48 protein-coding genes (1 of these 48 running past the window's edge) are annotated in these 57,671 nt (G+C 70.5%); 23 read left to right on the top strand and 25 right to left on the bottom strand.

The genetic code is table 11. The features are described 5' to 3' along the window. Nucleotides 1–55: 55 nt before the first annotated feature. Complete coding sequence (locus ACLBXX_RS15115; RefSeq protein WP_447658695.1) at nucleotides 56–1,453, bottom strand: DUF3100 domain-containing protein; 1,398 nt, start codon at nucleotides 1,451–1,453, stop codon at nucleotides 56–58. 50 nt (nucleotides 1,454–1,503) lie between these two features. Beyond that, nucleotides 1,504–2,733: an amidohydrolase gene (locus ACLBXX_RS15120; protein WP_447658696.1), complete on the bottom strand. Its 1,230-nt coding sequence runs from the start codon at nucleotides 2,731–2,733 to the stop codon at nucleotides 1,504–1,506. A 143-nt stretch (nucleotides 2,734–2,876) separates the two neighbouring features. Between ACLBXX_RS15120 and ACLBXX_RS15125 the strand changes: the two genes are divergently transcribed. From ACLBXX_RS15125 to ACLBXX_RS15135, 3 genes are all read left to right on the top strand, one after another. After that, entirely contained in the window at nucleotides 2,877–3,875 is a 999-nt protein-coding gene (locus ACLBXX_RS15125) for an Lrp/AsnC family transcriptional regulator (RefSeq protein WP_447658697.1), read from the top strand. A 61-nt stretch (nucleotides 3,876–3,936) separates the two neighbouring features. Continuing rightward, nucleotides 3,937–5,394, top strand: coding sequence for a DUF222 domain-containing protein (locus ACLBXX_RS15130; protein ID WP_447658698.1), 1,458 nt, complete (start codon nucleotides 3,937–3,939; stop codon nucleotides 5,392–5,394). Continuing rightward, nucleotides 5,291–6,136 carry a serine hydrolase domain-containing protein gene (locus ACLBXX_RS15135; RefSeq protein WP_447658750.1) on the top strand — a complete coding sequence of 282 codons (846 nt, stop codon included), beginning with the start codon at nucleotides 5,291–5,293 and terminating at the stop codon, nucleotides 6,134–6,136. Before ACLBXX_RS15130 ends, ACLBXX_RS15135 begins: the two co-directional genes overlap by 104 nt. 56 nt (nucleotides 6,137–6,192) lie before the next feature. Here the strand turns inward: ACLBXX_RS15135 and ACLBXX_RS15140 are convergent, their stop codons facing one another. The 3 genes from ACLBXX_RS15140 to ACLBXX_RS15150 form a co-directional block, all read right to left on the bottom strand. Next, nucleotides 6,193–6,654 carry a hypothetical protein gene (locus tag ACLBXX_RS15140; RefSeq protein ID WP_447658699.1) on the bottom strand — a complete coding sequence of 154 codons (462 nt, stop codon included), beginning with the start codon at nucleotides 6,652–6,654 and terminating at the stop codon, nucleotides 6,193–6,195. 44 nt (nucleotides 6,655–6,698) lie between these two features. Beyond that, nucleotides 6,699–7,622 carry a S1C family serine protease gene (locus tag ACLBXX_RS15145; RefSeq protein WP_447658700.1) on the bottom strand — a complete coding sequence of 308 codons (924 nt, stop codon included), beginning with the start codon at nucleotides 7,620–7,622 and terminating at the stop codon, nucleotides 6,699–6,701. Between the two features lie 61 nt (nucleotides 7,623–7,683). Further along, nucleotides 7,684–8,652, bottom strand: coding sequence for a squalene cyclase (locus ACLBXX_RS15150; protein ID WP_447658701.1), 969 nt, complete (start codon nucleotides 8,650–8,652; stop codon nucleotides 7,684–7,686). A 99-nt stretch (nucleotides 8,653–8,751) separates the two neighbouring features. Between ACLBXX_RS15150 and ACLBXX_RS15155 the strand changes: the two genes are divergently transcribed. Both ACLBXX_RS15155 and corA read left to right on the top strand, forming a co-directional pair. Continuing rightward, nucleotides 8,752–11,349 (top strand): transglycosylase domain-containing protein, encoded by a 2,598-nt coding sequence (locus tag ACLBXX_RS15155; RefSeq protein WP_447658702.1) that lies wholly within the window; start codon nucleotides 8,752–8,754, stop codon nucleotides 11,347–11,349. A gap of 103 nt (nucleotides 11,350–11,452) precedes the next feature. Next, the gene (gene corA / locus ACLBXX_RS15160) at nucleotides 11,453–12,451 is read left to right on the top strand and encodes a magnesium/cobalt transporter CorA (RefSeq protein WP_447658703.1); all 999 of its coding nucleotides are present in this window, start codon (nucleotides 11,453–11,455) and stop codon (nucleotides 12,449–12,451) included. Nucleotides 12,452–12,459: 8 nt separating this feature from the next. On the opposite strand, the gene ACLBXX_RS15165 is transcribed toward corA, so the two are convergent. Beyond that, on the bottom strand, nucleotides 12,460–14,046 hold the full coding sequence (locus ACLBXX_RS15165) for a glycosyltransferase family 39 protein (RefSeq protein WP_447658704.1): 1,587 nt from the start codon (nucleotides 14,044–14,046) through the stop codon (nucleotides 12,460–12,462). A gap of 143 nt (nucleotides 14,047–14,189) precedes the next feature. Here ACLBXX_RS15165 and ACLBXX_RS15170 point away from each other — a divergent pair, with 143 nt between their 5' ends. After that, on the top strand, nucleotides 14,190–16,262 hold the full coding sequence (locus ACLBXX_RS15170) for a primary-amine oxidase (protein ID WP_447658705.1): 2,073 nt from the start codon (nucleotides 14,190–14,192) through the stop codon (nucleotides 16,260–16,262). Nucleotides 16,263–16,631: 369 nt separating this feature from the next. On the opposite strand, the gene ACLBXX_RS15175 is transcribed toward ACLBXX_RS15170, so the two are convergent. Beyond that, entirely contained in the window at nucleotides 16,632–18,155 is a 1,524-nt protein-coding gene (locus ACLBXX_RS15175) for an APC family permease (RefSeq protein ID WP_447658706.1), read from the bottom strand. A 162-nt stretch (nucleotides 18,156–18,317) separates the two neighbouring features. On the opposite strand from ACLBXX_RS15175, the gene ACLBXX_RS15180 reads away from it, so the two are divergent. Both ACLBXX_RS15180 and ACLBXX_RS15185 read left to right on the top strand, forming a co-directional pair. Then, complete coding sequence (locus ACLBXX_RS15180; RefSeq protein ID WP_447658707.1) at nucleotides 18,318–19,235, top strand: AraC-like ligand-binding domain-containing protein; 918 nt, start codon at nucleotides 18,318–18,320, stop codon at nucleotides 19,233–19,235. A gap of 89 nt (nucleotides 19,236–19,324) precedes the next feature. Beyond that, entirely contained in the window at nucleotides 19,325–20,734 is a 1,410-nt protein-coding gene (locus ACLBXX_RS15185; protein WP_447658708.1) for an aldehyde dehydrogenase family protein, read from the top strand. Between the two features lie 31 nt (nucleotides 20,735–20,765). Here ACLBXX_RS15185 and ACLBXX_RS15190 read toward each other — a convergent pair whose 3' ends face one another. From ACLBXX_RS15190 to ACLBXX_RS15200, 3 genes are read right to left on the bottom strand one after another with little or no spacing between them, the layout of a single operon-like run. Further along, nucleotides 20,766–21,374: a response regulator gene (locus ACLBXX_RS15190; protein WP_447658709.1), complete on the bottom strand. Its 609-nt coding sequence runs from the start codon at nucleotides 21,372–21,374 to the stop codon at nucleotides 20,766–20,768. Beyond that, nucleotides 21,371–22,798, bottom strand: coding sequence for a sensor histidine kinase (locus ACLBXX_RS15195; RefSeq protein WP_447658710.1), 1,428 nt, complete (start codon nucleotides 22,796–22,798; stop codon nucleotides 21,371–21,373). Before ACLBXX_RS15195 ends, ACLBXX_RS15190 begins: the two co-directional genes overlap by 4 nt. After that, complete coding sequence (locus ACLBXX_RS15200) at nucleotides 22,799–23,206, bottom strand: hypothetical protein (RefSeq protein ID WP_447658711.1); 408 nt, start codon at nucleotides 23,204–23,206, stop codon at nucleotides 22,799–22,801. Nucleotides 23,207–23,483: 277 nt separating this feature from the next. Here ACLBXX_RS15200 and ACLBXX_RS15205 point away from each other — a divergent pair, with 277 nt between their 5' ends. The 6 genes from ACLBXX_RS15205 to ACLBXX_RS15230 all read left to right on the top strand — a co-directional run bounded on the left by ACLBXX_RS15205 (nucleotide 23,484) and on the right by ACLBXX_RS15230 (nucleotide 27,819). Further along, on the top strand, nucleotides 23,484–23,654 hold the full coding sequence (locus ACLBXX_RS15205; RefSeq protein WP_311294847.1) for a hypothetical protein: 171 nt from the start codon (nucleotides 23,484–23,486) through the stop codon (nucleotides 23,652–23,654). Between the two features lie 40 nt (nucleotides 23,655–23,694). Next, complete coding sequence (locus ACLBXX_RS15210) at nucleotides 23,695–24,861, top strand: sensor histidine kinase (protein WP_447658712.1); 1,167 nt, start codon at nucleotides 23,695–23,697, stop codon at nucleotides 24,859–24,861. Next, nucleotides 24,849–25,526: a response regulator gene (locus ACLBXX_RS15215; RefSeq protein WP_447658713.1), complete on the top strand. Its 678-nt coding sequence runs from the start codon at nucleotides 24,849–24,851 to the stop codon at nucleotides 25,524–25,526. Before ACLBXX_RS15210 ends, ACLBXX_RS15215 begins: the two co-directional genes overlap by 13 nt. Before the next feature lie 18 nt (nucleotides 25,527–25,544). After that, entirely contained in the window at nucleotides 25,545–26,372 is an 828-nt protein-coding gene (locus tag ACLBXX_RS15220; protein WP_447658714.1) for a CPBP family intramembrane glutamic endopeptidase, read from the top strand. 85 nt (nucleotides 26,373–26,457) lie between these two features. Next, a complete protein-coding gene (locus ACLBXX_RS15225) occupies nucleotides 26,458–27,282 on the top strand; it encodes a CPBP family intramembrane glutamic endopeptidase (RefSeq protein WP_447658715.1) in 825 nt (274 codons plus the stop codon). A gap of 147 nt (nucleotides 27,283–27,429) precedes the next feature. Then, on the top strand, nucleotides 27,430–27,819 hold the full coding sequence (locus tag ACLBXX_RS15230; protein WP_056372115.1) for a DUF5684 domain-containing protein: 390 nt from the start codon (nucleotides 27,430–27,432) through the stop codon (nucleotides 27,817–27,819). A 62-nt stretch (nucleotides 27,820–27,881) separates the two neighbouring features. Here the strand turns inward: ACLBXX_RS15230 and ACLBXX_RS15235 are convergent, their stop codons facing one another. The 3 genes from ACLBXX_RS15235 to ACLBXX_RS15245 are packed head-to-tail and all read right to left on the bottom strand — an operon-like array spanning nucleotide 27,882 to nucleotide 31,487. Then, nucleotides 27,882–28,889, bottom strand: a complete 1,008-nt coding sequence (locus ACLBXX_RS15235) for a zinc-dependent alcohol dehydrogenase (protein WP_447658716.1) — start codon at nucleotides 28,887–28,889, stop codon at nucleotides 27,882–27,884. After that, on the bottom strand, nucleotides 28,886–29,788 hold the full coding sequence (locus tag ACLBXX_RS15240) for an SMP-30/gluconolactonase/LRE family protein (RefSeq protein ID WP_447658717.1): 903 nt from the start codon (nucleotides 29,786–29,788) through the stop codon (nucleotides 28,886–28,888). Before ACLBXX_RS15240 ends, ACLBXX_RS15235 begins: the two co-directional genes overlap by 4 nt. After that, nucleotides 29,775–31,487, bottom strand: coding sequence for an IlvD/Edd family dehydratase (locus ACLBXX_RS15245; protein WP_447658718.1), 1,713 nt, complete (start codon nucleotides 31,485–31,487; stop codon nucleotides 29,775–29,777). The genes ACLBXX_RS15240 and ACLBXX_RS15245 overlap by 14 nt, the downstream gene beginning before the upstream one ends. Nucleotides 31,488–31,749: 262 nt before the next feature. Between ACLBXX_RS15245 and ACLBXX_RS15250 the strand changes: the two genes are divergently transcribed. After that, a complete protein-coding gene (locus tag ACLBXX_RS15250; RefSeq protein WP_447658719.1) occupies nucleotides 31,750–32,787 on the top strand; it encodes a TerC/Alx family metal homeostasis membrane protein in 1,038 nt (345 codons plus the stop codon). Nucleotides 32,788–32,884: 97 nt separating this feature from the next. Next, the gene (locus ACLBXX_RS15255; protein WP_447658720.1) at nucleotides 32,885–34,192 is read left to right on the top strand and encodes a hemolysin family protein; all 1,308 of its coding nucleotides are present in this window, start codon (nucleotides 32,885–32,887) and stop codon (nucleotides 34,190–34,192) included. A gap of 59 nt (nucleotides 34,193–34,251) precedes the next feature. Here the strand turns inward: ACLBXX_RS15255 and ACLBXX_RS15260 are convergent, their stop codons facing one another. Then, nucleotides 34,252–39,651 carry a chitinase N-terminal domain-containing protein gene (locus ACLBXX_RS15260; RefSeq protein WP_447658721.1) on the bottom strand — a complete coding sequence of 1,800 codons (5,400 nt, stop codon included), beginning with the start codon at nucleotides 39,649–39,651 and terminating at the stop codon, nucleotides 34,252–34,254. A gap of 240 nt (nucleotides 39,652–39,891) precedes the next feature. Between ACLBXX_RS15260 and ACLBXX_RS15265 the strand changes: the two genes are divergently transcribed. The 3 genes from ACLBXX_RS15265 (at nucleotide 39,892) to ACLBXX_RS15275 (ending at nucleotide 43,480) form a co-directional block, all read left to right on the top strand. After that, nucleotides 39,892–40,995 (top strand): substrate-binding domain-containing protein, encoded by a 1,104-nt coding sequence (locus ACLBXX_RS15265; protein WP_447658722.1) that lies wholly within the window; start codon nucleotides 39,892–39,894, stop codon nucleotides 40,993–40,995. Nucleotides 40,996–41,153: 158 nt separating this feature from the next. Further along, nucleotides 41,154–41,795: a TetR/AcrR family transcriptional regulator gene (locus tag ACLBXX_RS15270; RefSeq protein ID WP_387148163.1), complete on the top strand. Its 642-nt coding sequence runs from the start codon at nucleotides 41,154–41,156 to the stop codon at nucleotides 41,793–41,795. Then, entirely contained in the window at nucleotides 41,792–43,480 is a 1,689-nt protein-coding gene (locus ACLBXX_RS15275) for an MDR family MFS transporter (protein WP_447658723.1), read from the top strand. Before ACLBXX_RS15270 ends, ACLBXX_RS15275 begins: the two co-directional genes overlap by 4 nt. Here the strand turns inward: ACLBXX_RS15275 and ACLBXX_RS15280 are convergent, their stop codons facing one another. The 5 genes from ACLBXX_RS15280 to ACLBXX_RS15300 all read right to left on the bottom strand — a co-directional run bounded on the left by ACLBXX_RS15280 (nucleotide 43,481) and on the right by ACLBXX_RS15300 (nucleotide 48,384). Further along, nucleotides 43,481–44,287: an isocitrate lyase/PEP mutase family protein gene (locus tag ACLBXX_RS15280; RefSeq protein WP_447658724.1), complete on the bottom strand. Its 807-nt coding sequence runs from the start codon at nucleotides 44,285–44,287 to the stop codon at nucleotides 43,481–43,483. A gap of 110 nt (nucleotides 44,288–44,397) precedes the next feature. Continuing rightward, the gene (locus ACLBXX_RS15285; protein WP_447658725.1) at nucleotides 44,398–44,754 is read right to left on the bottom strand and encodes a VOC family protein; all 357 of its coding nucleotides are present in this window, start codon (nucleotides 44,752–44,754) and stop codon (nucleotides 44,398–44,400) included. Nucleotides 44,755–44,764: 10 nt separating this feature from the next. After that, complete coding sequence (locus ACLBXX_RS15290) at nucleotides 44,765–46,273, bottom strand: aminotransferase class I/II-fold pyridoxal phosphate-dependent enzyme (RefSeq protein ID WP_447658726.1); 1,509 nt, start codon at nucleotides 46,271–46,273, stop codon at nucleotides 44,765–44,767. Continuing rightward, nucleotides 46,270–47,460, bottom strand: a complete 1,191-nt coding sequence (locus ACLBXX_RS15295) for a M20 family metallopeptidase (protein ID WP_447658727.1) — start codon at nucleotides 47,458–47,460, stop codon at nucleotides 46,270–46,272. The genes ACLBXX_RS15290 and ACLBXX_RS15295 overlap by 4 nt, the downstream gene beginning before the upstream one ends. A gap of 39 nt (nucleotides 47,461–47,499) precedes the next feature. After that, nucleotides 47,500–48,384, bottom strand: coding sequence for an aminoglycoside phosphotransferase family protein (locus tag ACLBXX_RS15300; protein WP_447658728.1), 885 nt, complete (start codon nucleotides 48,382–48,384; stop codon nucleotides 47,500–47,502). A 44-nt stretch (nucleotides 48,385–48,428) separates the two neighbouring features. Between ACLBXX_RS15300 and ACLBXX_RS15305 the strand changes: the two genes are divergently transcribed. Further along, nucleotides 48,429–48,890 (top strand): methyltransferase family protein, encoded by a 462-nt coding sequence (locus ACLBXX_RS15305; RefSeq protein WP_447658729.1) that lies wholly within the window; start codon nucleotides 48,429–48,431, stop codon nucleotides 48,888–48,890. 9 nt (nucleotides 48,891–48,899) lie between these two features. Here ACLBXX_RS15305 and ACLBXX_RS15310 read toward each other — a convergent pair whose 3' ends face one another. Together ACLBXX_RS15310 and ACLBXX_RS15315 are read right to left on the bottom strand one after the other, a co-directional pair. After that, nucleotides 48,900–50,033 (bottom strand): peptidoglycan-binding protein, encoded by a 1,134-nt coding sequence (locus tag ACLBXX_RS15310; protein WP_447658730.1) that lies wholly within the window; start codon nucleotides 50,031–50,033, stop codon nucleotides 48,900–48,902. A 135-nt stretch (nucleotides 50,034–50,168) separates the two neighbouring features. Next, nucleotides 50,169–50,558, bottom strand: coding sequence for a PPOX class F420-dependent oxidoreductase (locus ACLBXX_RS15315; protein ID WP_387148133.1), 390 nt, complete (start codon nucleotides 50,556–50,558; stop codon nucleotides 50,169–50,171). Between the two features lie 121 nt (nucleotides 50,559–50,679). Here ACLBXX_RS15315 and ACLBXX_RS15320 point away from each other — a divergent pair, with 121 nt between their 5' ends. From ACLBXX_RS15320 to ACLBXX_RS15330, 3 genes are all read left to right on the top strand, one after another. Continuing rightward, nucleotides 50,680–51,537: an aldo/keto reductase gene (locus ACLBXX_RS15320; protein ID WP_447658731.1), complete on the top strand. Its 858-nt coding sequence runs from the start codon at nucleotides 50,680–50,682 to the stop codon at nucleotides 51,535–51,537. A 76-nt stretch (nucleotides 51,538–51,613) separates the two neighbouring features. Further along, nucleotides 51,614–52,312 (top strand): DUF2510 domain-containing protein, encoded by a 699-nt coding sequence (locus ACLBXX_RS15325; RefSeq protein ID WP_447658732.1) that lies wholly within the window; start codon nucleotides 51,614–51,616, stop codon nucleotides 52,310–52,312. Nucleotides 52,313–52,356: 44 nt separating this feature from the next. Next, complete coding sequence (locus ACLBXX_RS15330) at nucleotides 52,357–53,721, top strand: hypothetical protein (RefSeq protein WP_447658733.1); 1,365 nt, start codon at nucleotides 52,357–52,359, stop codon at nucleotides 53,719–53,721. 6 nt (nucleotides 53,722–53,727) lie between these two features. On the opposite strand, the gene ACLBXX_RS15335 is transcribed toward ACLBXX_RS15330, so the two are convergent. The 4 genes from ACLBXX_RS15335 to ACLBXX_RS15350 form a co-directional block, all read right to left on the bottom strand. After that, the gene (locus ACLBXX_RS15335; RefSeq protein ID WP_447658734.1) at nucleotides 53,728–54,030 is read right to left on the bottom strand and encodes a hypothetical protein; all 303 of its coding nucleotides are present in this window, start codon (nucleotides 54,028–54,030) and stop codon (nucleotides 53,728–53,730) included. 139 nt (nucleotides 54,031–54,169) lie between these two features. Continuing rightward, the gene (locus ACLBXX_RS15340; protein ID WP_447658735.1) at nucleotides 54,170–56,044 is read right to left on the bottom strand and encodes a glycoside hydrolase family 127 protein; all 1,875 of its coding nucleotides are present in this window, start codon (nucleotides 56,042–56,044) and stop codon (nucleotides 54,170–54,172) included. A 117-nt stretch (nucleotides 56,045–56,161) separates the two neighbouring features. After that, nucleotides 56,162–57,163: a LacI family DNA-binding transcriptional regulator gene (locus ACLBXX_RS15345; protein ID WP_447658736.1), complete on the bottom strand. Its 1,002-nt coding sequence runs from the start codon at nucleotides 57,161–57,163 to the stop codon at nucleotides 56,162–56,164. Between the two features lie 96 nt (nucleotides 57,164–57,259). Then, nucleotides 57,260–57,671 carry the 3' portion of a thiamine pyrophosphate-binding protein gene (locus tag ACLBXX_RS15350; protein WP_447658737.1) on the bottom strand. It continues 1,352 nt past the right edge of the window, so only the last 412 of its 1,764 coding nucleotides appear in the window; its start codon lies beyond the right edge, outside the window; its stop codon occupies nucleotides 57,260–57,262.

Here is a 57,671-nt window from a genome sequence, read left to right on the forward strand (position 1 = left end):
AGGTCGAGCGCGGAGGTGTACACCCCGCGCTCGACCTCGACGGCGGTGCGCGTCATCAGCCCCACAGTCCCAGGGCGAACTCGGCGACGACCGCAGACAGGAGGAAGGATGCGGCGATCGCGACGGTCCCGACCGGGATGATCTTCCAGCCGATGCTCTTGAGCATCGGGAGGTCCTTGCCGAGGCTCAGGCCGGCGATCGTGAGCATCACCGTGATGAGCGACAGGAAGTCGATCGTGTTGGACACCGTGGTGAACCAGCCGGCGACCGGCGAGACGGGCGACGTGAGGAACGCCCCGATCGTCATGACGACGATGATCGCCGGGACCTTGCCGCGGGTGACCTTGGCGAGCGCGATGCCGCCCGCGACCAGGACGCCCATCACGAGGTACGCGATCACCATCTCCCACGAGAACCCCTTGGCGGCGATCGCGGCCGTGACCAGCCCACCGAACCCGATGGTGAGCATCGAGACCCACAGCGGGACCCTCACGGTCGGCTTCTCGAGCACCGTCTCCTCGACGGTCTTGACCGCAGACGTCGGCATCGCACCAGTCGCCTTCGGACGGCGGCCGGGGAGGGTCGCGTCCTTGTTGCGGGTGAGCAGCTTGTAGAAGCGGTCGGCGAGCGGCAGCGACACCCAGACGCCGATGTAGACGCCCAGAACGCCCGTGATGAGGTTCGACGTGGCGGCGAGCGCGAGCACCTGGTCCTGCATGTCGGGGTGCGCCGAGACGATGACCGACGCGGCGGCGGCCATCATCGAGCCCGAACCGACGCCGGCGCCCATCGCCAGAGCCAGCGGGTCGAAGATGCCCAGCGAGGCGGCGAGCGAGGCGATGAGACTCACGATGATTGCGCCGAAGATTGTGCCGAACACGTACATGGACAGGACGCCCCGGTACTGCGGCGAGTCCGAGCCGTAGCGCTCGCTGACCATTGCGAACGAGCCCTCGCGGTCGATCGAGAAGGTCGCGCCGACGGTGGCCGGACCCATCCGCAGCAGCACGGCCAGCGGAAGGGCCAGCGCGATGGTGCCGAACAGGTGGCCGACCTCCTGGAGCAGCAGTGCGGGCCCCGCCTGCAGGAGCATCGGGATGTTCGGGCCGATGGTGAACGACAGCCGTGCGCACAGGAACAGCACCGCGACGCCCATGATGACCGTGGCCGCCTGCTGCAGATCGATCGGCAGGGGCTTCAGGCGCTGGCCGGACACGATCGCGCCGGCGGTGATGCCCCAGATCATCGGCAGCAGCGTCACCGACGCGATGCCGAGCGGGATGACGATCGGGCCGATCGCCTGGGCGCCGGCCGAGATGGCGACGATCAGGCCGATGAGGATCCACAGCCGGGGACTGCGGAAGCCGAGGGCGACCGCGGAGGCCGCCTTCGCGATCGGGCTCGACGAGGTTCCGGTGGAGGCGGCGCTGCCTGTACGGGTGTGAGCGGTCATATCGGGTTCTCCAGATGGGGAGGCTTCGGGGTCCCGGCGGGCGGGATCGGTCATGCCTCGAGCGTGATCCGGGTCGCCCCGGCGGGGCGCTCGGCGGTGCGGTGGAGCAGGTCGGCGCGCAGGGCGTCGTCCAGGGCGACATCGAGCACCGTCCACGCGAGGATCGTGGCGGCGTCGATGACGGCCTCATCGGCTGCGGGGGTGGCCGCAGCAGCGGTGAACTCGGGGTTGTGGGCGGGGCCCGTCTGCCCGAGGAAGGCGATGGTCGGGTGGATCGTCGGGACGACCTGCGACACGTTGCCCATGTCGGTGGATCCGCCCCCGAGCGGGGCAGGCGTGATCGTGCGTCCGCGGGCCAGGAGATTCGCGTCCCACAGCTCGCCGAGGGCGGGGTCGTGCTTCATAGGGGCGTACGGGTGCTCGGTCGGCGCCCATTCCCAGCGGCATCCCGTCGCGATCGCAGCGCCCTCGAAGCACGCGAGCACGCGCTTCTTCATGTCGCGCCACATGTCGATGTCGTAGGCGCGCAGCTCGACCTGCACGACGGCGCGGTCGGGGATGATGTTCGTCGCCTCGCCGCCGAGCGAGACGAAGGCGTTGAGGTTCGTCTCCTTCGGCAGGTGCTGGCGGAGGAACGCGATCGAGGTCTGGGCGATCGCTGCCGCCGAGCCGGCGTTGAGGCCCTGCTCAGGCATTCCGGCCGCGTGAGCGGTGCGTCCGTGGAACACGACCTCGAAACGGTCGACCGCGGTGGAGCGGAAGCTCGTGGCCGAGATGTCGTGACCGGTCATGCCGTGCACCATGATCGAGAAGTCGACGTCCTCCCAGGCACCTTCGAGGAGCATGGCGACCTTGCCGCCGCCGTGCTCCTCGGCCGGCGTGCCCAGCAGCTTGATGCGCAGACCGGCCGCGTCGGCGAGGGGTGCGAGTGCGAGAGCCGCACCGACACCCGATGCCGCGATGACGTTGTGTCCGCAGCCGTGTCCGATGCCGGGGAGCGCGTCGTATTCGGCACAGATCGCGACCGTGAGATCGCCGGTGCCGTAGACCGCTTCGATCGCGGTCTCGACGCCGTACGCGCCGACCTCGACCGCGAAACCGGCGTCCTGGAGCGTGCGCGCGACGAGAGCGGCGGCTTCGTGCTCCTCCCACGAGAGCTCGGGGTTCTCGTGGATCGCGTGGCTCAGGCCGATGAGCTCGTCGCGACGAGAGTCAACGCCCGCGGCGGCGCGGTCCTTCAACTCCGTGACGGTCACGGCATCGGTGGTGGTCAGGCTCACGAGGTGTCCTCTCGTCGTTGCGAACGTTGCGGCTATGGTGCGCGTTCAGATGTTTCGGCTCCGTGAAGATGCGCGATATCTGCGGAAAGTATGAATCTGTTGCGAGACAATTGATTTCGGGATCGGTTCCAGGGAGGGTCCGGATGCAGGAGATCTCGCTCGACGCCATCGACCGCCGGCTCGTGCACGCGCTGCAGATCGAGCCGCGCGCGAGCTGGAACGAGCTCGCCCCCGTCATCGGCGTCGATGCCAGCACCCTCGCTCGTCGCTGGGCGCGCCTCCGGGAAGAGGGCATCGCGTGGGTCACCGGCCACTCGACCGACGGGCAGCTGTCCTTGATGGAGATCGACTGCGAGCGGGCGAAGCTGGATGCCGTCGTCCAGGAGCTCCAGCGAGACCCCGCCGTGTACGTGCTCGACGTGACCTCGGGCTCACGCGACCTCATGGCCCTGGTGTTCGCACCCGACATCTCGGCACTGTCGGACTACGCGCTTCACCGACTCGGACGACTGGACGGTGTGCGGTCCGTCCGCACGCACTTGGCCAACGAGACGCTGATCGACGGCGGCAGCTGGCGCCTGCGCGCACTCGATCCCGCTGAAGCGCAGCATGTGCGACCGCCACGCCCGCCGCGGCCGCGTGCCGCGCAGCGGGTGCCCGACGATCTGCGCGCGGCGATCGAACGAGAAGTCTGGGCCGACGGACGCGTGCCGGTCACGACGATCGCCGAACGCAGCGGCTTCGCGCCCCAGCGCGTCGCCGACGCGCTGGCGACGCTGCGGGCACGTGGCAGCCTTCGCTTCCGCACCGACATGGCGCGTGCGGCGTCGGGGTGGCCCATCTACGCCTGGTACTTCGTCGAGGCTCCGGCCCAGCTGCTCGAGGCGGCCCGGCCTGCCATCACATCGGTGCCCGAAGTCCGGCTCGCGTTCACCGCCGCAAGCCGGTACAACCTCATCCTCGCCGTGTGGCTCCGCCGCCTCGCCGACGTGAACCGATTCGAGGTGGCACTGGAGTCAGCCCTGCGGGGCGCACGCATCGGGGACCGCGCCGTGGTGCTGCGCATCGCGAAGCACATGAATCAGACGGTGGGCGCCGACACGCGCGCGACGGGGTTCGCCGGGCCCGCAGGCAGTGCATAGGGCGGCCCACGCAGCTGCCCCACGCTCATCGAGTGTCGGAGGTTTGTTCTAATCTGAGGGTATGTGCACGGCGGATGCGCTCCACTGCGACGACGCGGCCACTCTGGTGGCGGAGCTCGATCGTGTGCGGCGCGCGCAGGCGGCGCTAGAGGCGGAGCGCACCCGGCTGCTCGATGAGCTGCGGAGAGTCAGCGAGGCGCACCAGCAGCAGATCGTGTCGTACGAGCCGGGGTCGCCGGCCGCGAAGAAGGCCGCGCAGGGTGAGGATCCGGCGACGGATGCTGCGGACTGGGTGTTCCGCTCCACCCGCGCCGAGGTCGCCTGCGTGCTGCGGATCACCGAACGCCAAGCCGCCGACCTGCTCCGAGAGGCGCAGGTGCTCTGCTCCGACCTTCCCGCGACGATGACCGCGCTCACGTCCGGGGAGATCTCCTACCGGCACGCCGCGGCCCTCGTGGAGGACGCCGAGATGTTCACCCCGCTCCACCGCGGCGCATTCGAGGACGCCGTTCTCGCCGGACGACGGGACGTCACCGCGCACCGGTTCGCGCACCGGTCGCGGCGAATCCGGGAACACCTCGACCCCGACACCATCCAGGAACGCGCCGACCGCGCGGTGAAGTCACGAGACGTGACCGTGCAACCCGCCCGCGACGGCATGGGCTGGCTCATGGTCTACGGCCCCATCATGCAGATCCATCTCGCCCACACCCTGCTCACCGGCACCGCGAAGGACGAACAGGAAGCCGGGGACCCGCGCACGTCAGGCCAGTTGCGGTTCGACGCGCTCATCGACGCCCTGCTCCGCAACGACCGCCCCGTCGGCGTGCCCGACAGCGCCGACCCCGCGAAGTCGCTGCGCCGGGTCCGGGTGAACGTCACCCTCACCGTCCCCGCGCTGGCCCTTCTCGGTGAGAGCGACGAGCCCGCCGTGCTCGACGGCTACGGCCCGATCCCCCTCGACGTCGCGATGACCCTCGCCGCCGGCGCCACCTCCTGGCGGCGGGTGCTCACCCACCCCGTCACCGGAATCCGTCTCGTCTACGACCGCGCCACCTACAAGACCCCCGCCGCGCTCCGCGCCTGGCTCGCCGACCGCGACGGCACCTGCCGGTTCCCCGGCTGCGGCACTCCCGCCACCGGCTGCGAAACCGACCACAACCTCGCCTGGGAACACGGCGGCTGCACCGACCACGACAACCTCGCCCACCTCTGCAAGAAGCACCACCGTCTGAAACACCACACCCGGTGGACGGCACGCCTCGATGACGAGCTGCTCGTATGGACCAGCCCCACCGGCCACGAATACACCACCACCGGCCGCGAAGACCGTGCCCGCGCACTCCGTCCCTCCGTACCTGAGACTTCAGGCGCCGAGGGCAGGCAGACTGGAAACCGTGACCCGCGCCCAGTCCATCGCCGACCGCATCGTGCTCGAGGCGGACGCCTCGGGGTTCCGGGCCCATGGCCTGCATGTCCTCGTCGGCGACGACGTCGCCGAGCACCGATGGACCGCTGATGTGCGCGAAGACATCCACTCCGCCGCGAAGGGCGTCTGCGTGCTCGCCGCGGGCATCGCCGCAGACGAGGGACTGGTCTCGCTCGACGTGCCGGTGGCGACGTACCTCCCAGGCGTGGAGCTCGGCGAAGGCGTCGATGAGGTCACCCTCCGCCACCTCCTGTCGATGACGAGCGGCATCGACCTGCCCTGGTCCGAGACGATGATGACCGACTGGCCCGATCTCGCCGCGGAGTTCCTCCGGCGCCCGTCACGCGGGAGGGCGTTCCAGTACTCGAACGCCAGCACCTACACCGCGATGCGCGTGCTCGCCGAGCGAGTGGGCGACGTCGCCGACTATCTCGGTCCGCGCCTTTTCGCGCCGCTCGGCATCGACGACGTCGAGTGGGAGCGGAGCCCGAACGGTCGCATCGTCGCGGGCGGCGGCCTCCCCCTGCGCACCGACGAACTGGCCCGGCTCGGGCGGCTCCTCCGCGATCGCGGCCGCTGGGAGGGACGGCAGCTCGTCTCGCCGGAGTGGATCGAGGCGATGCACTCCGACTGGGTGGTCGCCGGCGAGAACCCTGGTTACGACGGCTACGCCCTCGCGGGCTGGCGGGGTCCTGGCGAGGCCTGGCGCCTCCACGGCGCCTACGGCCAGCTGCTCATCTTCGCGGGCGACGCGGTCGTGACGATCACGGCCGACGATCACTTCGGCGCCGACCGCATGGCCGCCTTCGCCGTCGAGACCGTGCACGGCTGAAGGGCCGCGACCCCCGCCCCGGCCACTGCGGCCGCTCGGACTCGTGCCGTGACAGGTCAGCTGCGCTGCACGTAGTGGCGCACGGTGTCGTCCCTCTCGACGAGGAACCGGTCGTCCTCCGGGTAGTACACCGCCCTGTCGACGTCGTCGCCCGCGAATCCTCGGATGCTGTCCAGGTTCTCCCACCGCGACACCGTCAGGATCTCCGTCAGGCCGTGGGCGAGTTCGCGCGTGAGCGTCCAGGCGTCCTTGTTCCCAGGGAGTGCGCGATACTCCTCGATCCCCGTCCGCTCGACATAGTCGACGTACTCGTCGCGGTCCTCCGTGCGGATCACCCCACGCCACACCCGGACGATGTTCCGATGATGGCTGTGGTCCGCGACGTCGGGCTCCGCTCGGGCGACGTCGGCCACCTCTTCCTCCGGGCGCGGCGGGATCGTCTCGTCGATCTCGAGCTCGGGGATGCTCGACTCGCCCGGCCCCGGAACGTGAGAGAAGTGCTCGTCATACGTGGACACGGCGGCTCCTTCCTTCAGACAGTCACAGCGTAGATCCACGCAGGTCAGCGCACCCGGAGTTCCTGCGGCAGCACGACAACGTCGACCAGCGCGCCGTTGCGCCACAGGGTCATCTCCATGCGGCGGCCGATCGCTCCCTCGACCATGCGCCGCTGCAGCGCCGTCGGGTCGGCGATCGTGACACCGTCGAGCGACAGCACGATGTCGCCGACACGGGCGCCGGCCACTGCGGCCGGACTTTCGGGCACTACCGAGACCACCTGCATCCCGACCCGCGATCCGGCCTTCGCCGCGACGTCGGGGCTGAGCGGCACTGTCGAGCCGGCGATGCCGAGCCAGGCACGCCGCACGCGCCCCGACATCCGCAGGGCATCGATGATCGCGCGCGTCGTGGCGTTGATCGGCACGGCGAGCCCCAGTCCCACCCCGGCGACCGCGGTGTTCACCCCGACCATCCTGCCCGCGCTGTCCGCGAGCACTCCCCCGCTGTTGCCTGGGTTGAGGGCCGCGTCCGTCTGGATCACTTCGTCGATCACCCGCCCCGACCGCGTCGGCAGCGAACGGCCGAGCGCCGACACGATCCCCGCGGTCACACTGCCCGAGAACCCCCGCGGGTTGCCGAGCGCCACGACGAGCTGCCCGACGCCGAGTTTCGAGGCATCCCCCATCGTCAGCGGGGGCGGGGTGTCGACGTCCGCGCGCAGCACGGCAAGGTCCGACAGCGGATCGGCGCCGATGACGGATGCTGCCGCCACCGTGCCGTCCGGAAACGCGACCTCCACGCCGATCGCACCCTCGACGACGTGCGCACTCGTGAGCAGGTGCCCCTCCGAGGTGATCACGGACGCGCTGCCCGCGCCTGCACCCTGCCGGGTGCGCACGCTCACCGCGGCGACGGACGGCAGCACGATCTGCGCGACGCGCATCACCGTCGAGGAGTAGGCGTCGAGCGCCTCCTGGTCGTCCACGAAACCAGTGTCGACCCGTCACGGATGCTGCGGCGGAAGTTCGCCGAAGGCGGAAGGAGCGTCAGGCCGAGGCATCCCACCAATCCAGCACCCTCGTGCCGACCAGCGTGAGCCACTTCGACGGCTCGCCCTCGGCGACGTCGACGTCGAACCAGGTGCGGCCGGGGAGCGGGGTGGTCTGCAGCCACGTGCCGTCGGGCTGGCGAGCGGCACGCACGACCTCGACGGCGTCGGCGAGACGTGGGTCGGGCAGCGCGCCTTCGAGCAGCGCGACGTCGCGGAAATGGTCGAGCGCCACCAGCGCGCTGTAGCGGTGCCGGTTGGGGTACACGAAGCGCGTGACGAACGGGCCCACGACCTCACCGGTCGTCGCGCGGTTCATCAGGTGCCGCGACAGGAGGTACTCCTCGCCGCCATGGCGCGCGTCGCGCATGCTCGTGTCGCCCGTGATGCGCTCGTACGCGAGGATGCCGCGCGCCGCGTTGAGCGTCGAGTGGAACGAAGAGCGCACCGAGTCGCCCTCCTCCGCTTCACAGTTCCAGCCGCCGTCGGCCAGGCGATGCTCGGGGAACCAGGCGACCAGCCGCGAGACGTCGGCGCCGAGCCAGGCGCCGCTGGCCAGCGTGTACGAGTTGATGCAGACGTCGACCTCGCCACCCCAGTACGGCAGGTCCTCGTACTCCCACCGGCTGTTCGCGGCGATCTTCTCCGCGGTGCCGTCGAGCACCGCCCTGTCGACGCCCCACTCGCGGAGGTCCTTCAGCACCCAGGTCGTCGCCACCCAGGGCTGACCGGGCTCGTCCTGCTCGGCACTGCCGAAGAAGCCCGCGGGGAAGAACGCCCCTCCGGCCCACTGACCGTCGGCGTCCTGCTCGGCGAGCAGTCGCGCTCCGAAACCCTCGGTGGCCACACGCGCACGCGTCGCCTGCCAGATCTCGGGCGGAGCCCCGGCGAGATCGCGCTCGACCTGCCAGCGCAGCGCCGGGTCGGAGTCGAGCAGCCAGTCGAGCAGATCCTGATCGATGGTCATGCGGGCAGGCTAGTCGCACCTGCCGACAGGCCGCGGCGTCCACCTCGCGCATAGCTTCGTCACCAGAACCGTCCAGGCCCGCTTCCTACGCTCGACCCCATGCCCGAATCCCGAAGACGGGCGAGCGGATTCCTCGGCGGTCTCGCCGGGCTGCTCGGCCTCAGCGCCCTGGCCGGAGTCCTCGTGGCCGCCACCGTCACCCCGGCGGTGGCCCTCACCAGCGCCGCGGCGTCGCAGACGATCACGCTGTTCGACAACCTGCCCAGCACGCTCCAGATCGACCAGCTGATGGTGCCGAGCAACTTCTACGCCACGAACCCCGACACGGGCGAGGAGGTGCTGATGGCGCAGTTCCTCGAGCAGGACCGCACGCCGGTCACCTACGACCAGGTCTCGTCGGCGATGTACGACGCGATCCTGTCGAGCGAGGACCCGCGCTACTACGACCACGGCGGCGTCGACATCATCGGCACCACACGGGCCGTGCTGTCGAACCTCGAGGGCGGCGGCGAGACCCAGGGCGGGTCGACCATCAGTCAGCAGTACGTCAAGAACGTCCTCGTGCAGCAGTGCGAGGCGACCGCGAAGACGCAGCAGGAAAAGTACGACTGCTGGTCCGAGGCCACCACGTCCTCCGGCACGGCCGGCATCGAACGCAAGCTGCAGGAGATGCGCTACGCGATCGCGCTCGAGCAGAAGTACTCCAAGGACGAGATCCTGCTCGGCTATCTCAACATCGCCAACTTCGGCGGCACCACGTACGGCGTCGAGGCGGCCGCGCGCTACTACTTCGGCACGACCGCCGCGAACCTCACCGTCGCACAGGCGGCGACCCTCGCCGGCATGGTGCAGAACCCCAACAGCTACCGAATCGACCGCCCCGCCGGCTCCATCACGACATCGGACGGCACGACCCTCAACAAGGCGCCCGACGGGGTCATCGAGGACGGCGCGAAGCTCGGGGCGCTCGATGCGCTGGTGACATCGGGCGGGATCACCGAAGAGCAGAAGCTCGCCGCGGCCGACGGGTACACCTCGACGAAGGTGCGCCAGCTCTACGTGCTGAACCGCATGCTCGACGACGGCAAGATCACGCACGACGAGTACGTCGCGGCGGCGATCGAGCCGATCACGCCGGCCATCACGCCGACGGTCACGGGGTGCGCCGCGGCGGGCGGGGCGGCCTACTTCTGCGAGTACGTGAAGGACGTGATCCTGAGCGACCCCGCCTTCGGCGAGACCGCGACCGACCGGTTGCAGACCCTTCAGCGGGGCGGGCTCAACGTCTACACGACCCTCGACTCGCGGGTGCAGACCGCCGCCGAGGCCGCGATGACGCAGTACGCGCCCGCCTCGGCCACCATGCCGACGTCCAGTGGTGCGTCGACAGGCCGCTTCGGCTCCACAACCGTGAGCATCGAGGCATCCACCGGTCGCATCCTCGCGATCGCGCAGAACACCAAGTACGGCGAGGACGCCGCGGCCGATGACGATCCGGACTACTCCTCGCTCGTCTTCGCCGGGGATCCCGCGGTGGGCGGATCCACGGGCTTCAGCGCCGGCTCGACCTTCAAGCTGTTCACCCTCCTCGACTGGCTCGAGCAGGGGCACTCGGTGAACGAGACCCTCGACGGGCGGCTGCGGGTCTTCACACACCTCACCAACTCGTGCGACGGCGATTGGGACAACACGTCGAACACCCTGGTCAACAACTTCGGCAAGGCGGCCGGCCGCATCGGCACGCCGATGCAGTTCACCGCGGCCTCGCTCAACACCGGCTACTTCGCGATGGCCGAGAAGCTCGACCTCTGCGACATCCAGAACGTGGCGGCCAAGCTCGGCGTCACACAGAGCGACGGCACGCCGATCTCGATGGACAGCCTCAACTCGGTCATCGGCACCGCCCAGGTCTCGCCGATCGCGATGGCCGCCGCCTACGCCACCGTCGCCAACGGCGGCACCTACTGCCAGCCGCAGGCCATCGATCGGGTGACGGATGCTGCGGGCAACGAGATCGCGAAGCCCGCACGCTCGTGCACCCAGGCCCTGGACCCGAGCATCGCGGCGACCGCCGCCTACGCGCTGCAGGGCGTGATGGCTTCCGGAGGAACGGGCGCCGCCGGCAACCCCGGCGACGGCACCCCGATGCTCGGCAAGACCGGAACCCACGAGGCGTGGCAGACCTGGATGATCGAGTCGAGCACGAAGGTGACGACGGCGACGTGGGCGGGCAACGTGGAGGGCGGCGGAGACGTCTTCAACACCTGGCACGACGGCACGCGGCTGTCGGACATCCGCTACCGCATCGGCCGGGCGGTGCAGTCCGCGGCGAACGACGCGTACGGCGGTGACGCCTTCCCGAGCCCCGACTCGCAGCTGACAAAGACCTCGCAGGCCACCGTGCCCGACGTCACGGGGCTGAGCGTCGCGGATGCCCAGAGCCGGCTCGAGGCGGCGGGGTTCGTCGTCCAGGTCGGCGACACCGTCGAGTCGGAGGTCACGGCCGGGCTCGTCGCGAGCCAGGATCCCGGCGCGGGCCGGGCCACCGCCGGCGCCACCGTCACGATCCATCCCAGCGCAGGCCCCGCAGCCTCCGACCCGGGCAACGGCAACGGCAACGGCGGGACCGGAAACGAGGGGACGGGCAACGGCAATGGCGGCGGGAACAGTGGAGGCGGCAACGGCGACGGCGGCTGATCCCACGCCCACTCACGACGGAGGCCGCGGCGCGGCATCCATGCTCGTCACAGAATCGTGAGGATCGTTGCCCAGCCGGCCACGCGCCGAGGAGAATCGTCTGATGCCCATCGTCGACAACGGCGTGTACGTCGCCGGTAAGCGGATCGAGAACCCGTCGAGCCTCGCCGAGACCTTCGAGTACACCCGCGCCCAGCACGGGATGGCGTGGATCGGGCTGTTCCGCCCGACTCCGGAGGAGATCGCGCAGGTCGCCGACGAGTTCGCCCTCCACCCCCTCGCGGTCGAGGACGCGCTCACCGGCCATCAGCGCGCGAAGCTGGAGCGCTACGGCGACATCCTCTTCGTCGTGCTGCGGCCCGCACGCTATATCGACGAGACCGAGACGGTCGAGTTCGGAGAGCTTCATGTGTTCGTCGGCCCCGACTTCATCGTGACGATCCGCCACGCCGAGTCGCCCGACCTGAGCCGTGTGCGTCATCGCATGGAGCACGAGCCCGAGCTGCTCGCCCGGGGCCCGGAGGCGGTGCTGTACGCGATCCTCGACGAGGTCGTCGACGAGTACTCGCCCGTCGTCGAGGGGGTCGAGAACGATATCGACGAGATTGAGGACGCCCTGTTCGAGAACGGCGGCGTCTCGCTCTCCAAGCGCATCTACGACCTGTCCCGCGAGGTCATCACCCTGCAGCGCGCCGTCGCGCCGCTCGCCGACATGCTGGAATCGCTGCAGCGCGGGGCTCCGAAGTACGAGGTCGACCTCGAGCTGCAGCGGTCGCTGCGTGATGTCCACGACCACGCGCTGCGCATCATCGACAAGGCCTCGGCGTTCCGCTCGATCCTCGACAACGCCCTCACGGTCAACGCGACGATCGTGACGCAGCGCCAGACCGATACCGCTCTCGTCCAGAACGAGCAGGTCAAGAAGATCTCCGGCTGGGCGGCGATCCTGTTCGGCCCGACGCTCGTCGGCACGATCTACGGCATGAACTTCGAATACATGCCGGAACTGGCATGGCCCCTCGGCTACCCCATGGCGCTCGGCTTGATGGCCGCGACCAGCCTCACCCTCTACTGGGTGTTCCGCAAACGCCACTGGCTCTGAGACCCAGCTCAGCGGGTGTAGAGCAGCACGACGCTGCTGTGCAGCGGGATCCGCTCCGCCTGCTCGTAGCCGAGCGCCTCGAGGTCGCCGATCGCGGTCGAGTCGGTCTCACCGTTCCTTGCATACTCGACGACCCACACGCGGCTCACGTCGGCGAACCGTCCGAGACGCGCCGCCTCGGCGACGGAGTACACGCTCGAGTGCCAGCTCGTGCTGTCGGCGTAGGACGTCTCGAGGGTGACGTCTGCGATGCCCGCGAACGCCGCCGGATCGGTGTCGAGTGCGAGGCGGGGCCGCCGCGACGGGCGGACCGAGTCGTCGAACACGATCGCGTCGCCCTGCCGGGCGTCGTGCTGGATGGTCGCCGCGATGTCGTTCCAGTCGGACTTGTTCTTCGCCCACGGCGTGCGCTGCGCGGCCCACACCGGCATCGCCGAGACCACCACCGCGACGACGGCGAGCGCGGCGAGCGCGCTCCGTGGCACGCCGGCGCCGAAGCGCAGATCACCCAGACGCCATACGCCCAGCGCGATGAGGATCGCGGCCGCGGGCGCCGCGAAGGTGCCGTAGCGCGGGGTGAATCCGGCGACGAAGGGGCTCGCTGCCAGCAGGATCCCCGTGGGAACCACGAGCCACACGAGCGCGACGGTCTCGAGGTCGAGCCCCGAGCGCTCGCCCTGCCGCCGCTGCCGAAGCCGGCGCCGTACCCACATGACGATCGCGAGGGCGATGAGCGACCACGCGACGACCGCGAACGGCCAGGCGCTGAACCACATCTTGACCAGGATCGAGTTCGGGGTGACCACGTCGCGGTGCGCCAGGAACGCGATCTGCTGCCGCTGGCTGACGGCGAGCACGGCGACGGGGCTCGCGGCCAGGGCCGCGCCGGCCGACGCGATCAGCCAGCGTTTCAGCTGGCGCCGTCCTCGTTCATCGAGAGCCAGCGCGAGGCCCACCGCGAGCGTCAGCAGCGCCAGGTAGAGGAACACGTAGATCCCGAGGGCCAGCACGACGGCGTACAGCACCCACCAGCGCCGCGACGGCGCCGGGCGCCGGAGCAGCTCCACGACGACGATCCAGAGCACGGCGGCGAGCGCGGCCGCGAACGCGTACCCGCGGGCTTCCTCCCCCGCGTACGTCAGGCGCGGGAGGATCGCCGTCAGGGTTCCCGCGAGCACCGCGAACCCGAGCGACCCGAACCGTCCGCACAGCCAGGTGACGGCCGCCGCGCAGACCGCGATCGCGAACGCCGACGGCAGCCGTATGACGAAGGGGCTCGATCCGAACAGGTGCACCCACGCGTGCAGGCCGAGGTAGTAGGCGCCGTGCACGGCGTCGACGTGCGTGAGCATCGTGAGCAGGCTCTCACCGGGGCGCAGCGCCGAGAGCACACTCGCCGCCTCGTCACCCCACAGCGACGGGATCCATGACCCCACCGCGCTCACCGCCGCCGCGAACATCCCGACGAGTGCGGCGGCGACACCCAGGCGCCGGGGATCGGCGGTGAATCCGCGCGGAGCGGCGGCGCGCGGCATCCGTCTCCCGGTCGCGTCCGCACTCGCGACCGATCCGGATCCCTCCGTCGAGACGCCCACGACTTCAGACTCCGCCGACGGTCTGTGAACGAGGTGTGAGTCCGCACGCGCCTCGGCGCACCGCCAGTCACGCTTCGTGCGCACCGGGTCAAGACATCGACCCGTGCGAGAGGGAGAGTGGGGGCGGATATGAAGGAGGCCCCATGCCTGCGCACACGCACGACGCGCCCACTCAGCCCCACGACAACCCGGACCTCATCCCGGTGACTGCCGTGAGGAAGGCCGAGCCGCGGCACCCGCTCGATCCGCTCACCGCGGACGAGATCGAGGCGGCGCGCAGGATCCTCGTGTCGGCGGGGCTCCTCGGCGACACCGTGCGCGTGCCGATGCTGCTGCCCGACGAGGCGACCAAGGACGAGCTCGCCGCCTGGTCGCCCGGCGAACCCTTCGACCGTCGCGTGGACGTGACGCTGATGGATGCTGCGACAGGCGCGCTCGTCGAGGCGATCGTGTCCGTCTCGCGCGAGGCGGTGGTCGCGACGCGCGAGCTCGACCCGTCGCAGGCGCCATACGGCCAGCCGCAGTACCTGTTCGAGGAGTACGACCGTGCGGCCGAGATCGTGAAGGCCTCGCCGGAGTGGCGCGCCGCGATGACGCGCCGCGGCCTCGCGGACCGCATCGACCTCGCGTTCTGCTCGCCGCTGGCGCCCGGATTCGTCGGACGTGAGAACGAGGTCGGGCGCCGCGTCATCCGCTCGCTCACCTTCCTGCGCGACAGCGAGGACGACATCCCCTGGGCGCACCCGGTGGAGGGCCTCATCGTGCATGTCGACCTCGTCTCGAACGCGGTCATCGGCATCGAGGACGAGGGCGACGTTCCGGTTCCCGCCGGAAGTGGGAAGTACACCCCGGATGCCGTGGGCCCTGCCCGCACGAGCCTCAAGCCCATCGAGATCACCCAGCCCGAGGGCCCGAGCTTCGCCGTGACCGGGTCGCTCGTGCAGTGGGAGAACTGGTCGATGCGCGTCGACTTCAACGCGCGCGAAGGGCTCGTACTGCACGACGTACGATTCGATAACCGACCGGTGCTGACCCGCGCGAGCGTCCCCGAGATGGTCGTCCCCTACGGCGACACGTCGAACACGCGCTTCTGGATCAGCTACTTCGACGCCGGCGAGTACCTGCTCGGCAAGAACGCGAACCACCTGGAGCTCGGCTGCGACTGCCTCGGCGTCATCCGGTACTTCGACGGCCACGTCGCCGACGACCACGGCCACCCGGTGAAGATCCCCAACGTCGTGTGCATGCATGAGGAGGACTACGGCATCCTCTGGAAGCACACCGAGCAGGGTCCCGTCGGCTCGCACGTGCGCCGGTCGCGACGCCTGGTCGTGTCGTACTTCTCGACGATCGGCAATTACGACTACGGCTTCTACTGGTACTTCTACCTCGACGGCTCGATCCAGCTCGAGGCGAAGGCCACCGGCATCGTGTTCGTCGGCGGCGGGCACCCGGACTCGACCAATCCCCACGCGCCCGAGATCGCGCCGGGCGTGTTCGCGCCGGTGCACCAGCACCTGTTCTCGGCGCGCCTCGACGTCGCGATCGACGGCGAGGACAACCGGCTCGTCGAGATCGACGCCGCCCGCATCCCGATGGGGGAGGCCAATCCGTTCGGCAACGCATTCACATGGACCGAGACCCCGCTGCGCACCGAGTCCGAGGCCCAGCGCGTCGCCGACACCTCCGTCGCCCGGGTGTGGGAGGTGCGCAGCGCGTCGAAGACGAACTACCTCGGCAAGCCCACGGCGTACCACCTGCTCCCCCAGCCGACGGCGCTGCTCATGGCCGACCCCGCCTCGTCGGTGGCGGCGCGCGCAGCCTTCGCGACCAAGCACCTGTGGGGCACGGCGTACGACCACGACGAGCGCTGGCCCGCCGGCCGCTACCCGAACGCCCACCAGGGCGGCGCGGGGCTTCCGGCCTACACGTCCGACGACCGCTCGATCGACGGCGAGGACCTCGTGCTGTGGCACACGTTCGGCCTCACCCACATCCCGCGCCCCGAGGACTGGCCCATCATGCCGGTGGACTACGCCGGCTTCTGGTTCAAGCCCTACGGCTTCCTCGACGTGAACCCCGCGATGAACGTCCCCGAGTCCTCGCAGGCCCACGCTGGCGGTCACGCCGCTGCGGGCGCCTCGGGTCCCCGAGCCGCCGGCGCGATCGCGGATGGCGGCTGCGGCATGGGCGCGGAGTGCACCTGCGGCGGTTGACGCCGCACACCCGCGGTCAACCCGGGGCGCCACGGGCGCCCCGACACCAACTCCTCAGATCCCACGGGCGTTCTGCCCGAACTCACCGATCCGCGGCGACCCCGGCGCGAATCTGCGGAGTTCGTGCACCTCGGGCGCCGGACCGGCACCGCCGCGCACAGGGAGGGGACCGATGCCGCAGCGTCCACCGCCCCGACACCAACTCCTCAGATCCCGCGGGCGTTCTGCTCGAACTCACCGATCCGTGGCGACCCCGGAGCGAATCCGCGGAGTTCGTGCACCTCGGGCGCCGGACCGGCAGAACCACGCACAGGAGAAGGGGGACGGATGCCACGGCATCCGTCCCCCTTCTCCTGCGGGTCGTCGGGGTCACACGCCGACGGGCTCGCTGCCGAGGTGGGGCGCCTCCGCCTCCTCGGCGCCGTGGCCGATCTGGCGGTAGACGTCGGGCTTGGCCTTGCGGAGCCAGTACGCCCACAGCACCGCGGCGATCGAGGGCACGAGGAGGATCGCGGGGAGGATGAACGTCGTCGGCGTCGACTGGGGCTGGCCGAGGAGCACGTCCCAGTTCACGAGGATGAGGATCCACACGATCCCGAGCGCGACGAGGGCGACGATCGGCGCCACCAGGCGGCTCCCCGCGCCGACATCGCGTCCATCACGGCGGAAGAACCCGATCACGGCCGCCGAGACCAGCACCATGAGCAGCACGAGTCCGAAGGCGCCGAGGTTCGTGAGCCAGGTGAACAGGGTCAGCACCGGGTAGGGGCCGTTCTCGGGGTTCCAGCCGCTCTCGGCGATCGCGAAGCCGATGATCACGACCAGCGCCAGCACCGACTGCGCGAGCGAGCCCGCCCACGGCGCGCCGCTCGACGTGCGCACCGTACCCAGCTGGCGGGGCAGCACGCCCTCGCGGCCGAGCGAGAACGCGTACCGCGAGACGGCGTTGTGGAAGCTGACCAGCGCGGCGAAGAGGCTCGTGATGAACAGGATCGACATGAGGTCGACCCACAGCACCCCGAGGTGCTCGGCGACGAAGTTGAAGAACAGCGGCGGTCCGGCCTCCTCGGGCGTGATGCCGGTCGGGTCGGTGATCTTCGCCGGGCCGACGGCGAGCGCGAGCGCCCACGACGAGATCGCGTAGAACACGCCGATGACGGCGACCGCGAGGAACGTCGCCCGCGGGATGGTGCGCTTGGGGTCCTTCGACTCCTCGCCGTAGATGGCGGCCGACTCGAAGCCCATGAACGCCGCGATGCCGAACGCGAGCACGGCCCCGACGCCCGGCACGAAGAGCGCGGACGGCGTCATCGGTGCGACGGTGAAGCCCTCGGCGGGATTCGCGAAGGCCACGATGTCGAAGACGATGACCGCGAGGAACTCGAGCGCCACGAGCACACCGAGCACCTTCGCCGAGAGGTCGACGCGGTTCACGCCGAGGATGCCGACGACGACGATCCCCAGGATCACCCAGACCCACCACGGGCTCGCCCACCCGGTCTTGGACTCGATGAACGACGAGATCTGGAAGCCGAACATGCCCCAGATGCCGATCTGCATCGCGTTGTAGGCGATGAGCGCGAGCACCGACGCTCCGACGCCGGTCGGTCGGCCGATCCCCTGCGAGACGTACGAGTAGAACGCGCCGGCGTTCGTGATGAAGCGGCTCATCGCGGCGTAGCCGATCGCGAAGATCGCGAGCGCGGCGGCCAGGACGATGTAGCCGAACGGGATGCCGTCGACATGGGTGACCGAGTAGGCGCTGGTCACGCCGCCGGCGACGACGGTCAACGGCGCCGAGGCGGCGATGATCATGAATGCGACCGCGAGGACCCCGAGACGGCGATGCGCTGCCGTGCGGGTCGTCGAGGTCGTGGGGCCGGAGGTGGCCATGTGCAGCTCCTTCGATGCTCAGGTCGGGTCGGGATCATCGTCCCGAGGCCGGCGCACCCGGGATTGACGCCGCGGGCAGAGTCCTTGCCTGTGGGGGCACAACGGATGCCCGCGTGCTAAACTCGCGCATCGTATACGATTCGGCCACAGTGAGGTGAGCCCATGTCAGATGAACCCCTGTCGTTCACGGCGTACCGCCACGCCGTCTCGCACGCGGTCGTCGCGCTCGATGTGCACGCCGAGCAGGACGAGAGCTTCCGCGGAGCACTCGACGCCGCCGTGGCGGGCGACATCCACGTCTTCGACATCGCCGCCGACGGGCACAGCGTCCACCGCACCCCAGGCCTGATCGCCCGCGCGCCGCAGCAGTACTTCAAGTTCTCGCTCATCGAGCGGGGCAGCGGGCTCATCGTGCAGGACGGCCGCGAGATCTCGCTGCGCGCCGGCGACATGGCGATCTACGACACCGACCGCCCGTACTCGCTCCTCTTCGACGAGACGATGCGGATGTCGGTCGTGATGTTCCCCAAGATCATGCTCGACATCCCCGCCGAGACCATCGGGCGCCTCACAGCGACGCGCCTCGACGGCGCCGGCGGTGTCGGCGCCATGATCGCGCCCTACGTCGCATCGCTCGCGCGCGGAGCCGGCGAGCTCGACGCGCATCTGGCGCGGCGCATGTTCCGCACCGCCGTCGACATGGTGGGCACGCTGCTCGAGGCCAACCTCGGCCGCGAGGCGACGAGCACCGACGCGCACGGCACGCTGATGCGCCGCGTGCTCGACCACATCGACGAGCACCTGTCCGACAGCGAGCTCTCCCCCGGCCAGATCGCGGCGGCGCACTTCATCTCGGTGCGTCACCTTCACGCCCTCTTCAACGAGCAGGGCACAACCGTCTCCACGGTCATCCGCACCCGCCGCCTCGAGCGCTGCTACGACGTGCTCGTCGATCCGCAGCAGGCGCACCGCTCCATCACCGACATCGCGCTGGCGAACGGCTTCGTCGACGCGGCACACTTCAGCCGCACGTTCCGCGCGCACTTCGGCGTTCCGCCGAGCGGCGTGCGCCTGGCGTAGCGCGGGCGGTCAAGCAGCCTGCGCGCGCGGTCAACTGCGACGCGCAGCATCCTCCGACAATCGAGTCAGACCCGATCGAGGAGGATCACATGACCGTCGCGACGTCGCTGCTGGACGCCATCACCGTTTCCGAGACGGAGGGGCGGGCGATTCCGGATGCTGCCACCCGCGAGACGATCGGCTACGCGCCCGTCCACACCGTCGCCGACCTCGACACCGCCGTCGCCGCCGCGCGTCAGGCCCAGCCGGCGTGGAACGCGCTCGGCCACGCCGAGCGCTCCCGCATCCTGAACGCCATCGCCGACGACCTCGAGGCCGACGCCGAGGAGCTCGCGCAGCTGCTGTCACGCGAGCAGGGCAAGCCGCTCGACGGCCCCAACGCGCGGTTCGAGGTGGGCGCCTGCGCGGTGTGGACCCGCACCGCCGCCGACACCCCGCTCGAGCCCGAGGTGGTGTTCGAGGCCGGCGACTCGCGTGCCGAGGTGCACTACGACGCGCTCGGCGTCGTGGGCGCGATCGGCCCCTGGAACTGGCCGATGATGATCTCGGTGTGGCAGATCGCGCCGTCGCTGCGCATGGGAAACACCGTCGTCGTCAAGCCCAGCGAGTTCACGCCGCTGTCGGTGCTGGCCCTCGCCGAGGTCTACAACCGGCACCTGCCCGAGGGCGTGCTCACCGTCGTCTCGGGCGACCGAGAGGTGGGCGCGGCGATCGCCGGCCACCCCGGCATCGACAAGATCATGTTCACGGGCTCGACCGCGACCGGCCGTCGCATCGTCGAGTCTTCTGCGGGCAACCTCGCGCGGCTCACGCTCGAGCTCGGCGGCAACGACGCCGGCATCGTGCTTCCGGGCACCGACCCCGCCGCGATCGCCGAGAACCTGTTCTGGGGCTGCTTCATCAACACCGGCCAGACCTGCGCCGCGCTCAAGCGCCTCTACGTGCACGACTCGGTGTACGACGAGGTCGTCGACACGCTCGCCGGCTTGGCGCAGGCGATGCCGATGGGCCGCGGGCTCGACGAGGGCAACGTGCTGGGTCCGCTGCAGAACGAGAAGCAGTTCGACATCGTGCGCGACCTCGTCGACGACGCGCGTGAGCGCGGCGCCCGGATCGTCGTGGGCGGCGAGGCGGCGCCCGAGCTCGGCCCGCTGTTCTACCGCACCACCGTCGTCGCCGACATCGAGGACGGCGCGCGTCTGGTCGACGAGGAGCAGTTCGGTCCGGCCATCCCGGTGATCCGCTACTCCGACGTCGACGACGCGATCCGGCGCGCGAACGCCTCGACGCAGGGACTCGGCGCCTCGGTGTGGTCGGCCGACGTCGACACCGCCGTCGAGGTCGCCAAGCGCCTGCAGGCCGGCACCGTGTGGATCAACCAGCACGGCGCGCTGAACCCGGTCGTGCCGTTCGGTGGCACGAAGGCTTCGGGCTACGGCCAGGAGTTCGGCGTCGCGGGACTGAAGGCCGTCGCCGCGCCGAAGGTCATCAGCCGCTGACCTGCGCGGATCGCACGGGCCGCAGCATCCGTCAGTCCAGGTGCTCGCGCGCCCACAGGGCCGCGCTCGTGCGATCCGCCACCCCGATCTCGCGGAAGATGCTCCCGAGGTGCGCTTTGACGGTGCGCTCGGCGATGCCGAGCCGCGTCGCGATCTGCTTGTTGGCGAGCCCTTCGGCCACGAGCGAGAGCACCTCTCGTTCGCGATCGCTCAGCTGACGGGGGACGGATGCTGCGGGCAGCAGCGCCGTCGCGATGCGCGGGTCGAGCGGGGCATGGCCGGCGGCCACCGCCCGCACGGCCGCGCGCAGGTCGGCCGGTTCGGCATCCTTCAGCTGGTACCCGGTCGCACCGGCCTCGAGCGCCCGCCGCACGCGCTCGCGGTCGGTGAACGAGGTGAGCACCAGCACGCGGGTCTCGGGGGTCGCCTCGCGCACCGCCCGCGTGGCCGCGACGCCGTCCATGACGGGCATCGACAGGTCCATCACCACCACGTCGGGCTGCTGCTCCGCGACGAGGCCCACGGCCTCGGCGCCGTTCGCCGCGCCCGCGACGACCTCGATGTCTCCGTCGGCAGCGAGCACCGAGGTGAGTCCTTCGCGCACCATCGCGTGGTCGTCCACCACGATCACCCGGATCATCCGCTCCCCCGTCGTGCGGCGATCGCCGGGACGCGCAGCCGCCAGCGGGTGCCGGCGCCGGGGCGAGTGGCCAGCTGCAGCTCCGCACCGCCTTGCTGGGCGACGTCCTGCAGCACCCGCGTGCCGAGGTGTCCCTCCGCCGGCTCATCGAGGATCCTGGGGTCGAAGCCGGGTCCGTCGTCGGCGACCTCGAACACGAGGTCGGGACCTTCGACCGCGAGGCGCATCGTCACGCGGCACGGCGCCGCGTGGGCGACCGCGTTGCGGAGCGTCTCCTGAGCGACGCGGTAGACGAGCTGCTCGTCGGACTCGGCGAGTTCGGGCAGCGGCGCCAGGATGTCGAGCTCGACGGTGACGGCGCGGCTGCGCGCGGTGGCCGCGAGATCGTGGAGGGCGTGCGCCAGCCCCGCTGCGCGGAGTCCGGGCGGGTAGATGTCCATCAGCAGCGACCGCAGCACGCGGATGTTGCCGCGGACGGCACCGGCGATGTCGCGCAGCTGTTCGCCCGCCTGGGCGTCGCCGCGGCGGGCGGCCGCATCGGCGGCGCCCTCCGCGGCATAGCTGGTGGCGACCAGTTCTTGGACGGGTCCGTCGTGGAGCGTCCCCGCGACACGCCGGCGCTCGGCGTCCGAGGCATCCATCGCGCGCTGCAGGAGATCGGCGCGGCGCCGCTCCTCGCTGCGGAGGCGGCGCAGCAGTCCCCATACGATCGGCGCCGTCAGCACGAGCAGCAGCAGCAGGCTGCTCGTCGTCACGCCCGCGAAGCCGCGCCAGAGGTCGGCCGCCCGTGCCGCGACCGGGTCGTACGGGAGGTAGACCTCGAAGAGGAGCTCGCGGCCGTCCGGCGCCCACACCGGGCGGTACACCTCGAGGAGCCGCGAACCCGGTTCGAACTCGTTCTCCTCCTCCGACAGGTCCGAGATCGCGGCGCGGGTCGACGGGTTCGACAGCGCTTCGCGCTGGGCGTCGTCGAGCTCGAACGACCGGCCGATCAGCTGCGGCTCGTCGGCGTAGAGAACCACTCCGTCGGGGCTCCAGATCTTGACCCGAACGACGTCGTCGCCGAGCACCTGGCCGCGGATGATCCGGTCGAACGCGTCCACCGCGGCGGGGTCGCCGTCGGCCAGCGCGGACGTCAACGACGGCTGGATGACGGCACCCGCCAGCACGTCGGCGACGTTCGCCGCGTCGTTCACCGTCTCCCGCTCGGCCAGCCATTGGGCCGCGAACGTGGCGAGCAGTCCGACCACGACGAGGATGCCGGCGAGTCCGGCGGCCAGTCGCAACACGACGGTTCGCGTGCGCAGCGGCCTTCGCGCCGGCTCCGGATCGACGGATGCCGCGACCACCGTGACCCACGGCACGGGTGCCGCCCCGACCGGGATCGGAGCGGTCGGGGCGGACGAGGCGTCGAAGGGCGTCACTCAGTCGTCTCCGCCATGTCCGCCGTGGCCGCTGCCGCTGTTGTCGCTCCCGCCGCTGTCGCGGTCATCGCCCGGCTCGGTGCGCTGGTCGCGCGGGACGTCGCCGCCGTGGTCGTCGACCGGCGGAGCGGTGGTGCCGGGCGTCGCACCCGTCGAGCCGTTGCCGTTCACGTCACGGTCGTCACCGGGCTCGGTGCGCTGGTCGCGCGGGACGTCACCGCCGTGGTCGTCGACGGTCGCCGACGGCGAGGGCGTCGGTGCGACGGGCGTCGGCGTGACGACCTGCCCCGACGACGGCACGCGCACCGGCACGGACTGCGCGAACGACGTGTTGCCCCAGAGTCCGATGACGGCCGGAACGGCGACCAGCACGAGCGCACCGGCCCCGAGGAGGATCTGCTTCTTCATGGTTCTGCCCTTCGCTCATTCTGGCCTCCGACGCGTGCCGTGCGAAGCGCCGCGCGTCCTGGTGTCTTCAGACTCGCCGTGTGCAGGACTGCGCCGCCATCGGACGATGGTCGTACGACCACCCGCACGGACGTGCGTTACGGCCCGTGTCCTGGTGTTTCATCGCACCGTGGACGAGACGGATGCCGCTGTCTAGCGTCGTGGCACGGCATCAGGGAGACACTTCCCGGCCGGTTCGGGGCGCGCCGAGATCCGGCTCGCACGAGAGGAGCACGCCATGTCGTGGACGCACAGCTTCAGCATCGGAAGCCTGGAGGACGGGGTCCCGGTCCGTCTCATCGAGGCACGGGATGCCTTCATCGACGCGCAGCGCGCGCTCGAGGCGGCGCGTGACGATCTGCTGCAGGCCCACGCCCAGACGAACCGGCTGTGGGGCACCGGCCGCTGAACCCACGACCCCGGCAGAGGGCGGACCTAGACTTCGTCACATGCCGGCCCACTCCACCGTCGCCGTCCGCGGCGTATGGGGTACGACGTGGCGGGTGATCCTGGCCGCCGCGATCAGCGGGATCGTGTGGGGCGCGCTTCTCACGCAGGCGTCCGGCTTCAGTCCGTTCCAGCAGGTGTGGGTGCGGGCGGTCGACCCCGCATTCGGCGTGGCGGCGCTGGTCCTGACACTCGTGTTCGTGCGGCGCTTCCCCCTCGTGACGGGCCTGGCCACCGGCATCCTCGTCGTCGTCTCGGTGTCGGCACTCGGGCCCGCGCTCCTCGCGCTCGGGTCGGTCGCGACGCGGCGCCGCTGGCGCGAGATCGCCGCGGTGGGGCTGGTCGACCTGACGGCGTTCCTGTTCCTCGGCACGGTCTACCCCGATCCGGTCGGCCAGCTGCCGTGGTGGGGCCGAGCGCTCGTCATGGCACTCGGCATCGCGGTGGTCGTCGCGGTCGGCGTCGCGATGGGCCAGCGCCGCGCGCTGGTTGCAGGGCTGCGCGAGCGCGCCGAGGCCGCGGAACGCGAGCAGGCCTCGCGCGAAGAGGCGGCCCGGGCCGCCGAGCGGGCGCGCATCGCGAGCGACATGCACGACGTGCTCGCGCACCGCCTGTCGCTCGTGGCGCTCCACGCGTCCGCGGTCGGATTCCGCGACGATCTCGACCCCTCCGACCGTGCGACCGCGATGCAGACGATCGAGGAGAACGCGCGGCTCGCCCTGCAGGAGCTGCGCGGCGTCCTCGGCGTGCTGCGCGGCTCGACGGACGAGCAGCCCGAGGCCCTGCACCCTCCCGATGTCCACGTCCTGGTAGACGAAGGTCGCGCGGCGGGCATGACGATCGAGCTCGTCGAGGACCTCGAGCAGGCCCCGCCGACGCCGCTCGAGCGGGCGATGCACCGCATCGTGCGGGAGGGACTCACGAACGCGCGCAAGCACGCCCCCGGGTCTCGCGTCGTGGTGTCGATCGCGGGCGAGGCGGGAGACGGACTCGCCGTGCGGGTCGTCAACGACGCGCCGCCCGAGACCGGGACGGACTCCCTGCCGGGCTCCGGAACAGGGCTGATCAGCCTCCGCGAGCGGGTCGAGCGACTCGGCGGCCGGTGGAGTCAGCGACCCCGCCCCGACGGCGGGTTCGAACTGAGCGCCTGGATACCATGGGCGACGTGACCGCCGGGCCGCTGCGCATCGTGATCGTCGACGACGATCCTCTGGTGCGGGCAGGGCTCGCGATGATCCTGGGCGGCGACCCCGCACTGCAGGTGATCGCCGAGGCCGTCGACGGCGCCGACGGCGTCGAGACGGTCGCGCGCGAGAAGCCCGACGTCGTGCTCATGGACATCCGGATGCCGGTCAAGGACGGTCTGGCCGCGACCGCGGAGATCCTCGCGACACCCGAGGCGCCCCGCGTGGTCCTGCTCACGACCTTCGACGCCGACGACATGGTCCTGCGCGGACTGCGCACCGGTGCCGCGGGGTACCTGCTCAAGGACACCCCGCCACAGCAGATCGTCGACGCGGTCAAGGCCGCAGCATCCGGAACCCCCGTGCTGTCGCCGCGGGTCGCCGCCACCCTCATCGCGACGGCCACCGCACCGGAACGGGCCCGCGAGGACGAGGCACGGGTCGAGGCGCGGGCCCGGCTCGCCGACCTCACCGACCGCGAACGCGAGGTCGCGCAGGCGGTGGGACGCGGAATGTCGAACGCCGAGATCGCCGCGGAACTGTTCATGTCGATCGCTACAGTGAAGGCTCACGTCGGCCGCGCGCTGAGCAAGCTCCAGCTGGAGAACAGGGTCCAGCTCGCGCTCGTGGTGCACGACGCCGGCGACTGACACGAACGAAGGGCGAGAGTGACCGAGAACGACAACCCCTCAGCATGGCGGCGCTTCTGGGAGCGGGGCGGCTGGTGGCGTGCGCTGCTGCTGGTCGTGGTCTACTACGCGCTGTACCAGCTCGGCTCGCTCGCGTTCGCGCCGCTGCTCGCATCGGCCGACGACCCTGTTGCGCAGATCTGGATCGGCACCGCCCTGCCCATCGCGCTCGGCTGCGTGCTCCTGGTCGTGTTCGCGTGGTCGGTGGGCTGGCTGCGCGAGCTGTTCGGCCCGCAGCCCATCCGCGGCGGTGGCTGGATGTGGATCGCCGTCGCTGTCGTGCTGCTGTTCAACGTGCTGCGGTTCGCAACGGTCGACTACGCCGCGGCGGGCGCGGGCATCGTCGTCGCCTGGATCGTCACGGGCCTGTTCATCGGCTTCGCCGAAGAGGTGCTCACGCGCGGCTTCGTGGTGAACCTCATGCGCAAGGGCGGCTACCGCGAGATCACGGTGGCGCTCGTCTCGGCCCTGCTGTTCTCCGTGCTCCACGCCGGCAACCTGCTGTCGGGCCAGTCGCCCCTCACGACGGGGTTCCAGCTCGTGTACACGTTCGCCTTCGGCATCCTCATGTACCTGTCGCTGCGTGTCACCGGCAATCTGATCTGGCCGATCCTGCTGCACGCGACCACCGATCCGTCGATCTTCCTGCAGGGCGCCTACCCCGCCGGCGGCGCGCTCACCGGCATCGCCGCGCAGGGCAACATCGCCGTCGTCCTCGCCGGGATCGTGCTGCTGTTCTTCATCCGCGGGAAGGTGGAATCGACCGCGCCTGCGGCCGAACCGGGCATCGACAGCAGGGTCGCCTGAGCGCCGGCGAACATAGCCGAAAGGAGGGGGCGGTCGTAGACCTCTGCCGCTCCCGCCGTTCGGCGGCGCGTTCGACCATGGATACATGAACGATCTCCAGGAAAGGCTCCTCGTGTCCGACAGCACTCTTCCCGCACCGCTCCGCGTACGTCCGCGGGTCTGGATCGGCCTCGCGATCTTCCTCGCCTACGCCGTCCTGGTCTTCGTCGTGCAGCAGCTGACCGGCATCCCCTACACCGCGCTGGGAGACAACGGGAGCACCCTCTTCCTCGGTGCCGGCCTGTCGCTGATCATCGGCGCCGTCTTCCTCGCGATCACGACGACCCTCCTCGGCTGGTGGCGCCCCGCGCTCTTCGACCGGGCGCACAGCGTGCGCTGGCCGATCTTCGTCCCGGTCCTGATGGCCGTTGCGCTCGTGATCAACCTCCTGAGCACGGACTGGGGCGCGTACGACGGCGCGTTCTTCGCAGCATCCGTCGTCCTGCTCCTGGTCGGCTTCACCGAGGAGATGGCGACTCGCGGTCTCCTGCTGGTCGGCCTGCGCAGCCGGCTGAGCGAGGGATGGGTGTGGTTCCTCACCTCGGCGCTCTTCGCTCTCATGCACCTCATGAACGCGCTGAGCGGTCAGGACCTGGTCAGCACGCTGCAGCAGGTCGGGTTCGCGTTCCTGGGCGGCACGATCTTCTACATCCTGCGTCGCACGACCGGCACGCTGATCTGGGCGATGGTCCTGCACGGATTCTGGGACTTCTCCACCTTCGCGGTCGGCCACGGCACGCCCGCACCGACCGCCGGGATCAGCAGCATCCTGTACCTGGTCACGGGCATCGCCGGTCTGGCGGTCGTCGCCTTCGTCATCCGCGGAGCGCGCGAGCGCACCGTCGCCCCGGAGGCCGTCACGGCGGCTTGAGAGAACGAACGGGAGGACGGATGCTGCGGCACGCGGCATCCGTCCTCCTCTATGTCCGGCGTGGCCGGCGCTGCTCTCCGACGAGGTCTCCGATGTCGGGCCACGGCGCTCCCGGGTGGCGCCTCATGAACCCAATACGCTCAGCGCATGACTCTGCTTTCTGACATCGAGCCCATCAACCAGGCCGTCTCCGCCGGAGCCGTCTTCGGCTACGTGGTCGTCGGCCTCATCTACTGGATCGCCACGATCGCCGCCTACTGGAGGACGTTCACGAAGGCCGGCTACCCGGGGTGGCTCGCGATCATCCCGATTGTGAACCTGTTCGTTCTCGTCAAGGTCGCGGGGTACTCGGCCTGGCTCGGGCTGCTCTGGTTCGTGCCGATCGCCAACATCGTGCTCGCGATCATCGTCGCCTTCCGCAACGGCCGGGCGTTCGGCCACGGCGGCGCGTTCTCGTTCTTCCTGCTGTTCCTGCTCAACCCGATCGGCTACTTCATCACCGGCTTCAGCAACGACACGTACACCAAGCCCGTCTGACTCATTCTCCGTTGACAGGACGAACGCCCCCGGCGCGCGGCCGGGGGCGTTCGCGTCCGCGGTCACAGCGCGACGTGGAACTTCGGACCCGGCCCCGCACCCGCCGGCCGCTCGCCGGCGAGGATCGCAGGCAGCTCCTCGAGGGCGACCGTCGCGGCGATGAGAGGTCGCGGATCGACGACACCGGAGGCGTAGGCGTCGATGGTGCCCGCGAGGCCGGGCGAAGCGCTGAGCACGCCGACGGCCGTCACGTCCTTCAGCGCCAGGTCGCGGGTGTCGATGAGGCTCGGCGTGCCGGCGAGCCCGATGTAGACGACCCGCCCGCCCGGTTCGACGAGCTCGAGCGCCTTCGCGGGAAGCTGCGGGGCGTTGGATGCCTCGATCACGGCGTCCCACGGCAGTGGCGGCATCCGCTCCTGCGTCCAGATGTGGTCGAATCCGAGCGACCGCGCGAACTCGAGGGCCCGGTCGTCGCGGGCGAGCAGGTGCACCTCGGCGCCGGCAGCGCGCGCGAACATCGCGCTCAGCAGCCCGATCGTGCCGGGGCCGAGCACCAGACAGCGATCGCCTGGGCCGAGCTCCGCGCCCTGCACGGCGCGGAAGGCGTTGCCGCCGGGCTCGACCATGGCGGCCATCGCGTCGTCGACGCCATCGGGCAGCCGGTGCAACGACGACACGGGGGTCGCGACCTTCTCGGCGAGCGCACCCGCCTTCCCACCGCGGATGCCGAGCTCGAGCCGGTTCTCGCACACGTGCTGGCGGCTGTGCTCGCACCGGCGGCACGCGCCGCACCCGAGCATCGTGTCGCCGGTGACCCGTCGCCCGATCCACGCGGGGTCGACACCGGCTCCGACGTCCGAGACGGTGCCCGTCCACTCGTGGCCGATCCGCATCGGGTAGGCGGCGTGGCCGGCGTGCAGATACGCCATCTCCCCGGTGAAGAACTCGATGTCGGTGCCGCAGATCCCGGCGCGCCGCACGTCGACGACGACCTCGCCTGCCGCCGGCTCGGGTTCGGGGACCTCCTTGACCTCGGCGCGGTGCGGCGCCGTGATCACGAGCGCCCTCATCGCCCCGCCCACAGGTGGGGACGGACCCCGCGGACCCCCGGCCGGAAGGTGAACAGCCGGCCCGACAGCGGATAGCGGGCGAGCATCTGCTCGTCGAGCCCTTCGGTGGCGGTGGTGATCACGAGGGTGTCGAGGTCGGGACCCGCGAACGCCGGGCACGTGGTGTGCGGCGCGGGCACGTCGATGCGGGCCACGATACGGCCGTCCGGCGCGATGCGCAGCACGCAGCCACCGCCGAAGACGGCGACCCAGAGATGGTCCTCGGCATCGATCGCCATTCCATCGGGGTAGCCGTGCTCGAGTTCGAGGAAGACCTCGCGGTCCCCGACCTCGCCGGTGACCGCGGAGTAGTCCCGCACGAATATGCGCCGGGTGGGCGTGTCGATGCTGAAGAACCGCCGGCCGTCGGCCGTCCACGCGAGGCCGTTGGAGAGCTCGAGATCGCCGTCGAGCACCGTGATGTTCTCACGCGCCTCGATGCGCAGCAGCACCTCTCCGCCGGGACCCTTCGACCCGGCGACCAGCATGCCCGCAGGGTCGGGCTTGGCGTCGTTGAAGCGACGGTCGTCGCCCGTGAGCAGGGCGCGGCTCGACGAGATGTTCCCGTCGAGGTCGCGGTAGTGCAGGCGGTGCTTCCCTGCCACGACCATCGCGCCGTCCTCGGCGACGGCGACCGCCCCGGCGGTGTCGGGGAAGTCGATCCGTTCGACCGGTTCGATGCGGCCGTCTTCCGCCAATCGCCCGGTGTGGACCGTCCCCACTTCGATGTCGACCCACAGCAGCCGCTCACGATTCGGATCCCACGTCGGACCCTCGCCCAGATGATGCGGCTCATCGGTGGCGACCCCTGCCGTGCCGAGCAGCGGGACCGCGTCGTACGCCGCCTCAGTGGGACTCACGCGTCACCTCCGATCCGGAGGCGCCGACGAGGAAGTCGAGGTCGGCGCCACGGTCGGCCTGCAGCACGTGGTCGACGTACAGCCGCTCCCACCCGCGCCGCGGGTTCGCGTAGCCGTCGACGGTGGCCTGGTTCGGCATCCGGCTCGCCAGTTCCTCGGCCGGGACGTCGAGGTCGAGGCGGCGGTCGCGCACGTCGAGTTCGATCCAGTCGCCGGTCCGCACGAGGGCGAGCGGGCCGCCCGCGGCGGCCTCGGGGGTGACGTGCAGCACCACGGTGCCGTACGCGGTGCCCGACATACGGCCGTCGCAGATGCGGACGATGTCACGGATGCCGCGTTCCAGGAGCTTCTTCGGAAGCGGCATGTTCGACACCTCGGGCATCCCCGGGTAGCCCTTCGGCCCGCAGCCGCGCAGCACCATCACCGAGTTCTCGTCGATGTCGAGATCGGGGTCGTCGACGCGGGCGTGGAAGTCCTCGATGGAGTCGAACACCACCGCCCGGCCCCGGTGCTTCAGAAGGTGCGGCGACGCGGCCGCGGGCTTGATGAGCGCACCACCCGGGGCGAGCGAGCCGCGCAGCACCGAGATGCCGGCGTGCGGCTGCAGCGGGGTGTCGCGCGGCGTGATGACGTCCGCGTCCCAGATCCGCGCGTCGTCGAGGTACTCCACGAACGGCTCACCCGTGATGGTGAGGGCGGTCGGGTCGAGCAGGTCGCGCACCTCGCGCATCACCGCGAGGAACCCGCCGGCGCGGAACAGGTCGTCCATCAGGTACTGGCCGGCCGGCTGCAGGTTCACGAGCAGCGGCACCTCGGCGCCGATCCGGTCGAAGTCGTCGATGGTGAGGTCGATGCCCAGCCGCCCGGCGATCGCCAGCAGGTGCACGACCGCGTTGGTCGAGCCGCCGATCGCGGCGAGCGCGACGATCGCGTTGTGGAAGTTCGCCTTCGTCAGGAACGTCGACGGCCGTCGGTCCTCCGCGACCAGCGCCACGGCGAGCGCGCCGGTCAGGTGTGCGGCCTCGAGCAGGCGGGCGTCCGGTGCCGGTGTTCCCGCGACTCCGGGAACCACGACGCCGAGGGCTTCGGCGACCAGCGCCATCGTCGACGCGGTGCCCATCGTGTTGCAGTGACCCTTGGAGCGGATCATCGACGACTCGGACTTCAGGAACATCGCCTCGCTCAGCGTGCCCGCGCGCACCTCCTCCGAGAGCCGCCACACGTCGGTGCCGCACCCCAGCGCCTCGTTGCGAAAATGCCCGGTGAGCATCGGTCCTCCCGGCACCACGACAGCCGGAAGATCCACGGATGCCGCCGCCATCAGCAGCGACGGGATCGTCTTGTCGCAGCCGCCGAGCAGCACCACCCCGTCGATGGGGTTCGCGCGGAGCATCTCCTCCGTCGCCATCGCGGCCATGTTGCGCCACAGCATCGCCGTCGGGCGCACGTTCGTCTCCCCCAGCGAGACGACGGGCAGCTCGAGCGGGATGCCGCCGGCCTCGTAGACGCCGTTCTTCACCGACTGCGCGACCTCGTCGAGGTGCGCGTTGCACGGCGTCAGGTCCGAGGCGGTGTTCGCGATCGCGATCTGCGGACGCCCCGTGAAGGCCGAGCCCGGCACACCGCGGCGCATCCACGCCCGATGGATGTACGCGTTCCGGTCGTCGCCCGAATACCAGTGGGAGCTGCGCAGCGTCACCGTCGACCCTCATCCTCGCCCGCCGCGATCGCGGGCGCTTTCCGCCATCCTGCCGGAAAAGAGGGCGGCCGTCGTCGGGCGCACTCGGCTCGCTCCCAGGAAGAGCCGGGGAAACCTCCGTAGGCTCGCAACCCCAAGGGGAGTACTCCGCCACGATCGGCTCGTCACTACGGATGCATGGTGCATCCCGGGCCATCGGTCCTCTATCACGAGGATGGAGAAGACCTTGGCGTCGATCAGTCACGCCAGGTCTGGAGCCTCCTTGAACATCACCCCGCTCGTCTGGGTCATCACCATCGCGATCACCATCGCGTTCTTCGTCTACGAGTTCTTCGCGCACGTCCGCAAGCCCCACGAGCCCACGATCGGCGAGTCGGCCCGCTGGTCCGCGTTCTACATCGGTCTCGCGCTGCTGTTCGGCGTCGGGGTCGGCGTCGTCTCCGGCTGGACGTACGGCGGCGAGTACTTCGCGGGCTACCTCACCGAGAAGGCGCTGTCGATCGACAACCTGTTCGTCTTCCTCATCGTCATGACGGGGTTCGCGGTTCCGAAGATCTATCAGCAGAAGGTGCTGATGATCGGCATCGTGATCGCGCTGGTGCTCCGAGGCGTCTTCATCGTGGTCGGCGCCACGCTGATCGAGAACTTCTCGTGGATCTTCTACCTCTTCGGAGCGCTGCTGCTCTTCCTCGCCTACCGGCAGGCCTTCACGCACGGCGAGGCGGATCCCTCGCAGGGCCGGTTCATGCGATTCGTTCGCCGTCGCCTGCCGGTCAGCGACGACTACAACGGCGACCGTCTCACGATCGTGAAGGCCGGTCGCCGCTTCGTGACGCCGATGCTCCTCGTGATCGTCGCGATCGGGTTCGTGGACCTGATCTTCGCCGTCGACTCCATCCCGGCGATCTACGGGCTCACAGAAGAGGCGTACATCGTGTTCACCGCGAACGCGTTCGCGCTCATGGGCCTGCGGCAGCTGTACTTCCTGATCGGCGGTCTGCTCGAGCGCCTCGTCTACCTGGCGCAGGGCCTCGCGGTGATCCTCGCCTTCATCGGCGTGAAGCTCGTCCTGCACGCGATGCATGTGAACGAGCTGCCGTTCATCAACGGCGGCGAGCCGATGCTGTGGGCGCCCGAGATCCCGATCTGGTTCTCGCTGCTGTTCATCGCCGCGACCATCGCGGTCGCGACGACGGCGAGCCTCATCAAGACCCGCGGCGGCCGCGCCGCGACGTCGCACCCGACCATCCCCGCCGCGGACCGCACGTCCGCGGCCCGCACAGAGAAGGAACTCTCTTGACCCGCCGCTGTTCTGAATCGCCCGCCGACTCCGACAGACCCCGCGCCCGGGTGACCCCAGGCGCACCCCGCCCCGTGCGAAGCGGAGCCGCCCGCTGATGGGCGACATGCTGTGGAACATCGCACTCGTCTTCATCTTCGTCCTGGTGGGCGGAGTCTTCGCGGCGACCGAGATGGCTCTGGTCACCCTGCGCGAGAGCCAGATCAACACCATCGCCGCGCGGGGCCGACGCGGCCAGAAGGTCGCGGGCCTCGCCCGCAACCCGAACACCTTCCTGTCGGCGGTGCAGATCGGCGTGACCGTGGCGGGCTTCGCCTCGGCGGCCTACGGAGCGACCTCGATCGCTCCCTCGGTCGTCCCGCTCCTGATCGGGTGGGGAGTGCCCGCGCAGCTCGCCTCCACGATCGCGACGGTGCTGCTCACCCTGCTCATCGCCTACCTGTCGCTGGTGCTCGGCGAACTCGTGCCCAAGCGACTGGCCATCCAGCGAAACGCCCAGTTCGCGTACGCCGTCGCGCCGGTGCTCGACGGGTTCGCGACCGTCATGAGACCGGTCATCTGGCTGCTCTCGGTCTCGACGAACGCCCTGGTCCGGCTGCTCGGCGGTGACCCCCACAAGACGGCCGACGAACTGACCGAGGAGGAGCTGCGGGACATCGTCGCGACCCATCAGAGCCTCCCCGCCGACGAACGACGGATCCTCGACGACGTGCTGTCGCTCCGTGGCCGGCAGATCAGCGAGGTCATGCGACCGCGTCCGGAGGTCGTCGCACTGGATGAGACCGTCTCGGTCGCCGATGCCATGGCCCTGGTGCGCGAGCTCCCCTTCTCGCGCTACCCGGTGGTCGACAAGTCGATCGACGACACCGCCGGCTTCGTCCACGTGCGCGACCTGTTCGACGCGGCGCGGGAGAACGGCGACGCTCCGGTGCAGGAGCTGGTCCGGCCGATCTCGTACATCCCGTCCACCGCTCGGCTGCTGCCGACCCTCACGCGCATGCGGGCGGACGGGCATCACATCGCCGTCGTGGTCGACGAGTACGGCGGCACCGACGGCATCGTGACGCTCGAGGATCTGGTCGAGGAGGTCGTCGGCGAGATCTTCGACGAGTACGACACCGCGGCCGACCCCGCAGCGCCCGGCGGCGTGATCGACGGACGGCTCAATCTCCAAGACTTCGAGGAGCTCACCGGGCTGTCGCTGCCGCGGGGGTCTTCCGACACGATCGCCGGATTCGTGACCGAGCAGCTGGGCCGGCTGGCGGTGGTCGGAGACTCCACGGACGTCCCCGGGGCGACCATTCAGGTGGCGTCACTCGATCGCCGCCGCATCGCCGGTGTGCGCGTGAAGCCCCGGCGCGAGGACACCGACGACGCGGAGGCGGTCGTCCCCACCGGCGCATAGCAGCGTCCGGCCTCCGCCACGAGGGCGGCGGCCGGACGGTGCTTCGGGTGCCGGAGCCGCTACTTCGAGACGGTCACCTTGAGCGGGGCGCTCACCGTCGTGCCGGCGGCGTTCGTGAACTCCACCGTGTAGGTGTACGTCCCCGTGGCCTTGCCCGCGACCGGCAGAGTCGCGCGCTGCGCGCCCGGGGTGGCCGCCTTCAGGTCGCCCGCGCCGACCTCTACGCCGTTCTCGAGGAACCGGTACGAGGTGGCGTTGGTGCCCCACCACAGGTCGGCGGTGACGGTGTACGACCCGGCGCCGTTGCGTGCATCGCTCGACAGGACGGGCTTGCCGGGAGAGGCATCCGTCACCTTCACGGTGAGCGGCTGCGTCGCGGTCGTGCCCTTCGAGTTGACCAGCTCACCGGTGAACACGTAGCTGCCGTTCACCAGGCCCTTGATGTCGACGACCGCGCTCTGCGCACCGGGCGTCATCATCGTGAGCGGCACCTTTGCGACGAGCTCGCCGTCGCGGTAGAGCTTGAACAGCGAGCCGTTCTCGCCCCACCACAGGTTCATCGTCAGCTGGAACGTGCCGTCCTTGAGCCCGGTGTCCCATCCGTCGTTCGACGAGAGCACGCCCTTGGCCGGCGCCGTCTTCGCGCCGTCGTTCGAGGCGACCTCCGGGAGGGTGACGGATGCCGTCGCCGCCGACCGCTCGCCCTCGCCGAGTGCGTTCACACCCGCGACCTCGTACGCGTGGGTCGTGCCGAGCTCGAGCGCCCGGACGGTGCAGCCGGTGCTGCTCGTCTCGCACACCGGATCGGTGCCGCCCGCCTCGTAGACGCGGTACCCCGTGAATCCCGGACCGGTGGGAGTCGAGGCATCCCACGCGACCGTGATCGAGGTGTCGCCCGCCAGCGCCGCCGTCACGTTCTGCGGCGCGCCGGGGCGCGTCTCATCGGCCACGGCGAGCCACGAGATGACGGGCTTCTCGGCGCCGGCGCCCTCGTTGGTGACCAGGTAGTCGACGGTGGCGGGAGCGGTCAGCGTGAAGGTGAGCGGCGCAGCGATCGGCCCGCTCGAGCCCGACAGCGGGACCGTGCCCTTGGCGAGCTCGGTGCCGCCCACCGACACCGTCTGGTACATCGCACGGTTCAGACCCCACCATTCGGTGAACCCGCCCGTGAGCGTGTACGTGCCCGCGTCGAGGGGCAGACGGTAGACGAGCTTCGTCGTGTCCTGGTACAGACCCGTCGAGTATTTGTCGTTGATGTCCGTGGTGCCCTTCGTCTTCATGCCGTCGGCGACGTAGCCCCACTGGTCGGCTGCCGTCGAGACCTGGTCGATCTTGTCGTTGCGCAGCGCCACCGAGCCCGCGACCGCGGTGTACTGCGGCGAGGCCGCCCCGCTCGTTCCCGAATCGATGTAGTACACCAGCGCCGGCGGGACGATCTCGTAGACCGCGACGACGGCCTGATCGGTGTCGGTCAGGCGCCCCGTGAGGGTGAGCTTGCCGTATACCGTGCGCGACTGCGCGGCGGAGGCGGCATCCCATTCGACGGCCTTCTCGGCGCCGGCGACCGTCACCGTCTCGGGAAGGTCCTCGTCGACGGTCAGCGCGCCCTGCACCCCGAGGTCACGAGGAAGGCTCTGCACGTAGACGAGCGCGAGGCGGGCGTTGTAGCCGCTCGTGCCGTTGGTGCCGAACTCCACGTCGACCACGGCGTCCGCGTCGAGCGTCAGCGTCTGCGCCACCGGCGTGGCCGATCCCGTCGACGTCGCATTCTTCGTGGTCTCGATGCCGGCCGCCTTCACCTTGGAGTAGACGTTGGTCGTGAGCCCCGCACGCGGCGCCTGGACGGCGACGATGTTGTACGAGCCCGCGGGCAGCGTCAGGTGGTAGGTGATCGGCTTGTTGTAGTCGGCGCCGACGTACGACGAGCCCCAGTCACCCGGCGAGCCCGCCGCGATCGTGGTCGCCGTGGTCGAGTAGCCCCACGTCGTGCCCGCCGTCGTGCCGTCCCACTTCTGGTCGCCGGTGTCGTTGAGCAGCCCCGGAGTGGATGCCTTGACCGCCGCGTACACCGATCCGGCCGGAGCGCCTGCCGCGCCCGAGTCGATGAAGTAGTCGAGATCGGCCGGCGCGACGAGCACTGTGGCGCTGAAGCGCTGGTACAGGCCCGACGACAGCTTCTCGGTCGAGCGGCCGGACGCGGCGAACGTGCCCAGCTCGGCGACGCTCTTCGCGCTCGTCGTCGATGCGAGGCTCCACGTGACCTTCGCGTTCGTGCCGGCGAGGTCGAGCTTCGCGGGCAGCGTCCGGTCGGTCGACGTGATGGTCACGACGCCCAGGTCGAGCACGTCGGGGCTGACGTCCTTCGGCACCAGCCCGTCCGCGGCCGCCGTCAGACGGGCCGCGATCGCCACCGAACCCTCGGTGTCGAGGCCGTAGGCCGCCGGGTCGTCGAGCGCGGCGGTCGCGTTCGCCTTCACGGCGGCGAACACCGCCCACGTCTCGGCGCTGTACTCGCTCTCCTCGAGGCCCTTCACGGCATCCGCCGCCGCGGCGAGCGCCGTGGTGTCGGCCTTCGCCGAGTCGGCCGTCGCGGTGACGACGCCGACGGCGTCGACGTTGATCGAGGCGTCGTTCGCGGTCTTGATGACGACCGTGTGCGGGCCGTTCGACAGGCCGCGGAGGATGAACGTGGTGCGCTCACTGCCGGCGGCGAACGTCGGCGCCGCCGTGGCGACCTGCACGCCGTCGACGATGACGTCGAGGGTCGTGGTGCCGGCGTTGGTGCCGATGATGTCGAGGCCGGTGCCGGTGAAGGAGTACGTCATCGACGCTCCCTTCGCCGTGCTCTTGGAGGCCGTGCGCTGCCACTCGAACATGCCCTGGCCGTTCGCGTGACTCCAGTTCTTGTCGAACTGCAGCACGGGCATCGAGCGGTCCGCCCAGCTGGTCTGGTGCATCCCGTCGATCATGGCGGCGTAATACGGCGTGTAGCCGGGCACCGTCTCGATCTTCAGGTTGTCGAACTGCACGAAGTTGAAGCTCGAACCCAGCTGGATGCGACCGGTCGCCTGGGGCGCAGCATCCGTGTACGTCGCGATCTCCGCGCCGTTGACGTAGGCCGTGTACACCGACCCGGCCACCTTCACGGCGATGTTGTTCCACACGCCGGCCCCCGCCTTGAACGCCGCGGCGGCGTTGCCCGCCACCGTGCCCGTCGAGAGGGTCGCACCGAAGCGCATGAACGTCCACGCGCCGGTCGGGTCGATCTTCAGCTCCGCGGCCGAGACGCTCTGGCCGTTGGCCGTGCCGCCCTGCTCGCGCGCGCCGATGGTCGCGTACTGGGATCCGGATGCCTCGAACAGCACGTCCGACGAGACCGTGTAGTTCGCCCAGCGGGCGTCGCCGATCGTCGTCTTCGGGTCGCCGCCGTTCCACGCACCGCCGGCCATTCCCGGACCGACCTGCTGACGCAGCACGCGGTCGTGCCCGGCGTCCGGGGTCGCGACCGACTCGAACGCGCCGTTCGTGTCGTTCGTGTACCGCGGCGTGGCGCCGTTGTCCTCGCTCTGCACGGCCGGCGTGCCGGCGGGCTTCGCCTTGCTGCCGCGGGTGTCGAGGTACGACTCCTGCGTGTCGACGAGCTGCCCGGTCGCGGGGTCGTAGCCCTTGATCGCGCCCTCTTCGGTGTAGTCGAAGTCGTCCGCATAGAGGACCGCGTCGTCGGTCACGCCGTTGACGTTGCCGCTCGCGTCGGTGTCGAGCACGTCGCGGCCGCCGTCAGCGTCGGTGTACTCCTTCGACGTCGGCAGCGCGCTGCCGTAGCCGTCCTTCGCGGAGAGCTCGCCTCCGGCACCGGCGGTCGCGTGGTCGAGCGTCGTGAACGTGACGGCCGACCACGGCTTGACGGTGACGGTGTAGGTGCCGTCGGCGGCGGGGGTGACCTCGCCGACCGGCTTCAGGTAGTTCGCGTCGTACGCCTGGCCGCCGTCGGCAGCCCGGGTCTCCCACACCTCACCGGTCTGGTCGGCGCCGAGGTTCAGGTCCTTGGCGACGATCCGGTACGTCTTCGTGAACTTCGAGTCGTTGATGATGACGGTCGAGAAGTCCGATGCGTCCGGCGCCGCGAGCGTCGTGTACGACGCTCCGCCGGCGCGCGCACCGCCCGGCGGGTTGCCCGTGCCGAGCTCGCTGCCCGACGCCTTCGGGATGGCCCGCCAGATGCCGGCGGTGTTGTCGGCGTTCTCCCACCCGAGCTTCGCGAACTGGGTGAAGTGCTCGATCACGGCGAGGCCGCCGTCGTAGTACATCCAGCCCGACCACGGGTCACGGGCGTTCACGAGCTCCTTCGACGAGTACTGGAACCCGTCGTAGAACGAGCCGATCGCCGGCTGGAAGATGTTCATGGTGCGCCGTGACGCGTTGAAGCCGGTCGTGACCCAGTTGCCCATCTCGAGCGCGCTGTTGGTGCCGCCGAACTGGGTGCCGAAGCCGCCCTGCTCGTCGCTCGCGTTGTTGTTCGGGCGGTCGGCCGAGCTCGAGAAGGTCGACTGGCCCTCCGAGTTCCAGACCTCCTTGTCGAGCTGCTCGGCGATCTTCTTCATGTTGCCCGCGCTGTCGTCGGCGCTCGAGTAGTGGAAGCCGACGACGTCGACCGCGTCGCGCAGCGACGGGTCGGTGGCCGAGGTCATGGCGTTGCCGAACGAGACGGGCGGCGTGCCGACGGTATCGGCCGCGATCGTCTGGATGGAGCGGTAGAGGTTCTTCTCCTCCTCCGACGCGAAGCCGTTGTTCGGGTCGGATGCGGTCGCGCCCTCGTAGCCCTTCTCGTCGCCGCGCACCCAGCCCGAGAAGTTCTTGTAGAGCTGGATGTTGGGGCTCGAGGTCTCGTTCGTGTCGGGGTTGATCGAGTCGACCATCACCCCGAACTCGCGGTAGGCGGCCAGCACGGTGTTCTTGAACCAGATGTACTGGTCGGCGTCGTTGGCGACCCACGCCGGGCGGTTCCAGCGGAGGAGGCTGAGGTGGATGTCGCCGTGGGCGACGAGCTGCGCGTCGGCGGCGATCTGGAAGCCGGGCTCACGGAGGACGTTGGGGTACTCGTCGCGCGTGCGCATCGTCGATGCGTTCGGGCCGGTCGAGGTGTTGCGGTCGTTGCCCATCTCGATCTTGACGGTGTTCATGATCGGGTGGTCCCCGCCGAACAGCGTCTCGATGAGCTCCCAGTACGCGTCCGGGTGCTGGGACTTGTAGTCGAGCAGCAGCGCGCTCGTCGAGTTCGCCGACAGCACGCCGAAGCCCTTGAACGTGAGGCCGTTCTTGTTCTGCGCTGCCGCCGCGACGTCGGCGCCCGTGACGTTCACGGTGACGGGATCACCCCCCGCCGCCTGGGCCATGGTCGGCACGGCGAGCGGCGCCGCGACCACCGCAGCGGTCACCACCGCTGCCAGCGTCGTGCGCACCCGTCGTGGTCTGCGTCCATCCTTCGGACGAGGCATCCATCCCTGCGACATCGCAGTCTCCGTTTCCCCTGGGGCTTCTCCCGTGCGCTCGCGGACCCGGACCGGCGTCGACGCACGAATGGGGCACGACCGCGTGCCCGCAGCGAAATCCTCTCCCGAGAGGGAGGGATGCCGGAACCAAAACGAACAGGTTCGTTCACTCTTGAACCGATTCGAACACACTTGTACGCTGAGGCGATCATGGAACAGCCCACCGACCCGCCCGCCTTCGGCCTCTCCCGCCGCGAGCACATCCTCGACGAGCTGCGCCGTTCAGGCTCGGTGAGGGTCGCCGACCTCGCGCGCGAGCTCGGGGTGTCCGAGCTCACCATCCGTCGCGACATCGGGCAGCTCGCCGACCGCGGTCTCGTCACCCGCGTGCACGGCGGCGCGACGCTGCGCAGCCGGCTCGACACGACAGTGCCCGCGTCGTCGGGCGCCCCCATCCGGTTCCGGGTCGGGATGGTGGTGCCGTCGCTCAGCTACTACTGGCCCCACATCATGATCGGCGCGCGGGCCGCGGCGACAGAGCTCGGCGTCCAGCTGATCCTCCGGGGCGCGACCTACTCCGTCGACGACCAGCGCCGGCAGATCGCCTCGCTCGTCGAGTCCGGGAGCCTGCACGGGCTCATCGTGGCGCCCGAGACCCTCGGCGCCGACGGGCGCGCGCTGCTGCACTGGCTCGAGGCGCTGCCGATCCCCGTGGTGCTCGCCGAGCGACGCGTGCCGTCCGCGCTCGCGCTCACCCGCCTCGAGTGGGTCACCACCGATCACGTCTTCGGCGGCTCGCTCGCGGCCGACCACCTCGCCTCGCTCGGCCACCACCGCGTCGGCATCCTCACCTCGGCCGGCTCGCCCACCTCATGGCAGCTGCGCCGCGGGTGGGACCGCGCCGTCGAGGGGCTCGGACTCGAGTGCCTCGTCGACGTCGACGCGACGCTCGACGCCCTCGACGGAGTCGCCCGCGAGGCGCTCATCGCCGATGTGCTCGAGCGCTGCCGCGAGACGCGCACCACCGCACTCCTCATCCACAACGACCCGCAGGCGGTGCTGCTGCAGCAGCACGCACGCGACCACGGCTGGTCGATCCCCGAGGACCTCGCGATCGTCGCGTACGACGACGAGGTCGCCGAGAGCGCGGAGCCCGCCATCACGGCGCTGCGACCGCCCAAGCAGCAGGTCGGCCGCCTCGCGGTCGAGACGATGGTCGCCCGCCTCAGCGAGGGCGCGCGGCGCCCGGTGCAGCGCGTGTACCTCCTGCCGGAGCTGCTGCCGCGCGCCTCCACGGTGGGCCCCGCACACTGACCCCTCCCCCCACTTCGACAGGTCAACCGGGGCTCTGCAGGCCCTCCGAACTCAGGTCGATCCTGCGGAGGCGCGGTTGACCTGTCGCAGCGCGTGGCCGGAGGGCGGCAAGGCAGGCTAATTTGCACGAAGTGAGATTGAGTGCAAAACTGCATGATGTGACAGATAGTGCAGAAGGGCTTCGCGAGCGCCGGCGCGCCGAGACCACGCGCACCCTGATCCGGGCCGCACGACGGTTCACGGCCGAGCACGGCCTCGCCGGCTTCACCGTCGAGGAGCTGTGCAGCGAGGCCGCGGTGTCGCGACGCACGTTCTTCAACTACTTCGCCTCGAAGGACGACGCCGTCCTCGGCATCCCTCTGGAGCGATCGGATGCTGCCGCCATCGCCCGGTTCCTCGCCGGCGCCTCCGACGACCCGGGCATCTCACCGAACCTGCTCACCGACCTCGCTCTCCTGGCCGAGGAGCGCTGGCGCGCGCTCGACATCGCCCCCGACACGGTGCAGGACCTGTTCCGCGCGGTCGAGAAGGAGCCCCGCCTGCTCGCGCGCATGCTCGAGCTCGGGTTCGAGGGCGAGCAGTTCGACGCCCGCCTGATCGAGCAGCGCGAGAACCTCCTGTCGGGTGATCTCCGCGCGCAGGTCGCCGCGCAGGTCGTGGGCGCGCTCGTCCGATCCGCCGCCGGCGAGTTCCTGAAACCCGGCAACGCCGAGTCCTTCATCCAGATCTTCGAGCGGCGCATCGGCGCGGCGCGCGACCTCTTCGCCACGCAGACCGCATTGATGGGAACCCCCGAATGACCACCGCCACCGTCCCGACCGCCAAGCCCGGCGGAGAGGCGCCGTTCCTGCTCACGCAGCGGCGCATCTGGATCATCTTCTCCGCCCTCATCGCGGGCATGCTCCTGTCGAGCCTCGACCAGACCATCGTCTCGACCGCGATGCCGACGATCGTCGGCGAGCTCGGCGGCGTCTCGCACCAGGTCTGGATCACGACCGCCTACATCCTCGCGACCACGATCGTCATGCCGATCTACGGCAAGTTCGGCGACGTGCTGGGCCGGCGACGGCTGTTCATGGTGGCGATCGCGATCTTCACCCTCGCGTCGGTGGGCTGCGCGTTCGCCACCGATTTCTGGATGTTCGTGGTCTTCCGCGCGATCCAGGGGCTCGGCGGCGGCGGCCTCATGATCCTCTCGCAGGCGATCATCGCCGACATCGTGCCGGCCGACCAGCGCGGCAAGTACCTCGGCCCGATCGGCGGCATCTTCGGCCTCGCCGCCGTCGCCGGCCCTCTCCTCGGCGGCTTCTTCGTCGACCACATGACGTGGCAGTGGGCGTTCTACATCAACATCCCGGTCGGCATCGCGGCGTTCTTCATCGCCGTGTTCGCGCTCAAGCTGCCGAACAAGAAGGCCGAGAAGCCGATCGACTGGCTGGGCGTGCTGTTCCTGTCGGCCGCGACGACGTGCCTCATCTTCTTCACCGACTTCGGCGGCTCGGCGGACCAGGGGTGGGATTCCGGGGCGACCTGGGCCTGGGGCGCGGGGCTCGTCGCCTCAGCCGGCCTGTTCATCTTCACCGAGTCGCGTGCGGCCGACCCGATCATGCCGCTGTCGATGTTCCGCAACCCGATCTTCATCAACGCCACGGCCATCGGCATGGCGATCGGCATCGGCATGTTCGCGGCTCTCGGCTTCGTGCCGACATTCCTCCAGATGTCGTCGGGCACGTCGGCCGCAGCATCCGGTCTCCTCATGCTCCCGATGATGGTCGGCGTCATGGGCATGTCGATCGCGTCGGGCCTGCTCATCACCAAGACCGGCAAGTACAAGCTGTTCCCGATCGTCGGCACGCTCATCGTCGGCGTCGCGATGGTGCTGATGACCACACTCACCGCGTCGACGCCGATCTGGCTGATCTGCACGTACCTGTTCCTGTTCGGCGTCGGGCTCGGCTGCATCATGCAGGTCGTCGTGCTCGTCGTGCAGAACGCCGTGCCCGCCGCGGATCTCGGAACCGCGACCTCGACGAACAACTACTTCCGCGAGGTCGGGGCCGCGCTCGGCACCGCGGTGTTCGGCACGCTCTTCACGACGCGCCTCACCGAGAACCTGACGAAGGTCTTCACGGATGCCGGCGCCAGCCCCGAGCAGGCGGGCGAGGCGACGTCGAGCATCGACCCCTCGGTGCTCAACTCGCTGCCCGACACGGTCAAGACGGGAGTCGTGGACGCCTATGCCGACGCGCTCGCGCCCGTGTTCTGGTACCTCGTGCCGTTCATCGCGATCGCCTTCGTGCTGGCGCTCTTCCTCAAGCAGATCCCGCTGTCGGACGTCGCCGGGCTCGTCGCGCGCGGCGAGGCGATCGGCGGCGAGGAGGCCGAACGACTGGAAGCCGAACGGCTGAAGGCCGAGCAGCACAGCGCCGCTCCCGCCGGGCGCGCCCGCCGGCGCGCGCGCGAGAAGGATCGCGCCGCGCGGTAGTCAGGCCCCGAACCGGCGCTGCACGTCGCCGTAGCCGAGGGTTCCGTCGAGGAAGCCGAGCGTGCCGGTCTCGAGCAGCTCGTGGCCGGCATGCTCCACGGCGGAGAGCGCCGCACGGGCGAGGCTGCCGCCCACGCTCACCCGCGTGACGCCGAGAGAGAAGAGCATGGGCGCGGGGATGACCGGTGCCACCAGTCCGGCGACGACGTTGAGGGGTGCGGGGATCTCCGCGACGAGCCGGCGGATGGTGTCCTCGTCCGTGACGCCCGGCACGAAGACGCAGTCGGCTCCGGCCTCGACGTAGCGCTGCGCGCGCTCGACAGTCTCGGCGAACGGATCCTCGGCCGTGCCGATGAAGTACGCGTCGGTGCGCGCGTTGAGCACGAAGCTGCCCGCCGGCGCGGCGGCACGCGCGGCGGCGAGGCGCTCCGCCGCCTCCTCGACCGGGAACAGGGCGCCCGCGACGGCGTCTTCGATGTTGCCGCCGACGACCCCGAGCTCCGCGGCGAGCGCGACGGTGCGGCCGACCTCCTCCGGCGTGTCCCCGTACCCCGCCTCGAGATCCGCGCTCACGGGCACGCCCACCGAGGCGGCGATCTCCGCGACGCGTTCGAACATGACGGCCGGGTCCAGCGCTCCCCCGTCGGGCACGCCGTACGACCACGCGATGCCCGCGCTCGTGGTGGCGATCGCGGGGAAGCCGACCTGCTCGAGGATGCGCGCGGTACCGGCATCCCACGCGTTGGGGATCACGAATCCCGGACCAGAGTGGAGCGCGAGGAACTCCGAGGCTTGCTCTGCCGACACGAGCCGTCCTTCCGTGAAGACCACCGCTCAGTCGTCGAGCCGCTGTCCGAGTTCGATGATGAGGCCCTCCGGCCCGCGCACGTAGCAGACGAGCCACACGTCCTCGTAGTTCACGAGCTCCGCCATGGTGTCGTACCCGGCGGCACGGACCTTGGCGACAGGCCCTCGACATCGTCGACGCGGTAGGCGAGATGGCGCAGGCCCAGCGTGTTCGACGGGAGATCGCCGACGGAAGCCGGGCTCTCCGGCCGCAGGAACTGCGAGAGCTCGATCGCTCCGGAGCCGTCGGGTGGGGTGAGGAACACCATCTCGACGTCGGTGCCCGTGAGCCCGTTGACGCGATCCGCCCACGGGCCGCCGATGCGAGCCTTCTCGCCGCGGTGGAATCCGAGCATCTCGAGGAACCCTGCCATCGCCTCCAGATCCTCGACGATGAGGCCGATGTGCTCGAAGCTGCGGACACCCACCCTCGCGACCTTAGGCGCCCGACGGCGTCGGCGGTACCCCCGCGACCACCTGGATGGTGTCCAGCGTCGGGTCCGCGGCGTACGCGATGCGGCCGCCGTCGCGCCTCGTCTCGCGCAGCGCGTCCAGCGCGCCCGCTGTGACGACCTCACCCGGGGCGAGCACCGGCACACCGGGCGGGTAGGGGGCGATGAGTTCCGCGCACACGCGTCCGATCGCGGCCTCGGCGTCGACGGTCTCGTGCGTGGCGAAGAAGGCCTCGCGCGGGGTCAGGGCGGGTCGCGACTCCACCGACCACGCCGCCGAGGGCGTGACGGGGCGAGGGATGCCGCGATGCCGGCCGATCGCGGCGGTCAGCGCCTCGACGAGGCCCGAGAGAGAACGCTCGTCGTCGGCGACGGTGACCAGCGGCACGAGCACGTCGCGGTCGGCCATCTCGAGCGTGATGCCGTCGGCGAGGAGCTCGTCCTCGATCGTGTGGCCGTGCGCGCCGGTGCCCACGATGAGCAGCACCAGCTTCGCCGGATCCACTTCGAGCGCACCATCGCGATGGCCCGCCGGACGCCCCTCGAGCACCGTCACTCCCTCGATGGCGGAGAGCCGCCGGCGAGCCTCGGCCACCAGACCGACGAGCCGCCCGACAAGCTCCTCGCCGTCGCGCTGCAGCATGGCGCGCGAGGCGTCCGTGCTCGCGAGGATCGCGCCGGCGGAGCTCGTGGTGTGGGATGCCTCGAACCCGCGCTGCAGCCGGTCGGGGTCGAGCAGCCCGCCGTCGCGCGTCGTGCGCGCGAGCAGCAGCGCACCCTGGCTCCAGGCGGGGAGCGTCTTGTGGGCGCTCGTCACGAGGGCATCGGCACCGCGCTCGAGCGCGTGGGCGGGAACGAGGGGCGAGAAGCCGAAGTAGGCCGCCCAGGCCGCGTCGACGACGAGCGGTACCCCTGCGGCGTGCGCCGCATCGGCCAGTCCGGCGATGTCGGACAAGGTGCCGACGTACGACGGGTCGCCGATCAGCACGCCGCAGGCGTCGGGGTGCTCGGCGAGCGCCGCCCTCACCGCGGCGACCGGCACGGCGCCCGGCAGCCCCGTCGCGGCGTCGATCTCGGGCCGCACCCACACGGGGCGGAGTCCGGCGAAGACGATGCCGAGCAGCACCGATCGGTGCAGCGTCCGCGAGACGACCACCGGCTGCCCGGGTCGGCCGAGCGCGAGCACCGCCGCCTGGTTCGCATGCGTGGAGCCGCCGACCGACAGGCGGCACCAGTCGACGCCCCACGCCTCCGCCGCCTGCGCCTCGGCGGCGGCGAGCAGCCCGCGGCTCTGCTTCATCGTGTCCAGGCCGGCGAACAGCGGCGCGTCGCCGCGGACGATGTCGCCGAAGAGATCGCGCCGGTGCTTGTGACCCGGGATGCTGAACGGCGCGACGTCACCCGCCTCGACGTCACGCTGGAACTCCAGCCACGCCGCGAGCAGCGGGGCGTCGGCGGCGTAGCCGCGCGGGTCGCGCGGATCGCCCTCGGTCATGCGCCACCCTCCAGGAATCGGCCGACGGCGTCGGCGACCGCGACCGGGAACCTCTCGAGCTGGCCGAGGTCGACCCACTCGTCTACGGCGTGCAGCCCGCCGCCCACGGGTCCGCACACGACCGTCGGCACGCCCGCCTCCTGCCACAGCGCCGATTCCATCCAGTAAGGCGCTCCGACGCGCGCCGCCGTCGAGCCGCCGGCCGCGGCGAGGGCCGCGGAGAGCTCGTCGGCGAACTCGGACGCCGGGCCCGCGGCATCCATCTCCCACGCGTCCCGCGAGAGCGTGAGCCTCGTGTGTGCGGTGAGGCCCGTCGTGGCGGACACCACCGGCTCGACGAGCGCCCGCACCTCGTCGAGCGCGTCGGCGGGCGATTCCCCCGGCAGCGTGCGCCGCTCGACGACGACGTGCGCCGACGCCGCCACGGTGAACGGCGCGGTGCCGGCGCGAGCAACGGTCGCCATGAGCGAGCCGGAGGGGATCAGCGGATGCTGCGGCCGCCGTTTCAGCGCGTCGTCGGCCGCGCGGATCCCGGTGAGGAGATCACCGAGCCCGCGCATCGCGTCGACGGCGGCCTCGGGCTGCGAGGAGTGCGCCGCCCGGCCGCGGAGCACCACCTCCACCACCGCGTAGCCGCGGTGCGCGATCGCCAGGTCGAGCCACGTCGGCTCGGCGACGAGGCAGAGGTCCATGCGCTGCCCACGCGCGGCGAGGTCGTGCAGCACGGCCTCGGCGCCGACGCTGGCGTCCTCCTCGTCGGCGACGAGAGCCACGATGATCGTGCCCGGCGCGTCGACCGCGGACAGGTGCTCGGCGGCGATCACGAGGCCGGCCACCCCGCCCTTCATGTCGCTCGCGCCCCGGCCGTACAGATGGTCTCCATCGATCCGCGCCGCGAACGGATCCGTCATCCCCTCGACCCCGACCGTGTCGAGGTGCCCGTTCAGCACGACCGTACGCCCGGGCCGCGAACCCGTGCGGGTCGCGACCAGGCTCACGCGGCGGGGGTCCGACGCGGCGGGCATCAGCCGAACGTCGTAGCCGGCCGTCCCGAGCCGGTCCGCGAGGAACGCCGCGATCCCCGCCTCGCCCGGCGCATCGGGCACGAGACTCGGGCTCACCGAGTCGATGCCGATCAAGGCCACGGCGAGGTCGACGGCGGCATGACCGAGGTCGGGTGCATCCACGAGGACGACCCTAGCGGTGGGTGTGGACGCCGATGCGGCTCAGCCGAACAGCTCGAGCAGGCGCACGCACTTGGGCGGATCGAGCGTGAGGCCGCGCCGAAGCCCCCACAGCAGGTACGACATGCTGCGCACCAGCACCCAGCGACGCGCGCGCTCCGACGGCACACCGGCCGCGTCGACGAACCCGTCGAACGCGGCGAACACCGCGGCGTCGGAGTCGAGCTCGTCCAGCCGCGACCACAGCACGCGGCCGATGTCGTACTCGGGGTCGCCGCGCAGCAGCACCGGGTCGACCACCGTCCAGGGCAGCCGGCCCCCGGCGAGGACCTGCGCGAAGTGCAGGTCGCCGTTGACGGACACCGACTGGTCGGGCGTGGAACCGAGAACGGATGCTGCCGCCACCGCGGCGTCGAGGGCTCGCGGCGGCGTCGGCCCGGCGAGGGCCTCCCATTCCGCCGGGAACGCCGTCGTCGCCTCCGCCGCGATGTCCCGTGTGCGGGGCGCGTCGGCCGGCGCGGGAACCGCGAGCACCCGCGTGAGAATGCCCAGCGTCGCGATGGCCTCGTGCACCGGTTCGGTCTGCAGCGTGCGGGTGGGATCGAGGCGTTCGAGAAGAGAGGCTCCGGACCCGACGTCGGCGTCCAGCAGCCGGACGACGCCGCGGCCGTCCCAGTGCGCGAGGGCGGCCGTCTCCGCGGCGACGTCGTCGCCCGGCGGCGCGAGCCTCAGCACCGCGCGCTCCTCCTCGCGCCGCACCGGCACGACGAGAGCGTTGGATCCGTGGGCGACGACGCCGTCGAGCTCGAGGCGCCAGCGATCGCACTGCCGGTCGACCAGATCGGGGAGGCGGTCGAGCCACTCCCGCCCGGCCACGTCGTACCGCCACCGCGGCATGTCGCGGAACGAGAGCGGCACGACGATCACCGGCTCAGCGTAGACGGTGGCGCGGCCGGGGCTACACTGCGGGCATGGCGGACGCGCCCGCGTATCGGATCTGGCCGCCGGTGGCGCTCGGGGTGCCGCTCGTGGCCGGATGGATCCTCACGGCCGTGGTGGATGACCCGGTCGCGCTTCCCGTCGGACCGTCACGGGTGATCGCGCTCGTGCTCATCGTCGCGTTCGCCCTGTGGAACGGCTGGGCACTGTGGCTCATGGCCCGGCACCGCACCGCCCTGCTGCCGGGCGGCGCGACCAGGACGATCCTCGACCGCGGTCCGTTCCGGGTCAGCCGCAACCCGCTCTACCTCGGTCTCATCGCGCTCGACATCGCCCTGGCGCTGCTGTGGCCGTCGTTCTGGGCCCTCGTGCTCACTCCCCTCGGGGTGGCGGCCCTGTGGTGGGGCGCGATCGCGCCGGAGGAGCACTACCTCCGCGAGAAGTTCGGCGCCGAGTACGACGATTACCGCGCACGGGTGCGCCGCTGGCTGTAGCCGGCCGGTTCAGCCGTCCGAGCTCGAGGGCGAGGGTGTGGGTGCGGTAGCCGCCTCCTGCAGATCGGAGATCGCCTTCTCGAACGCGGCGATGGTCGCAGCATCCACCGTCCCCGTCGGCTCGACGCCCAACTCGGTCTGGAACGCCTGCACCGCCGCGGTGAGCTCGGGCGTCCAGACGCCGTCGACCGGGCCGTCCCAGAAGCCTACGAGCTTGAGCGTCTGCTGGATCGCGGCCGTCGTGGCGACCGACTCCTGCGCGGCCGCTCCGCCCAGTTCTGCCAGCTTCGCCTGCAGCGCCTCGGCGGTCGCCTTGTCGACGGTTCCGGTGACCGGGAGCCCCGCAGCCTTCTGCAGATCCTCCACGGCCTGGACGGTCAGCGGGCCGTAGACGCCGTCGACGGTGCCCGTGTAGTAGCCCGCGACGAGCAGGTCCTGCTGCAGCGCCGACGTGTACGCGCGGACCGCGGCCTCGGCCTGCACGGCCTGCTCGTCGGTGAGGCAGCCGGCGTCCGCGAACAGCGCGAGCCAGGCCATCTCGAGCGCGACCGCGGCGCTGTTGAACTGCTCGGCCGCGTCCTTCAGGGGTGTGTCGTCGGTGATGGATGCCTCGGCCGATGCGAGGTCGGATTCCGCCTGCTTCACCCGCTCGACGGACGCGGTCGGCGCCAGCGGGGTGCTCGAGGGTTCGGCGGGCGCGGGTTCGGTCGGCGTGCCCGTCGGACCCGCCTCCGCCTCGGCGAGCGCGATCTGCGCGTCGACGAGCTCCTGCTGGGCGTCGTACAGCGCCTGGTTCGCGGTGACGGCCGCCTCGGCGCTGTCGACCACGTCCTGCCGCGGCGCGGCGAGGTCGGCGCCCGCGTTGCGGACGTCGCCGACAGTCGGAGCGGTGTCGTTGAGCACGTCGCCGTAGCTGTCGAGCGCCTCGATGTAGTCCTTGCTCGCGCCGCAGAACGCGCCCGACGCCGTGGTGAGCTCGGTCTGCGCCTCGGCGACCGCCTTCTCCTTCGCCGACACCTGGGCTTTCGCCCGCTCGACCGGGTCGGCCTCGGCGGCGCATCCGGCGAGCACCACGGCCGCGACCGTGCCCGCGACGACGATGGCGCCCAGCCGCGCCGACAGCCTGGTGCGAAGCGTCTCCACGTCGCGCCCCCTTCTGAACCGAAGCATGTGAGCCACATCATGGCACCGCCAACCGTCTCGACGCGTCATGCGGATCGCGTGAGTGCCACCGGTGTCGGCGAGGACCGCACTGGACCTCCGCAGTATCCGACCCGGTCACGCCTCCCGCAAGAGACCGCTGCTGCCCATCAGCCGCGTCGGCGTGAGGACGATCGTGACCCGGAGCGGGTTCACGCGGGGCTGGCGGTACCGCTCGGCGTAGAGGGCGACCGCGAGCGCGACCTCGTCGGGGTCATCATGGACGGTCGCGGTGCCCTGGAACGAGAGCCAGCGCGCGCCGTCCACCTGGCTGATCGTGGCGGTGCCGTCGCGGCGCACGTTCCGGACCTTCTGCGAGTCGCGCGACGTGATGATCCGCAACAGCCCGTCGTGGAGAGTGAAGCCGACCGCGACCGCGTGGATGCCGCCCCACGGCGCCAGCGTCGAGAGGGTGCCGATGTGCCGTTCGCGCACGAACTCGATGCCCGCCTCCGACAGTTCCCGCACCCTCCCACGCTACCGGCCGGATGCGCCCGCACGCGCCGGGGCTCCCGATCGCGGCGCGGAGAATCTACAGTTCGATGAGGGACGCGCACGGCGCCTCCAGTCCCCGGAGGAGGCAGCAGAGATGGTGACCAGCATCCCGCTCTCGAGCGGAACACGGATGCCGCAGCTCGGCCTGGGCGTGTACCTCGTCACGGACGTGGCCGTGTGCGAGGCGAGCGTGAAGTCCGCTCTCGAGTCGGGGTACCGGCTCATCGACACCGCGGCCATCTACCGCAACGAGCGGGCGGTGGGACGCGGCATCCGTTCGTCCGGAGTCCCGCGCGAGGAGATCTTCCTCACGACGAAGCTGTGGCCCTCGGACTACGGGTACGACAAGGCGCGCGCCGCGACCGGCGGCGCGCTCGAACGGCTCGACTGCGGCCCCCTCGACCTGCTGCTCCTTCACCAGCCCGTCGGCGACGTGATGGGCGCATGGCGGGCGATGGAGGACGCGGTCGACCAGGGCGTCGTGCGCGCCATCGGGGTGAGCAACTTCGCGGTGTCCGACCTGGAGCGCCTGCTTCCGGCGGCGCGGATCCCACCCGCGGTGGACCAGGTGGAGCTGCACCCGCATTGGCAGCAGCCGGACCTGCTCCCCTACCTGGTCCAGCACGCGATCGTCCCCGAGGCGTGGTACCCGCTCGGTCACGGGTCGACGAAGCTCCTCGCGGAACCCGCGGTCGTGGGGGCTGCGGCCGCGCACGGCAAGTCGGCGGTCCAGGTCATCCTGCGCTGGCACGTGCAGCGCGGGTTCGTGGCCATCCCGAAGTCGACCAACCCCGCGCACATCGCGGCGAACATCGACGTGTTCGACTTCGAGCTGAGTCCCGCCGAGATGGCCGGCATCGACGCGCTCGGCAAGGACCGCCCGATGTTCCGCCTCCCCCGCTGGATGATGGCGGCGACCATGCCCCTCGCCCGCCCGCGGCCGCTCGCGTAACCGCGCGCCGAGGGCGCGGTGAGAGTCGTCCGTCTGCCCATCGATCACCGCCGCCCTTCGGGTCTATCGTTCTCGCATGACGACGACTCCGCCCGGATGGTACGACGACGGCCACGGCGCGAACCGCTGGTGGGACGGCACCCGCTGGACGGAGCATGTGGCGGGTGCGGATGCCTCGGCCGCGGCGCCCGCTGCGCCGCCCGGCGCGCTCGCCGACGGGGTTGCTCAGGACGGGTCAGCGGTCACCACGGTCGCGGCGCCCCCGGAGCCGAAGAAGTCGAGCCGCTGGGTCGTGTGGGTCGTGGTCGGTGCGGTCGTGCTCGTCCTGCTGATCGGCGCCGCCGTCGCGATTCCGCTGCTGACCTTGGGCGCCGCGCGCCTCGGCGGCCTCGCCGGCGGAGGGACGCCTGCCGATGCCGATCAGAAGGCGGCCGTCGCCGCCGTGGAGCTGTACGACGACGCGTGGCAGGACGCGGACTGCGGGGCGTTCATGGCCGCGACAACCGAAGCGTTCCGGGCGCAGGCGGGACTCGCCGACTGCTCCGCCTTCGAGACCGAGGCCGAATCGTTCGGCGACGCCGTCGAAGACTACGAGGTGGAGGTGACGGATGTACGCGACACCGATGATGCGATCGTCGTGAGCACCACCGAGACCTACAGCCGGCTGGTCGACGAAGGCGGCAACCCCCTCGATGAGGCCGTCGACGAATCCATCGACTGGCAGTACACGGTCGTCGCCGATGGAGACGATTGGCTCATCGACCACCTCGAGTGAGCGGAGGTGGTGCCCCCGCGCAGGCAGCGGACTATGATCCGGCCATGGGGAGCTCTGGGGGCTCGCGGACGGGTGGCATGGGTGCCTTCCCGCGCCTGCGGGCGGGAACAGTGATCGCTGTCGCCGCGCTGGTGATGTCAGGCCTGATCGCGTCGCCGGCGTCAGCCGCGACCGGCCTGCCGGCGGGATCGACCCGACATGCTGTCGCGGCACCGTCGCCTTCGTCGGGAGCCGGCAACGAGGCCGACGCGATGGCCACCGTCGCCCAGTACGAAGAGGCGTTCGCAGAACAGGACTGCGACCTCTTCGTGCAGGTCACCACCCAGCGGTTCCGCGACCGCATCGGTCTCGTCGACTGCGACTCGTTCACGAGGAACGCGCAGGGCCGCGCGGAGGCGCTGGACTCCATCTCGGTGGAGCCCGTGTCTGCCGAGGGAAGGGGCCGCACCAAGATCGCCGCCCTGGTGCACACCACGGTCACGAGCCACGTCGACGAGAACGGGCAGCCCACCACGGATCCCGTGACCTCGGAGCACGACTTCCGGTATCACTTCGTCCACTACGACGGAGCATGGAAGCTCGATGCCGTCCATGATGTCCCGGGCGGGCGCAACGACGGCGAAGTGACGGAGGAGGAGCAGCAGGCGGTGGCGCGGATGATGGTCGACTGGCGCGCGGCCTATACCGCCGGCGACTGCGACGCATTGCTCGCTTCGACGACAGCGGGTTACCGAGAGGAGATGGGGTGGACCGTCTGCCCCACCTTCCAGCAGTTCATCTCCGACCAGAACGCGTACTGCCCCATGGACGTGCACCAGGAGGACATCCGCTCCCACACCGCCGTCGACTCGCACGTCGGCGAGATCATGCTCGACGTGGTGCAGGTGTGCACCCTCGACACGGATGAGTTCGGCGAGCCGATCGATCCGCCGTACGAGGCGGGTGCGCCGTACCGGTACCACCTCGTCGAGGACGACGGCGACTGGCGCATCGCCGAGGGGGACAACGGCGCCGCGGCCGAGGACGAACCGGCGAACGAGAACGAGAGGGCCGCCGTCGACGCGATCCGCGGCTACAACCAGGCGTGGGTCGAGGCCGACTGCGACGCCTACATGGCGACGACGACCGAGTCCTTCCGCATCGCGCTGAACGTGAACGGGTGCGCGGGCTTCGCTCCCGCAGCACGCAGATACTCGGAAGGAGTGGCGAACTTCGAGAACACCCCGACCGACATCGAGCGACCCTCGATGCAGAGCATGCAGATCAAGGTGCACGAGACCTACGACTCGCTGACCGACGTCGACGGCCAGCCGCTCGAAGAGCCCTTCCTCGTCGACGAGTACTGGGTCTACACGCTCCTTCTCGTCGACGGCGCGTGGGTGATCACCGAGTCCGTGATGCTCGTCTGAGCAGGCTCAGGCGGTGCGGGTGCCGACGATGGTCGACGGCGGGAACGGCCCCGCCTGGGCCGTGCCCGTGAGCCGGTCGCCGATGACGTGCAGCGTGACGGCGAGCGACATCGGCAGCGGGGCGACGAGGTCGAGCGTGAATTCGGCCGTGTCGCCCGAGGCCGTGCCGCCTCGGATCGCGATCGGCCCGGTGGGGCCGATCGCTGTGCCCGAGAGTGAGGTCCCGACCGTCGTCAGCGTGACGTCGAAGTGGTGGGATCCCGCGAACGTCGCGACCTCGATCGCCCACTTGCCGTCGATAGCTGCCACGCCGACCTCACCTTCGTCCTGACGGCCACGCGACCGTCGAGGCCATTCTGCTCGGCTCGGGGGCCTTCGCGCGACCGCCACCACCGATGCCGCGGGTCTTCCTCGAGGGCATCACAGGCGGACCGGCCGCGCCGGGTGCTCAGCGAGTGGGCATCCAGACGCGCATGGCTCCGGGGGCGCGGTTCGCCCACCGGAAGTACGGGATGGCGCGGACCGGGCCGAGGTCCGCGGCGGCGGGGTCGGCGAGGTCGGACGAGTACAGCCCAGCCGTCGACCGGAGCACCCGGCCGCCCGGGATCTCGAGCGTCGTCGCACGCAGGTGGTCATCGACACCGGCTTCGACCGCGACCGGCGCCTCGGGGATGACGACATCTTCGAGGCGGATGCCCTCCGGAAGGTCCGCCTGCTCGAGGCAGTAGTACACCGGGCCACGCCGCAGCGCGACGGTCCCGCGCGCTCCGTCCACCCACGGGTGCGCCTTCTCGAACACCGGCTCGACCGGGATCACGATCTCCACGGAGCGGGCTCCGGCGGGAACCTCGGCATACCCGGGCCCCACGCTGTGAGCCGCCGCGCCGTCGACGGACAGCGTCGCGCCGACGGCCCAGGCCGGAATGCGGAACTGGGTCGCGCGGGTGGTGGGCGCGGAGAACGAGATCCCCACGTGCGAGCTCCAGGGGAAGTCGGTGTCGACCGTGGCGGTGACGCCGGTCTCGATGTCGTACTCCCCTGCTGCGTAGAGGTGGAACTGCGTCGCGTCGTCGGTCTCGGTGACGAGGTACGCGTTCAACGACGACAGCAGCCGCGCCAGGTTGGGCGGGCAGCAGGCGCAGAAGTACCAGTCCAGGCGGGCGGAGGGCGCATCCTCCTCGTGGGTGTGCCCGCTGCGCAGCTGCAGCGGGTTCGAGTAGAAGTAGGCCTTGCCGTCGAGCGACGTCGACACCGCGATCGCGTTGTAGAGACCCCGTTCGATCTCATCGGCGTACCGGCCGTCGGCGTCGAGCAGCAGCATCCGCCAGTTCCACTGCAGGTTGGCGATCGCGGCGCAGGTCTCCGAATAGGCGCGGTCCGCGGGCAGCTCATACGGATCCCCGAAGGACTCTCCGCGGTGACGGGATCCGAGGCCGCCGGTGACGTACTGCTTCTCCTGGTGCACGCTGTCCCACAGGCTCATCAGGGCGTCTGCGTACCCGGAGTCCGAGTCGTCGAGCTCGAGGTCGGCGACGCCCGCGAGCAGGTAGAGCTGGCGAACCGCGTGGCCGGTCGCCTCGCGGGCCTCACGGACCGGGCTGTAGTCCTGATAGTAGGCACCGCCGAACTGCCCCTCGCCGATGCTGCGATACCCGCGCAGCTCGACCATCCGGCGAGCCAGTTCGCGGTGGCGTCCGTCTCCGGTCAGGCGAGAGAGCTCGACGAGCGCCGTCTCGATCTCGGGGTGCCCGTCGATATCGTCGCGCCCGTCCTCCCCGAAAGTCTGGTGCACGAGTTCGACGTAGCGCAGGGCGATGTCGAGGAGCTCGGTGCGCCCGGCGTATGCCCACGGGATCGCCGCTTGGATCAGATGGCCGAGCTTGTACATCTCGTGGCCCTGTGCCAGGTCCGTGAACCGTTCGCCGGCTCGCGGCCCCTGGTAGTAGCTGTCGAGGTATCCGTCCTGTTCCTGCACCGCCTCAAGCAGGCGCACCGCGTCGTCGACGAAGGGCAGGAAGACGGTGACGTTGCCGCGGACGGCCTCCCAGCCGATCGCCTCGAGGGTCTTGTAGAGATCGGAATCCGCGAACAGCGGTCCCCGGAACTCCGCGTCACTCTCCCCCACGAGACGGCGGAGGTTGTCGATCACGCCGCTGGACTCCAGCTGCTCGATGCAGTGGGGGATCGTCTCTTCGCGATTGACCCGCTGCCAGTCACCCAGGAAGCCGCCGCCGAGCCGCACGCGGCGGACGTCGAACGGGCGGCGAGCCGTCGCACGGGCCGGGACGGACGGAGCAGCGAGAGTGGCGGTAAGGCTGGCCATGATTCTCCTCATCGAGCGGTGTGTGGTAGTACACCGGTGCACAAGCGGAACGAGGATCGATAGTACACCGGTGTACGACATGTGCAAGCGACAATCTCTGCGCACCGTGAAGGGGGTCTAGACCGAGTCGCGGCGCACGACGCGGTGCCCGGCGACGAGCACCTCGGGTTCGAGGTCCGCTGTGCCGAGCCGCTCCGCGAGCCGAGCGACCGCGCTCTCGGCGATCCAGTCCCGCCCGGAATCGAGGGTCGTCAACGGCGGGTAGGCCAGGGCTGCTTCCTGGACGTCGTCGAACCCGACGACCGAGACGTCGTCGGGGATGCGCAGACCCCGGCGCTGCAGTTCGTTCAGTGCTCCCAGAGCGAGCGAGTCGTTGAACCCGAACACCGCGTCGAACGCGATCCCCCGCTCGATGACGTCGGCGATGGCGTCGGCGCCCGACCGGCGATTCCAGGGGATCGGGCCGACGAGGAGGTCGTCGTCCTGACCGATCCCGGCTTCGGCGAGCGCCCTCGCGTAGCCGGCATAGCGCAACGCCGCCGCTGTCGGGAGATCCGACCGCTCCATGCCCAGCGCCACGATCCGGCGTCGCCCGCTCTCCAGGAGGAGGCGGGTCATCTCGTAGGCGCCGTCGACGTTGGAGACGGTGACGAAATCGAATCTGCCGCCGTGGACGCGATCGCCGATCAACACCATCGGGACGTCCAGGGTGGACGATTCGATGTCGCCGGCATCGAGCGCGATCGGATGGAACAGGAGCCCGTCGAAGAAGCGCCCGTTCTCGCCGCGGAGGATCGCGAGCTCCCTGTCGTGATCGCCGTCCGTGACCTCGACCACCACATTCAGCCCGCGTCGCTGCGCCGCGGACACGACCGCCTGCGCCAGCTCGGCGAAGTAGGGGTGCGCGATCTCGGGAATGGCGAGCGCGATCGTCCCGGTGCGTCCCGAGCTCAAGTTCCGCGCCGAGATGTTCAGTTTGTAGTTGAGCTCGCCGACGGCCGCCTCGATCCGCGCCCGGGTCTCGGGTCGGATGTACGGATACCCGTTGAAGTAGTTGGAGATGGTCTTCTTCGAGACTCCGGCCAGACGGGCGACATCCGCCATCGTGGGTGCACCCATCCGAACCTCCTGCCGTTGCGCACTCATTCATAGCATCCGCGCTCCGGAGGACGGCCCACCCGCTGCGACGGCGGCGCACGGCACGACGGCATGGCCTCAGTGCGTCGCGACGTGCTCGACCGCCTTGTCCGGCGAATAGATGTCCAGGATGTTCCAGTGACCGGTGGTCGGCGTCGGCACGTTGACCATCGACACGTCGATCACGACGGGTCCGCCGAGGGCGATCGCGCGTTCGAGCGCCGGGCGGAACTCCGCCGCGGACTCCACCTTGATGCCGGTGATCCCGTACGCCCGCGCGATCGCCGCGAAGTCGGTGTACATCGGGTCCTCGGCGCTGCCGAACACCGTCCCGTAGGTGGTGTCGAAGGCGGCCTTCTCGAGGCCCGCGATCGTGCCGAAGGCGTTGTTGTTCATCACCACCCACACCACGGCGACGTTCTCCTCGCGGGCGGTGGTGAGCACGGCCGGATTCTGACCGAATCCGCCGTCCCCCACCAGGGAGACGACG

The organism is Microbacterium sp. C23T (assembly GCF_053345975.1).

Excerpts from the sequence above, each read along its gene's own strand:
- ACLBXX_RS15115 (WP_447658695.1), bottom strand. The coding sequence starts at position 1,453 with ATGACCGCTCACACCCGTACAGGCAGCGCCGCCTCCACCGGAACCTCG.
- ACLBXX_RS15125 (WP_447658697.1), top strand. The coding sequence starts at position 2,877 with ATGCAGGAGATCTCGCTCGACGCCATCGACCGCCGGCTCGTGCACGCG.
- ACLBXX_RS15130 (WP_447658698.1), top strand. The coding sequence starts at position 3,937 with ATGTGCACGGCGGATGCGCTCCACTGCGACGACGCGGCCACTCTGGTG.
- ACLBXX_RS15150 (WP_447658701.1), bottom strand. The coding sequence starts at position 8,652 with ATGACCATCGATCAGGATCTGCTCGACTGGCTGCTCGACTCCGACCCG.
- ACLBXX_RS15155 (WP_447658702.1), top strand. The coding sequence starts at position 8,752 with ATGCCCGAATCCCGAAGACGGGCGAGCGGATTCCTCGGCGGTCTCGCC.
- corA (WP_447658703.1), top strand. The coding sequence starts at position 11,453 with ATGCCCATCGTCGACAACGGCGTGTACGTCGCCGGTAAGCGGATCGAG.
- ACLBXX_RS15170 (WP_447658705.1), top strand. The coding sequence starts at position 14,190 with ATGCCTGCGCACACGCACGACGCGCCCACTCAGCCCCACGACAACCCG.
- ACLBXX_RS15175 (WP_447658706.1), bottom strand. The coding sequence starts at position 18,155 with ATGGCCACCTCCGGCCCCACGACCTCGACGACCCGCACGGCAGCGCAT.
- ACLBXX_RS15180 (WP_447658707.1), top strand. The coding sequence starts at position 18,318 with ATGTCAGATGAACCCCTGTCGTTCACGGCGTACCGCCACGCCGTCTCG.
- ACLBXX_RS15185 (WP_447658708.1), top strand. The coding sequence starts at position 19,325 with ATGACCGTCGCGACGTCGCTGCTGGACGCCATCACCGTTTCCGAGACG.
- ACLBXX_RS15190 (WP_447658709.1), bottom strand. The coding sequence starts at position 21,374 with ATGATCCGGGTGATCGTGGTGGACGACCACGCGATGGTGCGCGAAGGA.
- ACLBXX_RS15200 (WP_447658711.1), bottom strand. The coding sequence starts at position 23,206 with ATGAAGAAGCAGATCCTCCTCGGGGCCGGTGCGCTCGTGCTGGTCGCC.
- ACLBXX_RS15205 (WP_311294847.1), top strand. The coding sequence starts at position 23,484 with ATGTCGTGGACGCACAGCTTCAGCATCGGAAGCCTGGAGGACGGGGTC.
- ACLBXX_RS15210 (WP_447658712.1), top strand. The coding sequence starts at position 23,695 with ATGCCGGCCCACTCCACCGTCGCCGTCCGCGGCGTATGGGGTACGACG.
- ACLBXX_RS15215 (WP_447658713.1), top strand. The coding sequence starts at position 24,849 with ATGGGCGACGTGACCGCCGGGCCGCTGCGCATCGTGATCGTCGACGAC.
- ACLBXX_RS15225 (WP_447658715.1), top strand. The coding sequence starts at position 26,458 with ATGAACGATCTCCAGGAAAGGCTCCTCGTGTCCGACAGCACTCTTCCC.
- ACLBXX_RS15230 (WP_056372115.1), top strand. The coding sequence starts at position 27,430 with ATGACTCTGCTTTCTGACATCGAGCCCATCAACCAGGCCGTCTCCGCC.
- ACLBXX_RS15235 (WP_447658716.1), bottom strand. The coding sequence starts at position 28,889 with ATGAGGGCGCTCGTGATCACGGCGCCGCACCGCGCCGAGGTCAAGGAG.
- ACLBXX_RS15255 (WP_447658720.1), top strand. The coding sequence starts at position 32,885 with ATGGGCGACATGCTGTGGAACATCGCACTCGTCTTCATCTTCGTCCTG.
- ACLBXX_RS15265 (WP_447658722.1), top strand. The coding sequence starts at position 39,892 with ATGGAACAGCCCACCGACCCGCCCGCCTTCGGCCTCTCCCGCCGCGAG.
- ACLBXX_RS15275 (WP_447658723.1), top strand. The coding sequence starts at position 41,792 with ATGACCACCGCCACCGTCCCGACCGCCAAGCCCGGCGGAGAGGCGCCG.
- ACLBXX_RS15290 (WP_447658726.1), bottom strand. The coding sequence starts at position 46,273 with ATGACCGAGGGCGATCCGCGCGACCCGCGCGGCTACGCCGCCGACGCC.
- ACLBXX_RS15305 (WP_447658729.1), top strand. The coding sequence starts at position 48,429 with ATGGCGGACGCGCCCGCGTATCGGATCTGGCCGCCGGTGGCGCTCGGG.
- ACLBXX_RS15320 (WP_447658731.1), top strand. The coding sequence starts at position 50,680 with ATGGTGACCAGCATCCCGCTCTCGAGCGGAACACGGATGCCGCAGCTC.
- ACLBXX_RS15325 (WP_447658732.1), top strand. The coding sequence starts at position 51,614 with ATGACGACGACTCCGCCCGGATGGTACGACGACGGCCACGGCGCGAAC.
- ACLBXX_RS15330 (WP_447658733.1), top strand. The coding sequence starts at position 52,357 with ATGGGGAGCTCTGGGGGCTCGCGGACGGGTGGCATGGGTGCCTTCCCG.
- ACLBXX_RS15340 (WP_447658735.1), bottom strand. The coding sequence starts at position 56,044 with ATGGCCAGCCTTACCGCCACTCTCGCTGCTCCGTCCGTCCCGGCCCGT.
- ACLBXX_RS15345 (WP_447658736.1), bottom strand. The coding sequence starts at position 57,163 with ATGGGTGCACCCACGATGGCGGATGTCGCCCGTCTGGCCGGAGTCTCG.